We start from the raw sequence: 57671 nt of genomic DNA, 5'->3' as shown, positions 1-57671 counted from the left end.
CCAGTCTCCGGCCTGGCTGAACACCAGACGCGCCGGCTTTCAGAAACATGGAACCGCCGGGAGCGCCGCCGGCGCCTAGGCCGTCTTCGGGGTAATTTGTTGCAATGGTTACTTCAAATGTGATGTTATAAGTCTGGTTCGCATTAAAGCCGGTCAGTCTCTTTTTGAGATACATAAACATATCATCACTGCGATTTGACGCCTCAACGAAATAGGCGTATTTGCTCGTATCCAGGCCGGTTGGCAGCCGTGAGCGGACAGCTAACATGCGAAGTGTTGAAGAATCGGTGGTTGTGTCGTATTCAGCAAACTCAGCTGCCCAGCCATCCGTGCCGGTTTCAAAAGCGGAATCGGAGATAAATACGGCATTAAGCGAATCGTCGTCCTTGCACGATGACATGAAAGCAGCCAGCGGAAATACCAAAAACAGGATCCATTTTTTCATGGTGGAGTAAAGTTTGTAGTTGAGTTATTGACTTTAATTACCATTATGATCAGTTCCCGGCACAGATGGTTGGAAAGATTGTATAACATTTTAGCATTACCCAATCAGGAAAATCGTAGGTTTCTTGTGCAGATCGGGCTTGGCCGATTTCCAGTTTTTGACAGACATCGTCTTAATAAACTCATCCTCAGCCGTCACATTAGCAGCAATACAAAGCATGGTATCCGGTGCGCAGGATTCGAGGATCGCCTCTAAAAATGTGTTGTTACGAAATGGTGTTTCCATGAAAATCTGCGTCTGGCCGGTTTGTCTAGAGTCGCGTTCCAACTGCTGCAAAGCTTTTTTCCTTTCGGACTTATCAATAGGCAGATAGCCGTGAAACGCAAAAGACTGGCCGCTCAGCCCAGAAGCCATCAGCGCCAACAAAATGGAGGAAGGGCCAACCAATGGCACCACCTGAATGCCCAGTATATGAGCCAGGCCCACCGCCACGGCGCCGGGGTCAGCCACACCCGGGCAACCCGCTTCCGACAGCACGCCCGCATCCTGGGTAAGCGCCCGCAAATGCTCACGCGTAATGTGCTCAGGCGTGTCCTTATGCAGCTCGATAAATGTTAATTCGTCAATGACCTTACCTAACCGGAGGCCGCTGATAAAGCGCCTGGCCGTCCGAACATTCTCTACAAAAAATACATTCAGATTTTGGATCGTGCTAAGAATCTGAGGGCTTAGCACTTTCTGCTGTGTATCATCTGCAAGGATGGTCGGAATAAGATAAAGCTTGGTAGGGAGTTGATTCATAAGTTAATGTGAAATTTAAATTTTCTTCCAACCTTATTCACCTGATTTGTTTCATATGTGAAATAACAAAGTTAAAAGACAATGAAACAGTTACTATACATACCCTTCTGTATCGCCCTGTTGTTATCCTGTAAAAAAGACACAATGGAGGCAATGAACGCCCCGGAGCTTTTATCCGTTCAGGGCAAATGGTATCTCACCGCAGTTGAGAAAAACGCCATCGACGGCAGAAATAAGGTCTGGGAACCCATCGACCTCGCCAAAGCAGACACGCTGATCTTCCGTTCCGACGGTGTGATGCTGGACACGGACGGGAAACCGCGTTGCTGCGCCCCGGGAATGCTCATCATCAATGATCAGGTAATGCCTGTTAAGCCGCAGGTCGCGCTTCCGCCGAATCCATTATGCGTACTCGTCAATTGTGTTAATTGCCCCAGTTGGGAAATAGAGCTATCCGGTCCTGAAATGATCGTTACGCCGTGCAATAATCAGCGGCTTAAATATGTCAGGTAGTTTCTTCCAGAAATTTCAGCAGCGCGGCAACAAATGCTTTCGGTTGCTCCGCCTGCACCCAATGTCCCGCGTCAGCAATGCTTTCGAGCCGGGCATTCGGAAATATTTTTAGTATCCCTTCCCAGTCTTCATCAACAATGTATTTGGAGTTTTCACCCTTGATAAAAAGGGTGGGAGCTTCAATTTTTTGTTTAGAAACAATCTCTGATCCTACCTTGCTCATATCGGATGTGAGGATTGGCAAGTTAAACCGCCATCCGAAACCACCTTCGTCTTTCCTGTACAGATTTTTAAGCAAAAACTGACGCACCGCTAAAATCGGCTCGTATTCGCTTAATATCTCATCCGCCTGGTTCCGGCTTTCGATTTCGTCGATAGGAATTGCATTAAGTCCTTCCAATATTCTTTTATGATGGATAGGGTAGGCTTTTGGTCCTATGTCCACAATGACGAGCTGTGTAAGGGTTTCCGGGTAAGTCACAGCGTATTCCATAACGGTTTTGCCGCCCATGGAATGGCCGATCAGAACGGGATCAATGATTTGGTGCTCTTCCAGAAAACCCTTCAAATCTGCTGCCAAGGTCGAAAAATCCAGATGTCCCTCGTGCGGGGAACGTCCGTGGTTGCGCTGGTCGACGAGATATACCTGGAAGCCGTGTTCAGAAATGGTCTTGCCAATTGTAAGCCAGTTGTCGAGAAAACCGAAAACGCCGTGGAGAATAATCACAGCTCTTCCGCTTTCACCGATCTGTTTATAGTTGAGTTGCATTATGTATTGGAAATGGTTTAATAGTCGAAATGTAAAAGTCGGGCTATTTATAAGAAGGACAAAACCAGGCCTGTTTTAATTCAACATTGATTTTCCAGGATCTTTTTGCGGGTGTTCCAAAAAATTATTTTTCAACCGAAAAAACTGGTTAGCAGATCAATAATTGCTTTAAAAAGCAATGGGGCGGATCCGCTGGTTTGTTAACAATTTCTTAATCTTTGTAATATTGAATAATTGGTACAGAATTATGTATTATTTCAACAAATCAAGCAGTTACGCCGATTAGTATTGTATTTTAGTAGGATTTGCAATTTTGTTATTGAAATAAAAAAGAATTTATTTTACGGTAAATATTACTCATCGCCTTTGATGAAGCTACTAATATTAAAAACCAAATCAACTAATTTTATGAACGTGAAAAGTTTACTTTTCAGGGCAGCGAGCTTTGCGCTGGTTGTCTTCTTAATGTCCCTGCTGAGTCCCGAAGCCCGGGCGCAGGTTACTTCATCAGCAATTACAGGTCGTGTGGCAGACAGCAAGGGAGATGTGCTTCCGGGAGCGACTGTCGTAGCGATTCACGTTCCCTCAGGAAGTAAGTATGGTTCCGTGACCAACGAGCAGGGACTTTACACGATTCCGGCTGTTCGTGTCGGTGGCCCTTACACTGTAACGGTTTCATTTGTAGGGTTCAGCGACAAATCACAAGAAAACATTTTTGCCAACCTCGGAACAGCGGCTAATGTTAATTTCGATCTGCAAGACGGTTCTACTGAACTTAGTGAAGTGGTTGTGACCGGTGCCGGAAGCGATATTTTCAGCTCGGACCGCACGGGAGCAGCAACAACATTCAACAAGGGCTTGCTAACCAGCCTGCCCACATTGGGAAGAACGCTGAACGACATTACCAAATACAATGCATATGGGAATGGACGCTCATTTGGAGGCCAGGATAGCCGCTATAACAACTTTACCATCGACGGTTCTGTTTTCAACAACGGTTTCGGATTGGGTAGCGAGGCGGCAGCGGGTGGCCGGACAGGTTCTTCGGCAATATCGCTGGATGCGATCGAGGAGGTTCAGATCAACATTGCACCTTATGACATTCGTCAATCGGGTTTTGCAGGTGCGGGTATTAACGCGGTAACGCGCTCAGGAACAAATGAATTCTCAGGTTCGGTTTTTCATTTTTTCAAAAACAAAAACCTGGCGGGGGACAAAGCGGACGGAAACAAGATCAACGTTACGGAATTCAGTGAGAAAACAACCGGGTTCCGTTTGGGCGGGCCGATCATTAAAAACAAACTTTTCTTCTTCGTTAACGGTGAGTTTGTAAAACGTTCGAGCCCGGCATTGGATTTTGTGCTTAACCGCGGACAGTCAGGAGACAATGTTTCCCGCACAACTGCTGCTGATCTTGAAGATCTTGGCGCATTTATGAAGGATAAATTCAAGTATGATATCGGTGCTATCGATGGTTTCAACAATGAGAACAAGAGTAATAAATTTCTTGCGCGCATTGATTACAACATCAGCGACGCACATAAACTGACATTGCGTTACTCACACCACGATTCGGATTCGGACGTGTTGATCAGCCAGAGCAACAGCAGTAACACAGCAGGATTTGGTAACCGTACCAACTCATTGTCAGCAATTTCTCCTCAGAATACGGGCTACATTATCCAGGATAACACGCGCTCTTTCGTAGCGGAACTGAACTCCAATTTCGGAGGAAAATTTGCGAACAACCTGATCGGAACATTCAATAAGCAGATCGAAGACAGGAAATACAAAGCGCCGATTTTCCCAACCGTAGAAATCCAGAAAGACGGATCAACTTACACGACAATCGGTTCCGATCCTTTTACACCGAACAACCGTCTGGATTACTCCACATTGAACATTACGGATAACCTGACTTACTTTGCCGGAAAACACACATTAACAGCGGGTGCTTCTTTCGAATATTTCAAATCGAACAACTTGTTCTTCCCGACTTCGAACGGTGTTTACGTGTTCAAATCGATCCAGGATTTTAAAAATGCAGCCAATGCATATTTGGCTAATCCAAACCTGACAGTTGCTCCGGACACATTGGTTCGTTTCAATTATCGCTACTCATTGCTTCCGGACGGTTCTGCACCTTGGCAGGAATTCAAGACACAGACATTTAGTTTGTATGTTCAGGACGAATATCAGGTTGCGCCAAACTTCAAAGTTACAGCAGGTCTTCGCGGAGATTATATCACCATCCCGAACACTTCGAAACAATATTACAATGCAGATGTAGCCGCATTGACATTTAAAGACAATGAAGGTGCAGACTATAAGGTGAACACAGGTAATGTTCCGAAAGCGCGCATTTATCTTTCGCCTCGCCTTGGTTTCAACTGGGACGTAAAAGGAAACAGAATGACACAGGTACGTGGAGGAACAGGTTTATTCTTGTCAAGAATTCCTTACGTATTGATATCCAATCAGTTGGGTAACAATGGCGTGAACTCTGCAACAATCCAGGGAAGTAACACAGTGAACTTTCCATTTACGTTAGATCCTTCCAGATACAATCCGCAACAATCCCAGAAGTTGACTGGTTACCAGGTCAATGCTTCGGATGAAAATCTGAAATTCCCACAGGTTTGGAAAAGCAACATTGGTATTGATCAGCAGCTTGGCTGGGGCGTTATAGCAACTGTGGAAGGTATTTTCAACAAAAACTACAATGCACTCCGCTATATTGACGTGAACCTTAAACCGGCAACTGCTCAGTTTGCTGGCACAGACTCACGTGACCGTTTTCCTGCATCAGGACTGTCCGGACAAGCTGCGACTGCGGCGCGTCTTATCAACGGAGATGTTTCAAACGTTTACGTCCTGACAAACACAAACAAAGGTTACTCTTACTCGATCACAGGAAAACTGGAAAAAGCGGCAACCCGCGGCTTTGGTGGAATGGTGGGTTATACTTACGGACAGGCAAAAGACATCGCTTCTGTTTCCAGCACAGTGGAAGGCAACGTGCCGGGGATCAATGGTTTGAACAACCTGGATCTTGCGTGGTCTGGTAACGACCTGCGTCACCGTTTTGTAGGTTACGTATCTTACAGAAAAGAATATGGTGGCAAAATCGGCGGGGCAACGATGATCACATTAGGCGGCGTTTCCAACAGCGGAACGAAGCTTTCTTACATCAGCTCGACGGATATGAATGGTGATGGTCAGAACAATGACTTGCTATATGTGCCGAAAAGTGCTTCTGACGTGAATTTCGTGACTTCTACTACAACCGTAAATGGAAAGACCTACACATTCTCACCAGAACAGCAAAAAGAAGCTTTCCAGAACTATATCGACAGCCATCCTTATTTGTCAAAAAGAAAAGGACAATATACAGAACGTAACGGTGGTGCATATCCATGGTTAACCCGCTTCGACCTGACCGTTGAACAGGATTTCTATGTAAAAGTGGGTGCAAAAGATAAAAAGAACATTATCCGTTTGCGTGCCGACGTATTCAACATTGGAAACATGATCAACAACAAATGGGGCGTAGGCAACCAGGTTACGGTTTCTTCCAACTCAACACAGTCGACCCCGCTTAACTTCGCAAGTGTTTCTGCGGACGGCGTTCCTTCATACAGAATGGGGACACAAGTAATTGGTGGCGAGACAGTTTTGGTTCGTGATGCTTTCGTTAAAGGTCGCACGATCAATGACGTTTGGCAGGCACAAATCGGTATCCGTTATATTTTTAACTAGGGACCAGCCTAGACCATTATTATAAAGCAAAAAAGTCTGTTCCGATCCGGGACAGACTTTCTTGCTTTATAATGCTGGTTTTTTATTTCTGTACTTTTTCGGTTGCTGCAATAACGGCTTCAATCCCAGCCCGGTAACCTTCAACAATTAGTCGGGAAATGTCTTCGGAAGTGAAATGTTGTAAATCAAGAAAAAGCGGTGCGGCCGGACGGATCACCGTTAGTTTCATCGGCTTTCCGCGCAGATTGGAGCGGTCGACAAATGACTCGGCCCAGACAATGTTGCTGTTGACGATCTGATTGACGGTAATGTCCCTGACGCGCTCAATCAATGTGATCAGGTTGCGTGAGTTCATGTCTTCCGGCTGGTACAAAAGCGGCGAATGGCAGGCAATAAGCACTATTTCCGTAGCACCATCTTCAATCGCTTGCCGGATAGGGGCCACTTCCCGCAAACCGCCATCCAGGTAAAGCTGCTGCTCGATCTCGACTGCGGGCATCAGCATAGGAATGGATGAGCTTGCATATACATAGCTCATAAATTGCGGGTTATCGGGCGAAGCATACTTTATTTCTCCGCTGCCGATGTTCACGGCGCCTACTTTCAGCTTAACAGGGCTGTTATGAAGATATTGATCGTTCACATGCTTCCGGATCATGGAATGCAGGGGCATAGGATCCACGATCCCGTCGAAACGGCTCATAAGCGTTGCCATACCAAGCATTACCCGCGAGCGGAGCATTGAAATGTCCTGTGGCTGCGTAATGTTTTTGATCCAGAATTCAAGCAGTTTCCTGCTGACGACCGGCCATTGCACTGCATTCTTTTCGTGCATTTGCTTTCCCGCTTCATTGGCAAGAAATGTTGCATTCAGCGCGCCGACGGAAATGCCGTAAACCATTTCGGGCTCAAACCCATTTTCCAGCACAGCTTGTATAACGCCAACCTGAAAGGCGCCTTTCATTGATCCTCCTCCCAGCACTAATGCTTTCATGTAATGTTGTTTGAACCGGGGTGCCGGCGCAGTGATTGAATGGTAGAACGACGGATCGCAATCCTAATTTTTTCAATTCTAAACATTTTCATACTAAAATTGATATAAACAGAAGATTTTATTCCAAATTTGAAGATCAGAGTTCAGAAGCGGAAAAACGATGAAAACGAATTCCGGTTTTTCCGACGCCTTTTATATCAGGAGGGATTTTTGAAGCCCTCGTCCATAAATATGACCCTTTCAATAAAGGAAATCCAGGTCCCGGTTGCAGATGAAATGAAGGCTTTTGAGCACAAGTTTCGTCAGTTTATGAAAAGTGACGTAATGCTGCTGGACCAGATTATGAATTACATTGTCCGCCGCAAAGGCAAGCAGCTCCGGCCGATGTTTGTGTTTCTTTCTGCTGGTGTTTGCGGCCAGATAGCCGAGTCCACTTATCGGGGCGCCGCATTGATCGAATTGCTCCATACGGCTACGCTCGTGCACGACGATGTGGTGGATGACTCCAATTACCGTCGCGGTTTTTTCTCTGTTAATGCATTGTGGAAGAATAAGATAGCTGTCCTTGTGGGCGATTATTTGCTTTCACGCGGGCTGCTATTGTCCGTGGATCATGGGGAATTTGATATACTAAAAATCGTTTCTACTGCCGTTCGTGAGTTGAGTGAAGGGGAGTTGCTTCAAATTGAAAAAGCACGCAGGCTTGACATTAACGAAGAAGTTTATTATCAGATCATTAAGCAAAAAACAGCCTCTCTTATCGCGTCCTGCTGCGCAGTAGGAGCCAGCTCTGTGGGCGCTACGGCCGACATTGTGAAGCGTATGCATGCGTTCGGTGAGAAAGTAGGCATGGCATTCCAGATCAAAGACGATCTTTTCGATTACGGCGAAGATGAGATCGGCAAACCGCTTGGCATTGACATTAAGGAGAAAAAAATGACGCTGCCGCTCATTTACGCGCTCAATAAGGCTAGCTGGCTTGAAAAACGGAGGATCATCAATATCATCCGGAACGAAAGTCACAAACCTAAAAAAGTGAGCGAGGTGATTGCGTTCGTAAAAGACTCCGGTGGCCTGGGTTACGCACAGCAGGTCATGCAGCGTTACGTCGAGGAAGCAAGGGCACTTCTATACGAATTCGCTGAGTCACCACACCGGCATTCCCTCGAACAACTCGTTCAATACACCATAGAAAGAAGTAAGTAATTTGAATGAGTAAATTAATGAATGAGTGAATGAGTGAATGAGTGAATCATTGACAAAAAAATATTCAGTCATTCACTCATTCACTCATTCAAAATTCACTCAGTCACCCCTTCACTTCCGTTTCACGACAAATATGTAAGTTACTATAATAATATGACTAAACTTTTAGTTATGTTAGCACTTCCATAAAAACCTTTATGTCATGAAAGCTATATTCTCTGCATTAATCTGCTTGTGGGTGCAATGTGCGTGCGCACAAATGAAGGTGGTCTCTTCGAAAAATCTCGAAAAAGAGGGCATCGACCCTATTAAAATCGCTAATGAGTACGGAAGTGAAGAGCAGTCAATGATGACTGAGGTGATGAAGAAAACAAGTCTGATCATCGCGTCCGCATTTCCTGAGAATCCCAATCCGGGTATCACCGTATTCACGCAGATTTATGTCAATGAATCCGGAAGCCTGGACTATTTGATCTTCGACCTGCGGACCGGTGATGGATATGACAAAGACTCCCTCGATAAACACGCGAAATATGCTTTTCTGACTGGTTTTGATGGATGGAAAGTTTCGAAAACAGGGAAAAAGTTTTCGGTCGTATCGGTCCGAACGGTAGGGAAGCAGCCCGTAGTGCGCGAGGTTAGGCGTGGCGACAGCTCGGTCGTTGACCTGAAAACGGCGCTCGTTTTTCAGGATACATTAAAAACCAAGCGGCTTTATCTGAACCAGCTGGAATTGAAGACATTACCAGATGTCATTTACCGGTTTCCGAACCTCGAAGAGTTATATCTGGGCAACAACAAGTTGCAGGCGGTTCATATAGATATGGCGCGCCTGCCTAAGCTGGCTCAACTTCATTTACAGCAAAATAAGCTCACCGAAAAAAGCTTTCAGATCACTGGTAACAACACATTATATCTGCTGAATTTAAAAGAAAATAAATTTACCAACATTCCTATCGCCATTCGTAAATGCAAGAAATTAAGGACGCTATGGCTTGGTGGTAACCACATGTCGGCATTGTCCAACGGCAGTTTTCGAAAATTGAAAACGGTGCAAGACCTGAATTTTTACAAATCCGACATCGCCGTTTTACCCAAGGGGATTAAGAAAATGAAGAATCTGGAAGTCTTGGATCTGTATTATAACCAGCTGGAAATGCTGCCGAAAAGCATTACTAAGCTTAAAAACCTGACACATCTGGCCGTTTCCTATAACCAGATAAAAGCATTGCCCGAACGGATCGACAAACTGAGCCGCATTCATACATTATATGCGCACCATAATCGGCTTAGCAAACTCCCGGCAAGCATTACCAAAATGCAAAATCTGAAAATTCTGGATCTGGGTTTTAACTGGTTTACCAATTTTCCCCCGGAACTGACCGCTTTTGTAAAATTGCAGGAGCTGGATCTTTCTTCCAACAACTTCCCCGATTTCCCGGAGCAGCTGTTGGAAATAAAAAAACTTGAAAAACTTTACCTGCGCGGCAACCCATTTGTAAAAGACGATGCGGAGACCAAATACAGCAGGCAGCTCGGCCAGCTGAAAAGCAAGAACATTGAAGTATTTTATTGATTTACAAATTCCACCAATAGGTAAATTTCAACACGACTGCCCGGTTCTTGACCCGGAAGTTTTCGGGCAGATAGTTATCCGTATACACGATAAATAAATCGGACGCAGGCTTATAGCGCCATTGCAGACGCGCATTCAGGTTGATGTTATCTGCCTGATTGTTGTACTGCATGAATGTGGTGAAGAACAGGTTATTGGTAAATGTAAAGTCTACCCGCGGGCCTACGAGCCATAATTGCGTTCTTTTCCAAGGCTCAGGAAGGCGGATATCGTTATAGTTTCCAGCCATGGTGATCGCTACGTAAGGCTGCACACGATAGCCCAGCTCCGCCCGTAAATTGTTACGATGACCATTCTGATAATAACCGCCGAAAATCCCCGAAGCAGTGTAAGTAAGGCGATTCTGCGGGCCTGAAACAATGTCAAAACCGACGGCTTTCCAATTGTGCTCGCTGCCGGTTGCCAATGTTCCCACACCGAGGTTGGTAGGGTCAAATGGCCTTAACAACCTGACATAATTACTCGATCCCCAAACGGCAACTGTGGCGCGGTTGATGAAATTCAGGTTATAGGAAAGGATAAATTCACGATCGCTGAGGTCAAATTTTTTGTCCCAAAATACATTGCTGATCAGCTTGGGGCCGTGGCTGATGATCTTTGGATTTTTGACAAAAAACAGATAACCAATGTTCGGACTGATCTTGTAATAACCCATCCTGACGGCATTCGGCACATAACCTACTTCTGCATTGAAATTTTTACCCACATATTCGTGCTGCCACTGCCAGAAAAAATTGGCTTTGTTAAATTTCAAATCAGCAGCGTGCGTGAAATCGTCTGTGGACTTGCCAGGTGTGAATGATTTGAGCATCATAACTTTTCCTGTCCAGAGATTTTTAGCGCTTGCGAGGTTAAATTCTGCTCCTATATTGCGGTTATAGCGGTTTGTGGCCTGATGCTGCTCCGGCGAGTAATTCGTCGCATCTTTATTTACAAATATAAAACGGACATTGGACCGGGCTAATAATTGCCTTTGCAATGCAAAAACCGCGTAATTATTTCTGGGCGTCTGGCTATCGGAAGAACCCGTCTGCACGTCCAGCACACCGATGCGCCAGTTCTTGTTAATCTTCCCGCTCATACGCGCACCAAACTGAATCGGAACGCCTAATCCGATGCGGCGGGAGAAAAAAGGCCGAATGGTAGCGTACCCGAAATTGGCGAAAAGGTCAGCATTTTCAAGAAAGAACTGACGGCGCTCCGGAAAAAACAATTCAAAGCGGTCCAGATTGGTCTGCTGCACGTCCACGTCCACCTGAGAGAAGTCCGGATTGACGGTTAAGTCGAGGTTCAGAGATGGGGTAAGGCCGATTTTTACATCGCCTCCGATGGCCGGCTTATATTTATTGGGCGTGTCTTTTTGATAATCTTTTGTCAAACGCGTGGCTGCGTAGGGTATGATGGAAATGTTCGGGCCCGGATTGGGCGGGGGAACGTCCCATGCCAGCACGCCCGTATAAGCCAGTGAGGCCGAAGGAAACTGCCGCGGAACGGGCGCCCAGGCCGATTTTTCAGAAATAGTGAGATCCTGACGGCTGAAATTAATGCCCCATCTCGTTATTCCCGGCTTATACCGAATGCTTTTGAAAGGAATTGCGGCTTCCCAGACCCATTTGTCATCATCATTCTTTACCGCGCTCACCCATTTATTGTCCCAGCTCAGATCGACCGTTCCACCGTCTCCCTGCTGGCCATCCCACGGCGCGCCGGCCGCATTGGCACCGAAAGAAAAACCATTGGTCTTATCATCAAATGTGTCCATGAAAAGGAGAAAGTTGTCATTTTTCCCGAAAGAAAAATCCCTTTTCAATGATTCGACAATAATAGAGCCTTTTACGGGCTTATAATTAACCACCAGAATGTAGAGGTTGTCCTTATCATAGCACATTTTCACATCCGTAAGCGCCCTGGAAAAACTGGTATCCATAGGCGTGATCATGAAAAAGTTGTTGGCAACCTCAGCGGATTCCCATGCCGGGTCATCTGCGACACCATCAATGTTCAGCGAGGATGTCGCGGAATGAATATTGTATTGATATTTTTCATTGGGTTTCTGTGCAATGCTTTTTGAAATGATTAAACAGAAAAAAATAAGGTTTAGGATAGAAATTTTTTGCACTTGATCAGGGTGTAGGAATGGTTGAATAAAGGCTCAGGCGGTGTTCTCAGCTTCTGAACCACTTTGCATCCGCATAAAAAGTCCCAAAAGGAACGAGCGAAGAAATGAAAGCGAGAAGTGATTTCTTAAAAGACCAGCTTCTTTCCGTAGCAACCTGGATCAGCAAAACGACAAAAAGCACGAACAAAACGCCGTGCGCCATGCCAACAATGCGGACAGCCTGCGGAAGACCGGCAAGATATTTCAACGGCATAGCAATGCCGAGCAAAACGAGGTAAGAAATGCCTTCAAGAAAAGCAATGATGCGAAGACGGCCGAGGGCGGATTTAACAAGCGTGGAGATCATAAAAAAAGAACTGTAAGCGTAAGATTATTAAGTGTAAAGATACGCAATAGGAAGGTTTAGAAGGCAGGAATAACCAAAAATCAAACACCAACGTTCGTGAGAAAATCAATTTTTACATGTCTGCTTGCGCTTGCAGGATTTTATGCAACGGCGCAAAGCCTTAAAGTTTCGGGAAATGTACGCGATGAACGCGGAGAGCCGCTCGTTGGCGCTTCGGTGCTGGAAAAAGGAACCAATAATGGCACCATTACCGACGGGAGCGGCGCCTATATGCTGTCGGTAGGGAAGTCCAATGCTGTTCTCGTTGCGACATTTGTCGGTTACAATGTTGTTGAGCGCGCGGTTTCGGCCAATGCTAATCTGGACTTTACAATGACCGACGCGTCCATTCTTAATCAGGTAACCATTGTAGGTTCGAGAAATGGAAACCGGTCGTCCACCGACACGCCTTCGCCCGTGGATGTGATTGACATTCGTGAGATCACCACCAAACAAGGCCAGCTGGATGTAAACCAGCTTTTGCAATTCGCTGCGCCTTCTTTCAATTCCAACAGGCAAACGGGATCTGATGGCGCGGATCATGTGGATCCTGCATCCTTGCGGGGCCTTGGACCTGACCAGACATTGGTTTTGATCAATGGGAAACGGCGCCATCAGTCTGCATTGGTCAATCTTTTCGGAACAAGAGGCCGCGGGAATACGGGGACCGATTTAAATGCCATTCCGGCTGCGGCCATTGAGCGTATCGAGATTTTGAGGGACGGCGCAGCAGCGCAATATGGCTCTGATGCCATTGCGGGCGTGATCAACATTGTTTTAAAAGAGACAGTCAATCAGCTTTCCGCCAATGTGAACGCAGGAATTTATAAGGCAAAATATCGATTTGATAACAAGGATTTCGATGGGCTGAATTATAATGTTAACCTCAATTACGGCGTAAAAATTGCGCAAAAAGGTTTTGTGAATGTGACGGCCGACTATAATTTCCGGGACCATACCAACCGCGCAAACACAGTTTCCGATCCGGACGAACTTCAAAGGCGGCAGTATGGCGATCCCAGGATCAATAATGCTGCGCTTTATTACAACGCAAAAGTCCCGGTCGGTGAGAATATCCAGTTTTATAGTTTCGGGGGAATCAACAAGCGCAGAGGCGACGCTTATGCGTGGACACGTTTCGCCGATGATGACCGCAATGTGCCATCCATTTACCCTAACGGATTTGACCCCATCATTGCAAGCACGATCGATGACAGAGCTGTAACAGCGGGAGTTCGGGGCGTTTGGAAGTCATGGAACATTGATCTCAGCAATACTTACGGGTTTAATAAATTTCAGTTTGATGTGAAAAACACCATTAACACGTCATTAGGCGAGGGGTCACGGACGGAGTTTGATGCAGGCGGATTTCAGTTGGCACAAAACGTTGCAAACCTTAACATTACACGTCATTACAAAACCATTTTGCAAGGACTCAACGTTGCTTTTGGTGGTGAATTTCGGAATGAGCGCTATAAGATTTTCGCGGGCGAGCGCGGTTCGTACTACAATTACGATCCTTCCCTGGCAGGCGGATCGCAGGGCTTTCCGGGTTACAGTCCCTCGGATGTCACGGACAAAACCCGCTCCAATGCAGGTGCTTACCTGGACGTAGAAGCAGATCTGACTAAAAAATTGTTGATCGATGCAGCCGCCCGGTTTGAAAGTTACAGCGATTTTGGGACTACGTTGAATGGGAAAGTCGGATTGCGTTACAAGATCACCAACGCCATTGCGTTACGCGGATCGGTCAGCACAGGTTTCAGGGCGCCTTCACTGGCTCAGAAATATTTCAACTCGACATTCACCAATTTCGTCAATGGTGAAGCGGTGGATGTGCTGCTGGCGAATAATAACAGCGAGGTGACCAGGGCGCTGGGCATCCCAAAGTTAAAGCAGGAAACTTCCCAGAACGCCAGCATCGGACTTACGATGAACCCGGCTCCGGGGCTTTCCGTGACGATTGACGGTTACTATGTAAAAGTGAAGGATCGCGTGGTGCTTACCGGGCAGTTTAGCGATGAGGATGAGGATATCGGCGAGCTGCTGAAAGATCTGCGGGTTGGACAAGCCCAGTTTTTCACAAACGCGCTTTCTTACACCACCACAAAAGGCATTGACCTGATCATTGCGCATTCCACCCCGCTGGGCATCGGGCGGCTGAGCACAACTTTGGCGGCTAACTTTAACGATATGGATTTGGGGCCGGTTAATACAGTGCCAAGATTGCGAGGAAAAGAAGACACTTATTTTGATGAAAGGGAGCGACGTTTCGTGCTGGCTTCGGCGCCGCCGTCGAAAATCAACCTGACATTTGATTATGGCGTTGATAAATTCAGCCTTATGCTCCGTTTTATACGCTTTGGCGAGGTGAAGCTGGCCAATTGGGACTATGAATTGGATATCTACAAGGCGAAAGTCCAGACTGATCTAACTGCGAATTACAAGTTCAGCAAAAACATTTCGCTTTCGATCGGTGGCAGCAACATTCTGAATGTTTATCCAGATAAGTCCCTGCCAAGTCTGACAGAATCTGGTGGCGGCTGGGATCCCGTGCAAATGGGCACCAACGGAGCTTTCTTCTTTACCAGATTGGGTTTCAGGTTTTAAGATAGTGTTGGATCAAAACTTACATGCTCATTATTTAGCACGCTGCTTTTACGCGTGAAACTTTGAGTTATTACAAATAAAAAGGGTGCGTTCGCTTAGCAAACGCACCCTTTTAAATGATCCAGAATCGCTAGACAGCTTGCACCTTGATTTTAGGCTTCTTATCCGCAGACTGATTTTCCTTATCCCGCATTTTGATAAAGTCTTTGAAACGTCTGATCGTCGCCATAATAAAGCCGATCACCAACACAAATGTTCCCAGCCAAAGAATGTTAATCAACGGCTTTTCAATGGCTTTCATCACGATAAAGTCGCGCTGAGTGGTGTTAACAGCGAAGGAGAATTGTCCTGTTTGTGGATTGATCTCCTGGAACTGAATGCGCATGCCCAAATCGTTATTTACCTCAGGCTTGCGTGCCACCATGCGATCACGGATCACGAAGGAAGGTGTTACCACGTATTCTTTGTCTTTATCGAGCACGCGGATCACGGCTTTTACCGCAGCATCACCATCTCCGAGCTTAACGCCCTCAACCTGCTCCGTACGCACCACGTTATCCAGGATCGCGACGTAATCGTTCACAAAGAATGTGTCGCGCATGCTGATCGTAAAGTTCTCCGTCTGGCTCCAAACCGGCTCTGCAGTTGGATTGGTCACCATGTTTACGTGGGTATAAAGGTCTTTGTCAACCTTCCGCTGAATGTCGGGTGATGAAACAATTCCACCCATTCTCGGGTTGATCTGCACCCTTGGGAACAAGCTGAAAATACGTCCTGATGGCTCCCTGTATTCGATTTCGTAATAGAAATTTTCAGGAAAAAGCTCGATTGTATCGCCTTTGACATTATACTTTTTCCCGTCCACAACAATGTCTCTCAAAGCAACTGCATGGAAATCACCCTCGATGATATCGACCCAGCTCTTAGGAATATAACCAGGAATCTTACGTGGCTCAACGCGCACGTCGCGCCAGGTAAGCATATAGTCGCCCATTTTCTCGGGCTTATTAAGCCACAGGGTAATGTTCTCCTTATTTTCCTTATTGTCGTTATTCGTAAATTCTTCGCTCCGGGAAATCATCAAACCAGAGTTGTTGATCGAAACGACTTTGGTATAAGCCGAAGAAAACAGGATCCCGATCAGCATTAAGGCCACACCAATATGCGTGATCGCTCCGCCTGACAGATTGTAATTGCCACGGATAATGTTAATCAAAATCGTCCCGTTTGCAACGATCGCAAAGACTGCTGATGTCAGCAAAACAATGTATTGAATTTCCTTAACACCTTGAATCGTGATGATCGCAGCACTGATAATGAGTGAGATCAGCAACGGATTGTAAAGCGCTTGCAATTTGTCCTTACCCGTTCTTTTCCACCAGAAAAACTGTCCTACACCCGTGAGAATGACGATCAGTGAGAAGAACCAAAGCTGGAATTTGTTATAATGTCCGATCTGATCGGCAGGAAGCGCCATGTTTAAAACCGTTCCGAATGCTTCGGCGATTTTGTTATAAACTGGGATGGAGGTCGTTGCAAGGATTTGGAAACCGGACAAACAAAGCAATGTTGCACCAATAAAAATCCAGAATTCCTGAGAGTAGGTGGAAACTTCTTCTTCGTCACTTGGCAAGTCTTTCCAACGATAAATCAGCAAGCCGATTGCTACAATTGTGAATGTCAGCAAGTAAATCAGAAGCTGTCCGGAAAGACCCAAATCCGTAAATGAGTGAACCGAAGCATTTCCTAAAACCCCGCTTCTCGTCATGAAAGTCGAATAAAGGATCAGGATAAATGTGGCAATGGTAAGAATGAAGGACGTTTTAAGCGCTGTCGCATTCTTGCGTCCGATGATCATTGTATGCACCGCGGCCACCAGGATTAACCAGGGCACGATAGATGAATTTTCAACAGGATCCCAGTTCCAGTAACCGCCGAAGTTAAGCGTTTCGTAGGCCCAGTAAGCGCCCATAAGGATGCCTATGCAAAGGATCATGGCAGAAAACAATGCCCAGGGCAAAGCCGGACGGATCCATTCCTGGATCTTTTTGGTCCAAAGGCCTGCGATTGCGAACGAGAAAGGAATCAATGTTGTAGCAAAACCCAGGAACAGGGTAGGAGGGTGGATTACCATCCAATAGTTTTGCAAAAGCGGATTCAAACCGTTTCCGTCTTTTGGAATAAAATTCGCATCCATCTGGTAAACAGGCAGATCTGGCATTACTTCTTTCAATAACAGGAATGGTGTGGAACCGATTTTGAGATCCAAACCAGGAATGACAACGCCTAAAATCATGGAAGCCAAAAACGCCTGCACCAATGCAAAAACGGTCATTACCGGTGCTTCCCAGGAGCGGTTTGTGAAGATTAAAACACAACCCAAAACAACATTCCAGAAGATCCACAGCAAGAAACTTCCTTCCTGATCCTGCCAGAAACTGGAAATCGTATAACCTGTTGGCAGGGACAACGAGGAGTTTTTCCAAGCGTAATGATATTCAAAATAATGGTTTCCGATGATCCAGTAAAGGGAGAAAACCACGCCTATAACGGCAGCAACGTGCGCATAAAAAACGGCGCGTCCGAATTTTTTCCAGGTTTTGGCATCGTCAATGGTGATGCCAGCCGTGCTAGCCTTAAAATAGGCGAATGTGGCAACCAGGGCTGTTACAAATGCAATTATTACCAGCAGGTGACCTGCACTTCCGATTGTGCTGTGAATCATGATTGTTCTGCTGTATGTTCAGTCGTTTCCATTTTGCCGTTCTCGTATTTCGACGGGCACTTCATCAGGATTTTCTCCGCAGTGAAAGCGCCGTCTTTCATTTTACCTACCACCACAACCTGCTCCGATTTATCGAAATCCTGCGGTTTTGAGTTCTTGTAAACGACCCTTTGTTCCACCTGGTTGTTGTCGATCAATGTGAAGGCAAAATAGTTGGGATCAACCTGAGGCTGGTATTCCATGCCGATAATATGGCCTGATGCATCTTTTTTGAGTGTACCCACAACGTGAATGCTTTCTGCATCACCGTCCTGCGCCATCTCTTTGGCCTTTGTAAAATCGACATATGTGCTCGCATCACCGGCTGTTGAGACAATAATGCCAATAGCCACAGCAATGATGATCAAACCGAATATTTGTATCTTTTTCATGAAAGTTTACTTGATATTTAATTCTTTTTCGATTTTGCTTACTTTGGAATCTATCCGAAGCATATTGATCGCGATCCCTGCGAAAATCACAGCAATCACAGCTACAACAACCCAGATCTTACCGTCTTCCCGGAGTTTGTCGGCCATAGGCACGCCCTTATCAACAGCTTGTGCAAACAAGTTTCCTGAGATCAAAAATAAGGTGAGTAGTAAGAGGGAGACTTTTTTCATTATATGAGTAACGGTCTAAATTCTTAACGAAAATTTGATTTAAAATGTTTGTGATCGTTCAAACTTAGTGCGTGTTCAGGCTATTTTGTCAGAAGTTATTAATGCTTCGTCCCTGACGCGGTTGATCACTTTGATCCGGATCCGAAGTTCGGCCAGCCATAATCCCAGCAGAATGTAACCGATGATAGCAGGATAGAAAACTTTCCGGATGTCGCTGTTGAAATCATAGGAGCCGAATGTGCTGTTTCCGCCGCTGCCCGGATGCAAAGAATCTGTCAGCCGGGGCAGGATGTAAATGATTGGAATAAAAACAGCGAATGCAAAAATGTTGTAAACCGAAGAAATGCGCGCTTTTCGCTGCTCGTCTTCAAAAGAGCTTCTCAGCAGCAGATAAGCCAGATAGATCAGGATGCCAACTGCCGCACCATTCAGTTTCGGGTCATTCGGCCAGGGATCGCCCCAGGTGTAATTAGCCCAAACCGAGCCTGTCAGGCAGCCCAAAATTCCGAAGAATATGGCGGACTTGGCCAGCTCGCTTGCAATGTCGTCATCACCGATCCGTCCTTTGTTCAAATAACGGATTGAAAAAATCATGGACGCAAAAAGCAGCGTGGTCATGGCCAGCCAGAGCGCTACGTGGAAATAAGTGTTACGAATGCTCTCATTGATGATGGCAAGGCGCGGGACCGGGCCCATCAGACCCATAAAAATGACATAGAATATGATTACTATGCAGAGGATTTTCCACCAGGTCTTTCTCATTTTTACTCTTATACTTTAATGCTTACTCGCCAGTCAAAATCAACTTCTCCACAGATAAGGAAAAAGCAGGTAACTAAGCGTAATTACTATGAGATCAATTGATAACAGTGTGCTGATTTCGTCCGTGCTAACCGACCAGTCCAAGCCATCCATGGCATTCTTGGCCAGCTTGATCGTCATCAGGAGCATGGGTAATATGATCGGGAAGCTCAGAACAGCCATTAATGTTGCGCTGTTATCCGCTTTGGAGGCAATCCCTGCCACAAGGGTAAGCACGGATGCAAAACCGATGGCGGCCAAAAAAAGGCACAGGATAAAAAGCCCCATATCACCGATTGCATTGCCCATTACAAACGAATAAAATACAAACCCCATTCCTGATAACAATAACATTATCAGCGAATTGTAAATTATTTTTGATATAATGATCGCCTGCGGACTGCAAAGGCTGTAATAATAAAGCAACCGGCCATAGCGCTCCTGAGAGAAACTTTTGGCGATTGCATTTACCGCAGTGAACAGAATGATGATCCAGAATAGTGTGTTCCAGACAATAGGAGTGAGTTGATTTCTTCTGAGATTAAAGCTCAGATAGCAAACGAAAACGGTGCTGATCACGTAAAGTAACATGCCGCTCAGCGCATACTTTTGACGCCATTCGAGTGTAACTTCTTTCCAGATAAGGGTTTTAATCTCGTTCAAAATTCCGCTGCTCATTTACTCTTTGCGCTGCAAAAGTACTACATAAAGCCTGAGGGAAATAATAAAACGGTCATGATTTTCCATGATTTGTATGGGTGGGGGCACAATTGCAAAAGTTATGTTTGAATTACGGTGTGATAGTGCTTTATTTGCACTTTAAATAAAATGAATCTAAATAAGGAGTGTATGTCAGCTCGTACGGTCAGTCATCTTCGAAAGGGCGAAAAGGGGGTCATAAAATCTTTTACGGATCGGGCAATGTCGTTGAAATTACTGGAAATGGGCTGCCTGCCCGGGTGCGAAGTGCGTCTGGATGCAGTTGCGCCTTTTGGTGATCCGATCTGTATTAATGTTGGCGGTTCCTATTGCCTTTCGCTCAGGTTGAACGAGGCGGCCGTGATTGTGCTTGAATAAGCGATACGTTCCGATTATAAGCCTCTCCATTGAAACAAGGGAATATAAAAGTTGCGCTGGTTGGTAACCCCAATGCCGGCAAGTCTACATTATTTAATGCATTAACCGGTTTACGCCAAAAGACCGGGAATTTTCCGGGCGTTACCGTTGAAAAAAAATCCGGAACATTCAAGCTTCCCGGCCAGTCGGGCCAGCCCGATGCTGCTGCCATCGTCGTAGATCTTCCGGGCACATATAGTATTTATCCCAAATCAAGGGACGAGGTTGTCGTAATGGACATTCTCGCCAACCCTGCCCACCCTGACTTCCCGGATGTCGTTATCGTAGTTGTCGATGCGTCGAATCTTCAAAGGAATCTGCTCCTTTTTACTGAAATCAGCGATCTTGGCCTGCCGTGTGTCCTGGCACTGAATATGCTTGATGTGGCTACGAGTATGAACCTGACGGTTAATGCCGTGCAGCTTGCTATGAAACTGAATGTGCCGGTCGTGCGCATCAATGCGCGCACAGGTGAAGGTTTGAATGCCTTGAAAGATGCGGTGCGGCAAATGGCGGATCGGGTTGAAAAACCGGAACTTGCCTATTTCTATGAGCCCAAAGACAACGAGATCGATTTGATTGCCGATGTCAGGCGTATGTATGACCTTGATAATGATTACGTTGCGTTGCAATATGTTTGCCAGCATGATAATTTCTCATTTTTGGAAACGCCGGCAAGGGTTGCGCTGGATAAACTGATTGAAAAGCACGAGTTTGATGAAAACGGCTTTCTGGCAGCTGAAACCGTTGCGCGCTATGAGAAAATAAAGCCGATAATTTCTAAATCAGTTAAGTCAGCAGGTGTAACCGAGCAACCTTACTGGACGCGAAAGCTGGACAGCATTCTGATGCACCCGTTTTGGGGATATGTTACCTTCGCTGCCGTCCTGATCCTGGTTTTCCAGGCCATTTTTTCATGGGCAACTTATCCCAGCGATCTGTTGGATGCGGGGATTGCGGCCACTATTGAATGGACAAAAGCAGTTTTGCCCCAAGGATTTTTAAATGATCTCCTTACCGACGGCATCATGGCCGGACTGGGAGGAATTTTGGTTTTCATTCCGCCGATCGCTATTCTTTTTGCGCTCGTATCAATTCTTGAAGAGTCGGGTTATATGGCACGGGTGATGGTGATTATGGATAAACTCATGCGCAAATTCGGTCTGAATGGCCGGAGCGTAGTCCCTCTGATCTCAGGCGTGGCCTGCGCGGTGCCTGCGATCATGACAACCAGGAGCATTAGCAGCCGTTATGAACGTTTACTGACGATTTTGGTAACACCATTGATGAGCTGTTCGGCCCGTTTGCCCATTTACACCATTCTTATTGCCTTGGTTGTGCCGCCTACAAAAGTGCTTGGCTTCCTCAATATACAAGGCTTGGTTTTGTTCGGATTGTATTTCCTCGGTCTTGCAGGTGCGCTGGCGACTGCCTGGATTTTGTCATTGTTCATTCCCAGAAAAGAACCCGGCTATTTCATGCTCGAAATGCCTTCATACAAGCTGCCGCGCTGGGGACATGTGGCATTTACCATGTATGACAGCGTGAAATCATTTGTGCTGGAAGCAGGAAAAGTGATTATGGCTATTTCGATCATTCTCTGGGTATTATCCACATATGGCCCGGGTGATAAAATGGAGAGGGCGGAGGAAAAAGTTGTTGCCAGCATGCCGCAAGCTTCTGAGGAACAAATTAATGCGGCCATTTCGTCCGCACGCCTGGAAAATTCCTACGCCGGCCATTTCGGTCATTTCATTGAGCCGGCAATAAGGCCATTGGGTTATGACTGGAAAATTGGCATTGCGTTACTCGCCTCATTTGCTGCTAGGGAGGTTTTTGTGGGAACAATGGCAACCATTTACAGCATCAGCGGTGATTTTGAGGACGTCCCGACGGTTAAGGAAAGATTAATAAAGGAAAAGAACCCAGAAACCGGCGGAGCCATGTTCACGCCAGCCGTTTGTTATTCGCTCCTGATATTCTATGTTTTCGCCATGATGTGTATGAGCACCATCGCCGTAGTTCAACGCGAAACCCACGGCTGGAAATGGCCGTTGATCCAGCTAGCCTATTTAATGGTGCTGGCTTATGTATCGGCGTTTGTGGTTTATCAGGTTTTGAGCTGAAGGATGCATCGAAATGGTAAACTCAGCCTAACTTCCGATCTTGCTTTTTAATAGTCTGTCAACGTCCTGTTTGGTTACTTTGCCTTTTACGCCCGAAATTTCAACCAGCGCGTCAAAGTCATCAATCGACAACTTCGTATCGAAGTCGCGTAGCCGAACATGTTTTGGTATCGTTGGTACGTAAAAAATTTTGCTATTCTTTTTCATATCGCTTTCTTTCTGAAATCCTGGCGACCCTAGTTCCAATGATCCTAACTTTTCCATTTCTGATAGTGTAGTATGAAGTTAATATTTTATTTGAACAACTCTTGCCGGTGCAAAGAAAACGAATCTCATCCGACCTATTGCTTATCCTGTATTTCCGTTTTGGGTCCAGGAAAATGCTTTCTGCTTCTATATTTGTAATGAGATGCTTCTCTAAGGATTTCTTCTCATTTCCTTGATCCCAATCAAACTTTAACGGCGCCATCAATAAGTTAATTAATGTGAGATTGTCACATTGACCTATTAATATCGCCGCAACGCTCATTTAGACGTGGCTTTCTCAATTAAGTAACGAAAGATTTAAACAAAAACTTTTCACCAACCCAAATGCTCCACCAAATCCGAAGCGATCAGCGCGCTTTGTCCTCGTTGCTCGGCGGCGCGGTCACCTGCCAGGCCGTGTTGGTATACTGCCAGGATTGCCGCTGTCTCAGGTTCGTATTTTTGGGCTAAAAGACTGGTTACTATCCCTGTAAGCACGTCGCCGGTGCCGCCTGTGGCCATGCCGGGGTTGCCGGTGGAGTTGAAATGCACCTCGCCGTTTGGATGAATAACGGCTGTGTTGGCGCCTTTCAGACAGATAATTACTTTGTGTTTTTTGGCAAAATCAATGCCGATTTGTAAGCGTTCAAATTCGTCTTTGCTTTCTCCTGCCAGGCGCTGGAATTCTTTGGGATGTGGGGTTAGGACAGTGTTTTCGGGTAATTTATCCAGCAGGTGCCGGTTTTCTGACAAAATGTTCAAGGCATCCGCATCAATCATCAATCTGGCTTTTATATCATCCGCATTGATGCCATCCAACAGTTGTTCTACAACTTGAACAGTCGCAGCGTCTTTGCCAACGCCCGGGCCGATGCCGATGGCTGAGTAAGATGTGAGATCCGTTACTTCGCTTAAATGTTTGGCATTCTGATCCGTAATGGCCATTGCCTCGGGAATGGAAATCTGGATAATGTCATATCCGCAGGATGGAATGTGCATGGTCAGCAAACCGACGCCGGACCTGAGACAAGCCTTGCCCGAAAGGGCGGCAGCGCCCAATTTGCCGTAACTCCCTGCCATAAGCAATGCGTGCCCGAAAGTGCCTTTATGAGAAAACTTGTCCCTTAGCTTAATTAGTTTTTCTGCTGTGCGCTTGTCTGTATAATGGTAAGGCGTTTCTGCATTTTTAATAAATTCTTCATGCAAACCAATGTCCACCAAATGCCATGAACCCACAAATTTCGAGTTTTGAGGCATCATAAACGCAATCTTTGGCAGCTGAAATGAGACGGTGAAGTCAGGTTCTATTATCGGGTCATCCTTTTGATTGCTTTTATCAGCATACAACCCGCTTGCAATGTCGACGGAAACCAGCTTGTTGGGAAGTGCATTTAAAGAATCAATTACATGCGCCAACAGCCCTTCGGCGGGTCTTGATAAACCGGATCCTAATAAGGCATCAATGCAAATCACGTTGGGTGCCAATGTTGGGAATGAACCCTGGGCAGTGATAGTAACGGGTTGCAAATGATCCTTTAAACGGGCTAGGTTGCTCTGAAAATCCTGAGAAGCTTTGTCTGTGTATTCAACGATGTAAACTTGAACATCATAATTATTGGAGCTCAAAATCCGGGCAATCGCCAGTCCGTCCCCGCCATTATTTCCTTTGCCACAAAAAATAGCAACAGGGCGTGTATTTACAAATTGGTCGCAAAACCATCTCACGAATGCTTTTGAAGCCCGTTCCATTAAATCAAGCGACGAAACCGGCTCATTTTCAATAGTATAGGCATCCAGTGCGCGAATCTGTTCAACATTTAGGATTTTCATGTAAATGCTTTTACAAACAAAGAAAAAATATTAGCTTTGCACTCGTTTTCGCAAGAGCTGTTTTGAATGAAGGGGCGTCACCTCATCCGCTGGAAGCAAGCTATCATTTTAAATCCAAAAAAGCATTCGTCATGAGCGAACTTATTAAACTCGTAGAAGCTACGATTGAAAATCGTAAATCCGAGTATCCTGAATTTACTTCAGGCGACACGATCAACGTACACGTTAAGATCCGTGAAGGTAACAAAGAGCGTGTTCAGCAATTCCAGGGCACGGTTATGCAACGTCGTAACCTTAGCGGAAGCGGTGAAACTTTCACAGTACGTAAAATCTCAAACGGCATTGCCGTAGAACGTGTTTTCCCAATTCTTTCACCAAGTATCGCTAAAATCGAATTGATTCGTCGCGGTAAGGTGCGTCGTGCACGTCTGTTCTTCTTACGTGGCCGTCAGGGTAAAGCCGCTCGTATTAAAGAGCTTAAAGTATCGAAGTAATATAAATTTCCTTCGGACAAAAAAATTTAAACCCTGCAAGCGATCATTTCTTGCAGGGTTTTGTTTTTCCATTGTCCGCCGGTTTCAACCGGCGGCCATTGTTTTATTTGTCCGTCAATTTAAATGGACCCCATGCCCGTCGGTTTAAACCGACGGAAACATTAATAATATGAACATTGCTTTTTTTAAATATCAGGGAACGGGAAACGATTTTGTGATGATTGACGATCGAAGCAAAACATTTCCGGTTTCGAAAGAGTTGATCGCTTCTATCTGTCACCGCCGGTTCGGCATTGGTTCCGATGGGCTGATCCTGTTGCAGAATGAGCCGGGCTACGATTTCAGAATGGTGTACTTCAATGCGGATGGGGGCGAGGGCAGCATGTGCGGCAATGGCGGACGCTGTGTTGTGCGCTTCGCGCACGATTTAGGGCTTTTTACGGATGCAACGACATTTATAGCAGTTGATGGTTTGCATCAGGCCACGGTTACGGGTGATGTCATTAGCTTGAAAATGTCGCCGGTGAGCAATGTGGAGCGTTATGAAGAGTTTGATTTCATGAACACCGGCTCACCGCATTATGTCACTTATGTAGATAATGTGTCGGAAACGGATGTTGTGAATATCGGCAGTGAGATTCGCTATGGTTCGGTTTATGGGCCGAAAGGCGGAACGAATGTGAATTTTATTGAAGTGATCGAGGACAATCATTTAAGCGTCAGGACCTACGAACGGGGCGTTGAGGATGAAACTTACTCCTGCGGAACGGGTGTAACTGCATGTGCATTATCGGCGCATTTACGCAACGGCTTTGACGGGCCAATTACCATTGAAACAATTGGCGGCACATTGAAAGTTGATTTTGAAGAAACGCCGTCAGGATTTGACAACATTCATTTGATAGGGCCCGCGGTTAGGGTTTTTGAGGGTGTTTTGGACTTGCCAAGCCTGTAAGACTTAGCAAATTTCAGCTTCGGACATCTATTCCGACTCAATAATCCCACCGTGGACATGGAAAATCTGCTTATCGAGCCACTCCGGCACGCGGCAGTAGTCCATGGCAGCCACTTTGCTTCTTACACCATTTGTACAAATTACGATAATGCGCCTATATGGAACGAGATCCGCTCTTCTTTCGCGGATCTCGGCCAAAGGAATATTAACTCCGCCTTCATTAAATTCTTCAAATTCCCAGGTTTCCCTTACATCAACTAATACAGCATCAGGTTGTTTTCCTAATTGCCTGGCCTCATGGAGGTTAATGTCGGTGTAAGTATTCCTTGTCATTGTTACCGGCCCGTTGCGTACGGATGGTCGTTTACAACCGGGATATTTTTGGCAATCAGTTTGTGAATGTCTTTCAGATAGACTTTTTCATCCAGATCACAGAATGAAAATGCAATTCCCTTGGCGCCAGCACGACCGGTTCTACCGATTCTATGCACGTAAGTTTCAGGAATGTTAGGGATCTCGTAGTTGATAACGTGTGTCAAGTCATCCACGTCAATTCCCCTTGCAGCAATGTCTGTTGCTACTAAAACCCTGGTGGTCTGGCTTTTAAAGTTTTTCAAAGCGTTCTGACGGGCATTCTGGGATTTGTTTCCATGGATTGCCTCAGAGCTCACGCCTGCTTTTCTCAAAACCTTCACAACTTTATCTGCTCCATGCTTTGTCCGGGTGAAAACCAATGCAGTTGCAATGGATTCGTCCCTCAAAATGTGTAGTAAAAGCGAATTTTTATCAGATTTATCTACAAAAAAAACAGACTGACGAATGGTGTCCGCAGTGGAGGAAACCGGAGTTACTTCTACTTTCAGCGGATTTCTTAAAATCGTATTAGCTAATGTTACAATGGCTGGTGGCATTGTAGCTGAGAAAAACAGCGATTGCCTTTTAGCGGGAAGCAGCTTGATCACTTTTTTAACATCATGCACAAAACCCATGTCCAGCATCCTGTCAGCCTCATCCAGAACAAAGAATTCGAGCTGGTTCAGCTTGATAAAGCCTTGATTAATAAGGTCTAATAAACGTCCTGGTGTTGCGATAAGCACGTCTACGCCCCTTTGAAGCGCATCCGTTTGTGGTTTTTGACCAACTCCACCAAAGATCACTGTATGCTTAACACCCGTATGCCGACCATAAGCAGCGAAACTTTCACCGATCTGGATCGCAAGTTCACGTGTTGGCGTTAAAATTAATGCGCGGATTCTGCTTTTCTCGAATTTTCCAACTGGATTATTATGAAGCAATTGAAGCATTGGAATAGCAAATGCTGCTGTTTTTCCTGTGCCTGTCTGCGCGCAGCCTAGTAAATCTTTCTGATCCAGGATAATGGGGATCGCTTTCGCTTGGATGGGGGTGGGAGTGGTGTATCCTTCTTCTTGAAGAGCCTTAGCAATAGGCTCAATGAGCTTTAAATCTTGAAATGTCATTTGATTTTTTTAAATGGCTGTCCTTTATATTAATATAAAAACAGCCTGAATAATATAAAGGCCCTTGTAAGCCAAGGGTATAACAGTAGTATATTTTTAAACGTTCAGTCCATATACTCCGCAAAAGTATCCAGGATTGTTTAAATTTGATTGACATTCATCAACTCATTTGTTTTATGATCAGATCCTTCGCGCTAACTGTATTATTATCAGCGATATTCGTAGTTACAAACGGCCAGGATGTTCTCGTTAAGAAAAACGGCTCGACCATTGAGGGGAAGGTTACAGAAGTTGGGATCGACCGCGTTTCTTACAAAATCAGCTCGGAAGACGGAAGTGCCAGTTTCGTGATTAAAAAAAATGAGCTGAACCGCATTGAGTTTGGAAACGGACAAACTGTTTTCATCGACGAAAGAAATCTGCCGGGCAAGCGGCGCGCACAACCGGCGAGCAACTCGTATCTTTTTGGAAGGCATCTGATCAACTTTTCGCCGTTCAAAGCATTGGATAGCGGACCAGGATTGGGGCTGAGCTATGAAATCCTGGCAGATGAAAAAGGTTATTTTGGCGTCATACTGCCTATTTCCATCATTTTTCCGGACCGTTTTAACTATACGTTTGATGGCAATGGCGATCAGACAGAGTCCTTCTACTTTTCTCCTGGCTTGAAAATATATCCCTTCGGACAAAGAAAAGTTACCTATGCCGTTGGACCGAGCGTTTTTACCGGCTTTGGAAAACAGTCCCGCAATAACGGTTATTACGATCCGAACACAGGAACCTATACGGGCAACAATACCGAAACAAAAATTTTTCGCTTTGGCATTATCGTCAACAACTATGTGAATTTCCAAATCACAGAACGCTTCCAGATTGGCTTGAACGCAGGGTTAGGGTCGCGGTATATCGACCGGGAGACTTATAATGACAACCGGCAGATAAGCAATGGCGGCATTAATATCACCGGCGAATTCAATTTCAATCTGGGGCTGCGTTTCTAAAAAGCATCATTTCATCACCCTGAATACCGGATAGCGCATATATTCCTTTTCGCGGTATGGCGAATTGTCGTAAATAAAGTCCAGCTGCGCCGCGGCACTTTTTGCAAACTCAGGATCATTTTTACGCCTATCTGCCAGCTTGATCCTCAGGCTGACGTCCTTGGCGAGCAGCTCGGCGGCAAGATCTTCAAACACATAGGCGGAATAATGTTCCTTGGATTGCAAGATCGTGTCAAAGAAATTCCACTTGAAAAAAGAATCTACACCTTTCGGTTCCAGCGTTTCTACAATGTAACGGTTAGTCCATTGGTTTACAGGAATATACCAATCGCCTTTCTTGAATTTGACCTGCTGCTTAACAGTCTTCGTAGTCACGCTCGTATGCCAGTAGTGGCCCTCAAATGGCTGCTTGGGCGTTTCCAGTTCTTGGATATAGTAAGTTTCCACTTCCATTTCACCGTCATTCTCTAACTGCTTGACTTCTACACCATTCAGCTTCATGAGGTCGATAATGTTGTGCCATCCTTGCGGAATAATGTATGCAACGGGCTTGGTCACCTCGTCTAATGGCGAGTAAGTGTCGTAAAAAGGGATTTTTTTGGTAAATGGCTTGGAGCGGTTGTATGATAACCTTTGCGTTCCGCTCACCTTGCTGGTAACGTATTCAGGTTCAAAACCCTTAAAGTCAATTTGCGTGTTTTTGACTTTATTGACTTCCCACGAAACAGCAAATTTCTCCTGCGTTTTTACAGCCTCTTTGGTGTCTTTCCGAAGTTTCAGAAGCTCCCTGCGGTTTCTTGCCAGGAACTTAATGTTGCCCAACAAATAAGCGTAAGTTGCGGCAACGCGCTTGTCATAAGGCTTCAACATATGCGTTTCTGTCATCACGCCGATCGTGTGAAATAATGCAGCATAACCTGTTGAATAGCGCGGCCAGTCGGGGAACTGCACAAAACCCTTGTCCGGCGTCTGGCCCCAGGAATTGACATAAGGCGTTGCCTCAAATCCCGATTCTTTTAAATGCTTGTACATATAAGGCAGGAAAACCTTATCATTGAAATAGCCCAATTTGCCTCCCAGCTTATCTTTTTGTGCATAATCCAATGTCATTACATACTGATAATCAGCGCCATTGCTCACGTGTGTATCTGCAAAAAGATCGGGGTCCAATTCATGGAAAATAGCCGCAAAGCTTCGTGCATTTCTGGTGTCATTCTTGATAAAATCCCTGTTCAGGTCGTAATTCCGGGCATTGCCGCGAAAACCATATTCTTTCGGCCCCGCCTGGTTAGTGCGCGTTGTGCTGTTCCTGTTTAATGCACCGCCAATGTTGTAAAATGGAATTACGGCTATGATCACATTGTCCAGCTCAGGGAATTTTCCCGGATTAACGGCTATGTCGCGCAGCAGCATCATGGACGCATCCACACCATCCGACTCGCCCGGGTGAATGGCGTTATTAATCAGCAGAATGGCTTTTTGCTGCGATTTTAGTTTTTTAATGTCGAATGTTTTGCTTTTTGAATATAACACCAGGTGAAGCGGATACCCGCTGTCGGTGAGTCCTTTTTCAGTGATCTGAATCTGCGGAAAGTCCTTGGCCAGAAGTTTGTAAAAAGCAATCCCTTCTTCATAAGTTGGCGTTTGTTTGCCGCCGCTGCTTTCAAATCGGGTTGTGTACTGGGCCTGTGCTGATAATGTAAAGGAGAAGAGGATTGAGTAAAAAAATAAACGCATATTCGAATTGAAACTTGTTGAGATTAATGTTTGTATTTCTGCATTAAATACAAATACGGGTCTGGCAAATGATGCACAAACACCTGCGTATCTGAATCTGGGAATAGCTTGTAATATGCTGCATCCGGGATTAATGCAATTGTAGGCCCTATGCGGACGTAATTGGCACTTTTGAAATAAACCGGCGGCTGAAACTCCGGCAATGCCTTTTTAATGGACTTCGACGCATAATTTCCCAGGTATTTCTGATAGTTTTTCTGCGCCTTAACACTCGGGTTTTTCATCTGCTTGTAAGCGTGCTTCAGGGCAAACCGGGTTAGCAGTTTTTGTTTCTTAATAACCGGGTCAATGTTTTTAAAAGGATTGGTTTCATTAAAGTCATCCAGGGTCTGCACGGAAAAGGGCAGCTCAGGCACCCAATCTGCTGCATTTACCACATTATAACCCCAGCCACCGTCAATCAGGCTCTCGTATTCGTAGGCATAATAAGTGTTTCCGACTTTCGGGCTTGCGCTTGCATAACTCTTGAAACGGATATCGGCAGGCAGCTTTTTGTCTTTTTGTAATTGATAAAGATGAGAAGTAAGCAGAAAAGTGATGGCGCCTCCCTGGCTGTGGCCCATAATCAGAAATTCTTTAATGCCTGATTTGTAGCAGGAATCGATTTTTGGAACAATATCTCTCGCTAAAAAAGCCATCCCGACAAGCCAGCCGATATGAACGGCCGCGTCCGGATTATCGGCCAAATGATATTGAAATGTGTAGTCATTCGCCAGCTTAACCTCACCTTTTGCCGGCACCATGGCCGCATAAAAGTTTTCTAACCAACCGACGGGATTCACCGTCGTCCCGCGGACATTCAGCACTGCGATAGGGTGCTTTTTGCTGATCCACAATCCCCATTTGTTGTCCAGGCCCACCACGGAAGAGTTGTATACATTCGTAAAATGGGTCGGTTTTGTGATTGCAGATTTTGGTTTTGTAGGGTCAACCTTTGTGGAGTCATATAACAGAACGTGCATCCTGAGCAATTCCAAATATTCCTCTTTATCAAAGCCCGGTTTGAGCTGGTTATTCTGCGCTTTTACGGAAACTGAACCGAGCAGAATCAGAATGGCAAGAAAGCAGCAATAGTGTCTTTCAATTTTGCAACGTGAGCTGCGCGGGAGATTCTCTGACATACGATCCAATCTTTAAAAGCGTGAACGTAACATTTGTTCACTTAAATGTAGAAAATCCCGGCAGATAAGCAGTCAGGCATTTAAATATTTTCCTGATCAACGAGTGTGTTAATCAATGCATTGGCTTTGTTGAGCCACAAATTCTGTGCTTCACAAGTCCAGTGGGAATCCCCTTTCAGGTAAGAAGCAGCTCCCATTTTGCGGAAATCGGTAAGCACGTCAATGTAGGGAACCGGCAGCTTTGGATGGGTGTAAACCCGCTCAATCAGTTGATTATAAACGCCGTAGTCAGGCTGTAAAACAGAAACTTTGTTGGGAATGATAGCTAGCGCAACGAAGTCAAAACCCATTGTTAGCGCAGCATTTTTTGTCAATTCAAGATTCATCACCAGCGAATCCAGTTCCGAATTCCGGACTTCGGTGAACGAAGAAGTAACGTTGGGCGTGTCTGTGTCCATGTGTGAAACCACGGCACGGTCATTGTCGACCAGGGTAACATTGGTGTTGACACGATGAAAAAGATGATAGGTAAAATCGGCTTTCCATTCCTTAACCTTCAAAAAAGCTTCATTTTGGAACAAAAGAGCCTCAAAGCGGTCCTGCGCTTGTTTCCCGTTGAATGCTGCATCCAGTTTGTGCATAAATTTGGATGACGAGATCTGTTGCGTGAATGAGGCTGAATCTGGCACAACGGAGGTTACGGGTGTTGCCAGATGCTGTCTGAAATGGCGTTCTACGGATTCAAGCAAAAGAATGTTGGTTGCCGACGTGTCGAGTTTCACATGCAGCACATCGGCCCACTTAACATATGCATATTGATCCACCGCGAAATCACTTTTTCCTACGCGCTGCGCTTCCGTAAAACTATCGCCTACGATATACAAATGCACTTTTTTTGCAGTGCTTTTCCTCGCGGGAGGCGTGTATGGCGGGCATTCTTGTCGCGGATCTTTGAATGCGGACAGGTTGGCCATGCGGTAAAGGTCACCGTACTGATAACCGTCGGTGATCAATCTGTATTTTCCAACCAATGCTAACAGGGTAGGGTTAAGCCCGGTGGCCCAGACAATGCATCCCAAAAATAAAACCGCGTATTTTAAAAACTTCATAACTGCTAACGAAGCTTAATAGACCAAACCTGTATTTTTTTCTCCGAACGGCTGAATATAAGCAATTTGTAATATCCGGGCTGATAAGTGAGCTGCACAGGCATTTCGGACGGGATAGCCTTGTCGCCCAGCCGCTTGCCGGTCATGTCGAAAACCGTTGTGTAACTTCCTGACTTAATGATAATAAAGCGATTGTCAACGCCAAAAAAGTGATATTGAATGATCGAATTCGGAAGAATGTCCTTTATTTCAAAAAGATCGTTTCCATCCTTTGTGATGATCGCCGTTTTAGAATTCAATGATCGGATCAGGATCCAATCCAGCGAATTCCGGTCAAATAATGTCTTGAATTTCGAGCCGGGTTCAGGTCTTAGCAATTGCTTACGGGAAGTAATTTTGCCATCCAGACTAATGCGTATCAACTCGCCGGAAACACTCACCCCTACAAGCTCAGGCTGGCCGGTTGCGGGATTCTGCGTCCACGTAAATGCACTTTCCGTCCGCGTCAGGATGTCCACCGGGAAACCTTGCTTGACCGTGCCGTTTTCCTTTAAGAGGAAAATCTTACCGTTTTTCTGTGTTACAATAAACCCCCGATTCCCGATCTGGTTCAATGCAACAACGGGACTTTGAATGTTCTCAAACTGAACCGAATGGTTCAGTCGCCTGATCGGCTTTGTGACGCTTTCCCAAAGGAAAAGCTCTTCCGCCGTATTTTTTATAATAAACCGGTTACTGCCGTCATCACCACCGTCAATCGCGTACAATGCAGCAATATCCTGGCCGGATGGCAGCGAGCCAGTAAATGTTGTGACGGTGGTAGAATCATCTTCGTCCAATGCGTAAACCGTGCTCTTAGTCGCAAAAATACGCTGTTGCCGTCCAATGTTAAGAAAATCGACCTTATAGGCAGATGTAATGATCGGCCCGTTTAGCTTGGCAATGGTTTCGGTTTTTCCTTCTCGTAAATTATTGGTCCTTAGCAAGTTATTTTGCTTGTCGGTCAGCAATATTTCCGAACTTCCATCGATCGGGTTCTGCAAAGCCGCCAACTGGGAATCGAAAATTTCCGGCCATTCAATGTCAATGTTCAGGAAAGTGCGGTTCAGGACTTTATTGGCGGTCTGGCGTTTTTTGGGAATAAGTGTGATTTCCGGAAATGCATCGCCGTCCTCATATTTGCATTGAAATACGAGTGATTCCATCTTAGTAATCAAATCATTATATTTCTTAATCCCGCCATTGCCTGCACGCGTCTGCGCCTTACGCAAATTGACGATCAAGGAAAGCTGGGCTTCTGATTTCGCAGAAGTAAGGATGCTGTCATATTCAGGGGATTGTTTCCAGGTAATCTGATTTTCGTAGTCGACAATGTAATTCTGCAAAACCTGGGAGTTGTTACTGATCACCAGATAAGGCGCAATGTAAGTAATATAACTGCGCGGGAAACCGGTAAACATCGGGCCGTAGAGGCCAGACGGCAGCTCTGGAATGGGCACAGAGTAAATGTCGTAACCCTGATATTGGTCAATGGAAACATTGGTTTCTTCATTTGCCAGGCGCGCCAGCTTTTGCAGCACAGGCCGCAATTTTTCATAATTCGAAAACTCAGCCAACAAGATCTTGCCGTCACTAATGCTGTTATTTTCTTCCAATTGACATAAAATCAACTCGGCACCCAGGTTATCGATGAGCTGATTGCTTTCCTTTCCAATGTAGTAAGCAAGCTTATTCCACGATTCTGACTTGTATTTTTTATGCCATTTTTTAAACTCCTTCTGAAATGCAGCCCGGTCTACAACTCCCGATCTGTAAAGAAATGACGTTTGTTGAGATATGTGCTTGTGACCGCTGAACGGGGCACCGGGAATGTCCTTGATAATGTTGGTAAGGTAATAATCCGGTGCATCAGTTCCGGTCGACTTCAATGAAAGACCGCCTTTTGACTTCGCTTCTTCAATGTGAAAATCTTGGAATGTTGGAAAATTCCGGCCGAACTCGTAAAAGTTGCTATTGATATTATCACCGGCGATAACGGATTTCCAGGCATCATTTCGCAGATAAATGCTTGTTCCATAGTCCGAATCGTTCAGATCGGAGAAGCGTGATTTCAGCCTGAATGATTCAATGTTGATAGAAGAAGCCCGGACTGCATCCTCAATCAGATCGCCGTAATAGCTTACAATTAAATAATGATCTTCAATAAGATACGAAAAAAGCGGGCGTGAATTGGCATCGATAATGTCCGTAATGCGATGATCCTGAAAGTTATGGTGCAGCGCGCGGATATTGGGATTCTGCGGCGTGCTCAGCCATTTCGATTCTTCCTCATTAGCAATGGGAATGTACATGATCACACCCCATTCTGTGCTTGTGCGCGGATGGTAGGAGTAGGATACGGCTTTGTTTTTGAGGAAGTTACTTAACTTTTTCTGGTCTTTTGTGAAAAGGTTAAGGAGCGATAAGTTGTCGCTTGCAACATCCAGCAGAGGAAGCCGCTTCACATCCAGATTGGCGTCCGTAGCGACGTAAAGAGAGTCCTGAAGATGTTCGCTGGTAATGACCACGAGCGCGCTGGACGGGATGAATTTCCACGCAGCAGCCGAGCCTCTCGAATATTTGAACAGAAAATATCCTGCTGCTGCAATGACAGCAGCGAGCAGGATAGCTAAAATGTATTTTTTCGACACAAGCCTAATGGTTAAGCACGGATCGCTCTCACTTTATCATTGAGTTCCAGGCGAAACCGCAACAGTTCTTTAAAGCTGCGTATACAAACCTTCCACAGGTTCCATTTGACGATCGAAACCGTTCCGGTTTCGCGGTCTTTATGTGTAATGGGGATATCGAACAATTCCTGACCCGATTTTTTGGCCATCACAGACAAGAAAATGTTAGGTGCGAAAGGCTCAGGATCAGGCAATTGGTTCATCAGTTTTTGCAGGAACGTTCCTTTGATTAAACGGAAAGGAATGTTACTGTCCATAATGAATGTGCCATAAACCGTCGAGATCGTTCCGCGAAGGAATTTTGTGATGAACAAACGGACGCCGGCATCGTGCCTTACTTGTCTGTAACCTAGTATAAACTGTGATTGGCTGCGCTTGTTCCAAAGTTTATCGAAATCATCGGAAACAAACTGATCATCGCTGTCTGTCTGGAAAACATATTCCGAATTCAGTTCAAGCGCTTTGCGATAGCCATTTACGACTGCATTGCCATGACCACCGTTTTTCTGATTGATAACTGTCAGATTGGTAACCTCCTGTTGTAATTTGTCCAAAAGCACTTTCGTATTGTCTTTCGAACCATCATTGATTACAATCAGTGTTGTATTGTCGTTGGGAAATTTATTTTTTAAGAAATTAGTCCAATTATATACTACCTTTTCGATACAATCCTGTTCATTGTATGCGGGCATTACTATACTAAGAAGGTACGACATGCAGAAACTTATTTGGTATGGTTGCGCGAAATTAATAAATAAAGCCTGTAACCGGGCTATGGGTAATGATAAATTACTAAGCGTACCTGTCTTTCAAGGCATTAATGGGCTTCTCAAAAAAGTGCCAGGAGACAGCAGCGACAGCAATCGTTAAGAGGATCACGACCAGCGCTTCAAAGGCAACCGAGCCTTTCAGTTCCGGAGCATATTGATAGATTTTCCGGAAAATGCGAACAGTAGGATGCATAGGGCCACTATGGAAGTGGTTATAGACGAAATTGTGATAGAGATACAAGCCGTAACTGATTTTTCCCAAGTAAATGCTCACTGGATTTTCCAGAAATGCGGCCATGATTCCCGTGTAACCCATAACGCCCCGCCCAATCAGGAAAAAGCCAAAGATAGACGACACCGTTCTGTCCAGGACTACAAATGATACATTGAAACGGTTATCAAATGTTTTAGACCAGAATTGAAGCAGGACCCATATAGCGAATGCAAGCACAACAGGCCATGATTTACTGAAAAGCTTCTCAAAAAAATCGTTCCTGTAAAGCTGCAACCACGCAAGTAAGCCACCCAACGCAAATGAGTCCAGACATGCTGGCGTACTTACATACGTAACAATCCAGTCGTCCAGGGCAAAATTCGGATGTGTGTAGAAATAGTAAAAACGAAATGCAAGGCTTAGCAAGCCCATAATGCCCAAAACCGGAACCAGCTTGCCTTTTGGAATAAAAAATATAAGGAAAGGAAAGAATAAATAAACCTGCTCTTCAACGGCCAGTGACCACAAATGATCCATAGAACCCATCCAGGTTTTATTCCAGGCCATATAAATATTTGTCCCGTACAATGCCAGCCAGCCCAGTTTTTCTCTTACAGGAGGCACATTGAAGATATAGAGCAGGAAAATGGTCAGATAATAGACCGGAAAGATCCTTATTGTTCTGCGGATCAGGAATTTGCTAAGGTATTTTTTGAACCCGCCTTCCAGTTCATAGTTTTTCTCTTTGCTTTTCAGGAGAATCCGGGAAATCAAAAAGCCGCTTAGTACAAAGAAGATTGTCACTCCTGTAGCGCCGACGGGCACCGTATTGATTTCTACAAAAAGATGTTCGATCAGCACCAGCGCGATGGCAATGAAGCGGATTCCATCAAGTTGAATAATGTGTCCCTGTGATGTGCTGCGCATAATTACCAGTTTACCTTCACTGTCTTTTTCTTAGTTTCCTTTACCCGCACTTTCTGGTTTTGAAACAGAATGCCCGTTTGATCTCCCTGCTGCCTGATTAATGCAACATCATAAAGCCCTTTGTCCATTTCGGAAAAAGGAATGTTCGCCCTGAATCCCGGTGCAAAGTAATATTGTTTCAAAAAAAGCTCTTTCCGGCTTGTGTTACGCGTTCTCAATGCTGGAAACAGGTAATATCGCTCTTTGGAACTGAGCAAAATGTAAATGCCGCTATCCTGCAATCTCTGGCTGGTAAAAGTATTATTTTCAATGGTTAGATTTTCTTCACCAGCTTTGAAAGTAGTGCGATCGTATAATTCGGTCAGGCCGCGTGAATTTCCGGCATAAGTCTGACGGTCGGCCACGGAAATGAGCGGGAGAAGCTTATTATAGAAAACGGGAGTTTTCTCGACTATATTGGCCGCGAACGAAGTGTCAGCAGGGGATTTCAATTCTTTGTCTGTAAAAGTCCAGTTAAACTGCGAAGTTGTTAATTCCTTGCGCAAGTTATAAGCGTCAACCAAATGATAATGGTAGCTGAAAATGTTGAATATCACGCCCAGGAAAACAATTGATGTGACATAGGGTGAAAGAAAGCTTCCGCGAATCGGAATAACCACATACAAATACGCAACAATCAGCAAGAGCACCGAGTAAATCTTATAACGGCTGGTTACCAGTGTGTCAAAACCGAATCCGGCACGGCTGTAAACCACAATTAATGCAGTGGCCAGAATGAAAAGGATAGTTCCGAGACAGAAAAGATCGGTTATGCGCTCAAATTTCTGGCTGTATTTATTCCGCACGATTCGGAACAGCGTGGTCGAAACAATAGAAATAGCAACGAGGAACAAGACGATCCCCATAAAAAAGCAAACCTTAATGTGGTCGGCAACTGGAAAAGATTCCGCAAATGATCCCAGAAATGCCATGTAGCCCTTAATGAACTGGAAAATGGTCGCTTTGGACTCAGGATTGGATTCCGGTTTGGTATACCAATTGAAATAGCAGAAGATCTCAACGGCACTGACAACAAGCCACAATGCGAAGCGCTTTCTATTGCCCGTCAGGAATAATAGCAGTGCGCCCAGCGGAAGAACCAGCAAACCGTTCCCGCTCGTCAGGATGGTGACGCCAGCAAGAATAAGGGAAATTACGAAGGGTAGTGTTTTAAAATTGATACACAAATACAACGTCCAGACTGCCAGAGTAACGACACCAAAATTCTGGATCGCAGCCATTCCCCAATACATATTTTCCCAAAATGCAAGTGTAAGCCAGAGAAAAGGAACGGGTAATAGGGCAGATAAAGGCTTTTTGTTCTTTTTTAGCAGTTCGTACCAAAGCGGGATAACAGCCAAAAGCAACAGATTCCCGGCTGTCATCAGATGCCGGTAATTCAATGATCCAAATAACGAATAGTCCCACCAGGAAATGAGCCTTGTTAAGGAAATCCGGTGCTCATTATGTTGTTTAAAAAGCAGCCAGATCTTCTCTTTCCAGGACGACGCCTGGGAATAATACAGGATAAATTCTTTTAAAGCGTGGTCGTCGAATTTTGGAATATTAATAGCATAATAATTCCAGACCATAAAATAAATCAGGACCGGTAGCAGCAGGATCAGGCTCAGAAAGATAGTTAAAGCCTTTTTCGTCATGCCGGAATCATTAACTGACCAATATGGGAAACGATGGAATCAGGATCGAGGCCGGATAATTTCTGGTGATATGTCTGACTTCCGTAACGGGCGTTCGGATAACCTTCTGCTCTGAGGCTTTTGAAAGCGCGTGGGAAAATGCCTTTCTCCAAAAGCTGGACAGAAAGCTGTTGCGCCAATCCGCCAATGCTGATGTGTTCTTCCGCCACAAGAATTGCAGGCGCTTTCCGAATGAGCGTTTCCACTTCGTCGGTAATTTGCAAAGGGAAATGCATTGCCGTAATCACATTCACCTTCGCTGTAAGATCTTCCGAAAGCGAAAGGGCGGTCATGACATTATTAGCAATTGGTCCTAATGCAAAAACCGTAATTTCGGCCGTTTCCGGCGCATGGATTACTTTGAACGAGCCTGAAATGTAACTGTTGTCGGGAGTTGTTTTTCCAGCGCCCAAACGCAGGTAAGCGGGGCGCGCGTCAGTGACAATCTGTTGGATCATAGGTTCCACTTCATCAGCAAAAGCCGGAACCCACACATTTGCGTTCTGCTGGCCGCTCAGGCAAGCCAGATCTTCAATTGTATGATGGCTGCTTCCCATGATTCCGTATCCATAACCACCGCCGTTCCCAACCAGAAATACGGGTAAGTTATTGAAACACACATCGTTACGGAACTGCTCTAAGCAACGGTAAACAATAAAAGGGGCAATGCTGTAACAGAAAACTTTATAGCCTTTATGTGCAAATCCTGCTGCCACGCCGACCATATTCTGCTCAGCAACACCAGCATTTATAAATCTTTTACCCATTTTGGCCTGCAAATTTTCCAATGCATTATAGCCAAGATCGCCAGTAATGAAGACAACGGAGTCATCCTCCACTGCCAACTGCTCCATAGCGTTTGAAAATTCTTTTCTCATTCGGTTTGTATGATGATGCTTTGACTATTGCAATTACTTCCTCAATTGCTTCACTAACGTCCGGATCTCGTCTGCGGTTTTGTATGATTTTGAGCCGCGGCGGATTCTGGTACGGATGTATTTTGGTCGCTTTTTGGTTTCTTCAAAGATCTTGGCAATGTATTCTCCCAAGAATGAGATGCCCAGAATCGTTAACCCTCCAAAGAAAACAACCAATACAATAACGGTGCTGATGCCTTGCGGTGTGTCCCTGAAAAACACGAATTTCGCTAAGATTTGCCAGATAATCCCTAAAATCGAAAATCCGGTTAGTGCAAAACCTGCGTAACTCATCAATTCCAACGGAGCAAAGCTGAACGAGAAAATCGCTTTTTTCGCCCACCAGATGTTTTTTGTCCAGTTGTTGGTTGATACGCCAAACATTCTCTCCGGCCTTACATAAGGAACGCCCGTTTGCTTGAAACCAACCCAAGCACGCAATCCACGCAGAAACTGCTCTGTTTCAGGCAGATCTACCAACTCCTTAACAACCTTGCGATCAATCATAGAAAAATCGCCGGCATCGCGGGGAATCGAAATATAGCTGAGACCCTGAAATACTTTATAAAACGATTTATAGAAAAAGTGAATGTGCGGTTTCATTTCCCTCTGAACCCTAACGCCATAAACGACATCGAATCCTTCCATCCATTTCTCGTAAAAAGCAGGGATAATTTCCGGCGGATCCTGTAAATCACCATCCATTAAAACCACGCAATCGCCCGTTGCAATCTCCATTCCACTCAAAAATGCAGATTGAGATCCGAAATTACGCGAGTGACTGATTCCAACAACATTAGGATCTTTATCACAAATCTGGCTAATCACTTCTTCCTGATTATCAGGCGAGTTATCATTGACAAATATGATTTCATAGCGCACTTTCAGATCATTGAAAGTCTTCACAAGCCGCTCGTACATGAACGGGATAGCCTGCGCATCCTTATAACAAGCGATGATCGCGGTAATGATCGGATTCAGTTTCGGGTTTTCGAAAGCAGGAATGACACGGTCTTCGTATTTTATCTGCGCCTGCCAGTCACTGTATTTTGAAAGGCCGGTTTCCAGCGAAGTCCGGGCTTTCCAGCCAAAGTCCGTTTCAAATGCGCTCGGATCGCCGAACCATTCAGCAAGGTCCCATTTTCTGTTGGACATGCTGCCCCACTGCGGCTCCTGCGTAATGTTGAATGTTCGTCTGGATGTATCAACGAGGTCGCCCATGGTAGTTTTACGACCCGTTGCAATGTTGTAGGACTTCCCGGAAGTTTCCTTGTTAATCTTTAATGCCGCGTCCAGAAACGCTTCCACGCAGTCTTCTATGAAAACAAAATCACGGCTTATATCCGGAGATACGAGCGAAGGAAGTTGCTTTTTCCGGGCGTTTTCGATTAGTTTCGGGATTAGCCGGTCCGGCTCTTCCCAATATCCGTAAATGGAATAAAGTCTGAGATTAAGCGTTTTCAGGTTGAAAACTTTGGCATAATATTCTAATAAATACGCCGCTGAAACCTTGGAAACCGCATAATGACTGTTTGGCTCGACGCGATCAGTCTCTTTTGGAGAAGTGCAGTTGAACCCATATTCCGAACTGCTTCCCGCATGGATATAAACCATTTCGGTAGTACAGTTTTGCAGAATGTTTACGGTTCCTATGACATTGGTTTCATAGGTCAGATTAACATTATTTTGCTTGCTGTAAGCGCCGTAGGCCGCCAGATTAAAAATCGTTTGCGGTTTATATTTTTCAAAAACCTCTTGAACAGAGTTATTAGAAAGGATATCGCAATGGACAATGTTTTCAAAAGGAACATTCAGCAATTTCAGCCTCCATGCTTTTGTTGCGTCGTGTGTGAGCGCATAACAGTCCTTTCGGATCTTAAAAATTTCGTTGAAAAGATTGGCTCCGATGAAGCCGCTTGCACCAAAAACAAAAACTGGCCCTTTTAAACTTTCTATTTTATCGCGGAAAACCGGCAATTGGTCAAGCATTCGTCAATTCATTAAAGTAGCGTTCCTTTACTTCCAGCGTGGCTTGCTCGTATTGGTCTTTGTTCATTGGTAAATAATGCCACTCTAATTTATTCTCCATGTAGGACACTCCCTTACCCTTCACAGTGTTTGCGATAATCGCCTTTGGCAGCCCGTTCTTGTGCGTTTTAAGTTCGTCAATAGCCAGACTTAGCGCAATAATGTCGTGACCGTCAACCTCTATCGTTTCAAAACCGATTGCATTCCATTTCTCAACGGAGGCTGTTTCTCCCAACACTTTATCCGTTGGACCAAAACCCTGCAAACCGTTTTTATCAACAATCATAAACAGATTATCCAGCTGATTCTGGATCGCATAATGTGCTGCTTCCCAGGTGGTTCCTTCATTTGTCTCTCCATCTGAAAGCAACGCGAATGAATAAGTTTCTTCTCCACCGACTTTTGCTGCGTGGGCGATTCCAGTTGCAATGGGGAGGCCGTGACCTAGCGAGCCGGTCGCAAAAGGAATTCCTTTGTATTGCCTTGGGGCCGGATGGGCTGGGAGTGAGGTGCCGTCCAGGTAAAAAGTGTCCAGTTCTTCGTCTGTAATTTCGCCCGTAACATTCAGGCAGGCGTATAATGCGGCGGCGGCGTGTCCTTTGGATAAAATAAAGGTGTCTTCCTCCGATTTTTGCAGAAAAAGAACAGCGATCATCAGATCAATGCAGCTTAATGAGCAGCCGATATGACCGGCATTTGCTTTGTGGTAGAGACCCAGAATTTTAAGCCGAAGTTCTCCGCTTATTTGTCTTGGGTCATTCAATATCTCTTCTGCGGTCATGCCTGTGTATATGTCGATATTAAGAAAATCTCACTAAATAAAGGTCAAATCTTCGATTTTGAGAGTGCAATATACAAAATCTTATTTGTCGGCTTTTGATATCAGCCTACATTGCCTACTCCAATCCGTAACGCAGCCCTTTCAATTTCTTGATCACAACCGGTTCAGGATTTCCTGCTTTTTTAAGTAAAATATGTGTAGTCTGTGTCGTGTCCATCACCTGCACATATTGGGCGTCTTTGGGCAGATACAAATTCGTCACCTGCGCGTCCTGAACCGAATAGGAGAGGAATGTCCTGTCCATTTCTGATAAAATCGGATAGCGGGAAGCGGGATACAGGATCGTGTCGCCTTCCTGATACAATTCCTTAATTTTTTGCGCCGCCTCATAGTAAGGGTTAGGAGCCCGCGGTGTCGAAAAATAGCCGTATTTCACCGACCGGTCTGCATAGAATTCTCCAAGCCGTAACGAAACAAAATACAACTGACAAGCTAAGCCAACAAAGATCAATGCCCTGAATTCCAGCTTAATGGTGTTGTAATATTGCAGCAAAAGACTCAGCAATATGATCGCATAGGGAAACGAAAAACCCGAATATCGTTGCATCAATCCATATGTATGGCCGTTTTTGAACGACATAATAATCAAAAAGATCGTTGGAAACAGCGCCATAATATAGACGATCCAAAGCCGTCTCCTATGCTGCTTATCAGCCTGCATATGCACATCGGGAATAAAGGAGAGTGCAAAAATACTGACCGAAAGAATGATGAATTGCAGCTTATGATTTGAGTAAAATACAGCACCGGAAATGGCCAGAACGAAAGGAATAGCCGCTTTCACTCCGTCATTCATTTTAATGTGGTTTCTGAACCGATACCAAATGATCAGCAGCACGCCAATTGATATAGAAACAATTACATTCTTTCTGCCGGCAAGGGCATCCGTCAGTCCGTTGGTAAAAATAATTAGGTCTGAAAAAAGTGGCAGCGCTTTGGTGAACACATTACCAATTGTGGCAGGTAAAATAATGCCGAAAGGATTGTCCATAGGCCGTGTTTCGGCCATTCTTTTGTAGAGCGCTGCCTGATAATTAAGCGTATGCAGCGTATACGTCCCGCCGCCATAAATCATCCACCAGGCCACACCAGACAAAGCCGCTACGGCCGAAACCGCCATTCTTATCCAACCTTTGACATTCCTTAGAAAAAGTAAAGCATATAAGGCGTGCCCCAAAAGGACCGCAATAGAAAGAAAATGGGATAGGATGCTTAATCCTGCAGTTATAATGTAGCCTATGTAAAGCCGGGTTGTTTTCCGCTTTGCAGCCTCTCTTTCAATGATTTGTAAAAAGAAATAGGTAGCAAGCAGGGTAAGGAAGAACATTAAGGAGTAACTGCGCGCTTGCTGGCTGTAACCGATAAAAAACGGCTCGATAGCCACGATCGCAGCGGCAATCAGTCCTGTATTAACCCCAAAAAAACGCCTTCCGAACAAGTATACCACACCAATGATGAGCACGCTGAAAAGCACAGAAAGGGATCGCGCGGAGAAGTCCGAAAGACCGAAAACCTCCATCCAATAATGCAGCAGCAGATAATAGAAAGGGCTGTTTCCAATATCACTCCGGTTATTGGCTTCGTAATAATCTTCTATTGTTTTGGGTGCCCAAAACTCGGCGGGTGTAAATGCACGCGGGGCATAATTTTCGTTGTAAGTAAATGAGCGTAAGACTCTTGGCGGCCTGAGGCTGAATTCAGGTGTTTTCCAGAACTGCGAATCCGATAATGTCAGCTTAGAAAAAACTTCCTTTTGGTTGGCACCTTCCAACACAACACCCTGGCTGATCACCATTGTGCTTCTCTCATCGAAGAAAATACTGTAACGATCCAGATTGTGAAGCCTGAGCGCAGTTCCCGCAATTAAAATGACAGCGAAAATGAGCCAGGTTTTCAGAGTTTCGTTCGTACGGTTTGAAGACATTTAAGAAAGTTGATGTGCGCTAAAATTTCTGTATCGTTCTATTTTGCCCAAAAATTGGGAAACAGACCGAGTTGCCGCGAAATTAAGCAAAATTCCCTTTATAGGATATTTTTTAGATTTTAAGAATTGTAAACTCCACGCGCCGGTTCTTCTGGCGGGTCTGTTCAGTGAGGTTGCTGGCAATGGGTTTGGCTGGTCCCCAGGCCTTTGTCTGGATCCTTTTGCCGTCTACTCCTTTTGATAAAAGATATTTTTTGACCTGTTGCACACGGTCTTCCGCCAGCTTCACATTTTTTTGGACTTCGCCCTGATTGTCTGTATGTCCTTCCAGCAAAATTTCCATTGCCGGATAACTTGTCATAGCCGAAACAATCCTGTCCAGCTCCGGGTAAGACGACCGGATCACTTCGGCGCTGCTCTGCGCAAACATGGTGCTGCTAAGCCTGATCCGCTGCCCCGCTTTGATCGGTTGCAGATAAAGGTCTTTCCGGATGTTACGTAATGTGGTGTCTTTGGATAAATCAATTTCCTCAGTAAAAGGGAAATAGCCGTTTTCAGAGGCCGTAATGCGGTAAATTTCTTTCAGCGGCAAAATAAGCCGGTACTCGCCGGTTTCCGGGTCAAATGTTGCTTTTGTGAAAACATCATTGTTTTTCTTGATCTGTGCGATGAGGTCGGAACGCACAGCCTTGTTTGTTTCTGCTTCCAGGATGGTCCCGGAAATGATGGCCACCGGATCCGGGCGTGTCTCGGGAGTAAGCCTTACACGAAAAATATCTTCCTGCCCCGAAACCTTTTCGCTGGCACTGAAATAGGCATAATCACCCGTTGCAGGAACATTAAAATAAGCATCCCAAAGCGAAGTATTAATCACCGGGCCAAGGTTTTCAGGTTTCGACCAATTGACCCAGGTGTCGTCCAGCCGGCGGGTGAGGAACAAATCACCGGCTCCGTAGCCGCTGTGTCCGTGTGAGGAAAAATATAATGTTTTGTTGTCCAATGCCAAAAACGGAGTTCCTTCATAATCGGCCGTATTGATCACATTTCCAAGATGCAGCGGCTCCGACCAGCTGTCGCTCGATTGCAGAAAGGAAACATACAAGTCCTTTTTTCCTTCCGTATCGCTGCGCTCAACCGAGATGATCATCACATTACCATACGGCGAAACCGTGGTTTCCATGCTTTCGACCTGTTTGATCTTATTATTGCCCGTAATGCTTTCCCTGAGGTTGTTGATTTTGTATTCTTTGGGAAAAGTCCAGCCCGTCTTCGTCTGAAAACAGCGCGACAATCCTAACTCCATGGAGCCGTCCGGCCGGTAAACATTGATAACATAAATGGTTTTGCCGTCTGCCGAAATGCTTGTTATAGCATTATCAGCAGCATTATTGATCGGCGGGCCCATATTCACCGCTGCGCCCCAGACATTTTTTTCATTTAGTTTGGAATACCAGATATCCTGTGTTTCTGACGTGCCTACATTGCCCAGAAAATTGCCTCTCGTGAAATAAAGCGTTTTGCCATCGGGGGCAATAATAGGCGCAACTTCCTGGCCCTGACTGTTGATCGCCGCTCCCATGTTTTCACGTTTGGTTTTCAAAAGCGGCCCTTTTGCAATGTTAATGACAGCTTCAATGGGCGTCGTGTCGTCGGAAATGCCTATTGCATCGATTTGATTCGCTCCCGAAACTTTCGAAGGTTGCATCACAATCTTGATCGCATTGGCCAGGATATTCTGTTGTTTTGGAAAGATCCTGAACATTCTGCCTTTGACATTGAGCTGTGCTGCGGGTGTGTCGGAAATAAGAAATTCCTTCCCAGACTCATCATAGGCATACACCCGGGCAATGGCGCCCGGATTGAAATTTTCTGCGATAGCAACCTGTTTCAGGGAAATTGTTTTTTCAAAACCGACCTTAATCCACTCTTCATTCCGGCCATCCGGATCGGCGGGCATCCAGGCGCACGGACTATTCCCGAAATCAGGAAGCTTGTTAGGAATGCCGAGAATTTGTTTTGCGCGGAAGGCGTGCCCGTACTGCGCGGGCCGGTTTTCGGAAGAATAGCCCAGCACTTTATTAGCCCACAAAATCTGCTGACCGTATCCTTTATTTATAACAACTGCCGAAAGCAGCAGAAAAACGTTGAAGAGTAAGGTTTTATTCATTTTTTTGCTCCTATTAAGAGAATCCAATCCCAGCCCGGCTGTGAATCGGGTGGCTGAACAACCGCTTCCGGCGCAGCCCTAAACTCACCTCCTGACCATCTTTTTCCCGTGCGCGGACTATACCAGACGGCTCCAAAGTCCGTCCCGTTGAGATAATTGAGGTTAAGCCGCACCGGACGCGATTCGGGCAAGTATAACATGGACATTTTCTTATTGGATAAAGAAACTATGCCTATGTCAGCCTTATCGGTTGAATCGGGAAGCAGTTCTGAGATGTTTTCGGGTTGCATATATTCCCAGGGAATGCCTTTCAGGATTTTGACGAGTTCATGAATGTATTCCGCGCCGTCTTTATCGATGTTAACTTTCCATGTCGGGTTGAAATTTTTGATCGTGCTCATATGGCAAAAGCCCGCAGCAGCACTCATGATGGACTGGTAAGCCTGATTTCTGATCAAGACAGACTGATCCGTTATTTCTTTGGGGAACTCCGAATTGGCGATTAAAAATGGCCTTAATGCAACTTCGGCTGAGTTTTTTTGCCAGTTGGCCAGCGCCGCATACTCAGCGGGCGTCACCGTAGAATCCGGAATAATGAATTTTAGGTCTGATCTGACTTTTGAGCTGTCGTTCACACTCGAAGGCGAGCAAGTGCTCAGCGACGCTAGGATCTGACCTTCGGAAACGGAACGGATTCCGTCCGCAATAGCCTCAAACTGAGCGGCTGTCTGATATTCTTCCTCACTCACAATCCAGATCACATTGCTGTACTTGGCAAAATGCTTACCGACATAGGCACCGTAATATTTCCAAACCGTTGGATTTTGCGCATCGAAAATCGCATTCCAGCTTTTGCGGGAAACCACAATGCCCACGACAAGGTTACGCTCTTTTGCTGCGGCAATAATCTTGTCAAAATAGTCGAAATAGGGCTTATTGGGTTTTGAAATATCGTTATCCTGAAATGGAAGGGTCTTATTAAAATTCCGCTGATTGGGAAGTGCGGGCAAAAGCTGAACCAGGAATGTATTGAATGACTGAGACTTGCGCGCATCCATATAATGAATCGCATCGGTATAGCTCAGCTTACGCAGCATTTGCCAGGCCACATCGGCCACCATCAGGAACGGAACGCCATTATTATCGGTGATGTGGCGGCCATTCGGGCTGATTTTCAAAGGAAATTTAGCGACAGCCAGCTCCGGCCTTTGGGAGACATTAATAGCTGCCAGGCCGGACGCCGCGAAAATGCTGAAAATGAAGTATCTGAGCCACTTCATAGTCCTGGTCGGGAAAAATCTTTTAACATATCGGGGTGTTTCGGAACCTTGAAAATCAGCTGGTTTTCAGGTCGGTAATGGTTTTCAGCGGATCGTCCGAACTGAAAACAAAGCTTCCTGCAACCAGAATGTTCACGCCTTCTTTTACAAGCAAAGGCGCATTGTCAAGATTAACGCCGCCATCCACCTCAATCTTGAATGTGTAGCCAAATTTTTCTTTCAAAGCCTGTAATCTGGCAATTTTCTGATACGTGTTTTGTATAAATTTCTGCCCGCCGAAACCTGGATTTACGGACATAATTAGCACCAGCGAAACATCCCCCAGGATCTCCGAAAGCACTTCCACCGGCGTATGCGGGTTCAATGCAACGCCGGGCAACGCACCCACTTCCTTAATGTGCTGGATAGTCCGGTGCAAATGCGGACAGGCTTCGTAATGTACGGTCAGTATAGATGCGCCTGCTTTTGCAAATGCTTCCAGATAACGATCCGGCTGCTCGATCATTAAATGCACGTCCAATGGCTTTGTGGCATGCTTGTGAACGGCTTCACAAACGGGCATTCCAAAAGAAATATTCGGCACAAACATGCCGTCCATAATATCAACGTGTATATAATCTGCCTGGCTCACGTTCAGCATTTCTACGTCCCGTTGTAAATTCGCAAAGTCAGCAGCAAGTATCGAAGGAGCAATTTCCGCCATGAATTTTAAATCTTAGTTCAGGCCGAAATTAGAATATAATGTTCAACTTGAACGCCAAATCGCAAAATAATGGTGAGCTAACCACATCATTTTCGCCAAACGAAGCGTACATTTCATATCGGCCATTATTTAACACATAAATTTCCAAAACCCGCTTCTCCGGTTTCAAAAGCCAATATTCCTGCACGCCATAGCGCTCATAAATTTCTTTCTTAACAACCGTATCCATTTTAATGGTGCTTTTTGATACGATTTCGACTACCATATCCGGCACACCACGGATCCAGTCCTGGACAATGTCTTCTTTTTCTTTTGAAACAAAAATAAGATCCGGTTGCAGGCGATTGTAATCTTCTTCAAAAATAACATCGAACGGAGCATTCCAGATAGCACCCAAATCCCACTCTCTGACATAATTTTCAAGAGTCCATTGCAAATTCCGGGACGCATTCTGATGAGGCTTTTGTGGGCTAGGAGACATGATTTCCTCCCCGTTTATGATCTGTGAGAGATCCCAGTCCTGCCAGATGATTGTTTCTGTGCTTTTCATGTGCATAGCGAGTTTTTAGGAAAATTAATGAATTTTTGAAATGATTCATACGAGTTTGTGTATCAAAGAAAGACAAGTGTTTGATTTGTTTTTCCATTGATACGCGGTTTTCAAAAAAAGTAACGAAGGGCTGCACTATTTGAAATCGGCGCGAACGCTTCTTAAATTTGAGCACTATCTGTTTTAGCCGCCTTACCATGAACCCAGCACAACAAATCCAGGAGCTTGTAGACCAATTGCAGCATTTGAATTACCGTTATTACCAGGACAATGTTTCTGAGGTTTCGGATTTTGAATTCGATCAGTTGCTGAAACAGTTAAAGGCGCTTGAAGATCAATACCCTGAACTGCGGCAGGAAGATTCTCCAACGCTGCGGGTCGGTGGGACGATTACCAAGAATTTCAACACAGTTTACCATCGTTATCCGATGCTTTCGCTGGATAACACCTATAACGAGCAGGAACTAAGGAATTTCGATGACCGCGTGCGCCGAGGATTGGATGGGGAGCCGTATGAATACATTTGTGAGCTCAAATTTGACGGGATTTCACTGAGTTTTACTTACGAAAATGGCGTGCTCGTGCGTGGGGTGACGCGCGGCGACGGCACGCGCGGGGATGAGATCACCAATAATGTAAAGACCATCCGTTCGCTGCCATTAAGGGTAAAAGCTGAGAATGTTCCGCCTGTTTTTGAAATTCGCGGCGAAGGTTTTATGCCCATTACGTCCTTCCAAAAGCTGAATGAGGAAATGGACACATTGGGTGAAAATCAATATGCCAACCCCCGGAATGCGGCGTCGGGATCATTCAAGTTACAGGATTCTGCGGAAACGGCACGGCGCGGACTGGATTGCTATCTCTATTCTTTTCTTACTGACACAGAATTTTTCAAAAGCCACGAAGAAAGCTTGCTGGGGCTTAAATCCTGGGGTTTTAATGTTTCGCCGGGCTGGAGAAAAGTGCAGACCATTGATGAGGTTTTAGAATTTATTCATGAATGGGAGGAAAAACGACTGACTCTTCCGCTCGCAACGGACGGAATTGTAGTCAAAATCAACTCTTTTGAACAGCAGCGCGAACTCGGTTTTACGGCTAAAAGCCCACGCTGGGCCATTTCATTTAAATACAAAGCTGAAAATAAACCCGCCGTCCTGCGCATCGTGACTTATCAGGTCGGGCGGACGGGAGCCGTGACGCCGGTGGCGAACCTGTGCGACATTACCGAACGCGCATTGCCTTACAGCAAAGTGAAAGGCGTTCATCTTTCAGGGACGCGCGTGAAGCGGGCTACATTGCACAATGCCAATGAAGTGCTGCGGCTGGGACTGGAAATCGGGGACACAGTTTTTGTCGAAAAAAGTGGTGAGATCATTCCGAAAATAACAGGCGTAGATATTTCACAACGCGAAAAATTCCCAACTGAACCTTTAATTTTTCCCACACATTGCCCCGAATGCGGCTCCGAATTACAGCGCAATGAAGGTGAAGTCGCCTTTTTCTGTCCCAATGACAGCCATTGCCCACCGCAACTGAAGGGCCGGATCGAGCATTTTATTCACCGGAAAGCAATGAACATTGAAAGTCTGGGCGAAGGGAAAATAGAACTGCTCTTCGATCTCGGCCTTGTGCGGACACCTGCTGATCTTTACGACCTGACTAATGAAACGCTTCTCGGCCTCGAAAAGAACATTCTTAATGAAGAAACGGGCAAGGTGAAGAAGATCAGCTTCCGCGAAAAAACGGTTGAGAACATTCTGAATGGTATAAATCTATCCAAAACGGTTCCTTTTAAAAATGTGCTTTTTGCATTGGGAATCAGGTTTGTGGGGGCGACGGTGGCTGAGAAACTGGCCGCTTATTTCAAATCCATGAATGCGTTGCGATTGGCCACTTACGACCAGCTCATTGCCGTCCCGGAAATTGGCGGAAGGATCGCGGAGAGCATTGCTTCCTATTTCAGCGTGCCCGAAAACCAGCAATTGGTGGCACGCTTGCAGGCTGCGGGCATCCAGATGGAAAGTGACGAAAAGCCTGTTGAACTCGAAAGCGACATGCTGGAAGGCAAAACCTTTGTGATATCCGGCGTTTTCGAGAATTTTGAAAGGGACGATCTCAAATTGAAAATCGAGGTCAATGGCGGCCGGGTCCTAAGCGGCGTTTCGGGTAAGCTCAATTACTTGCTTGCAGGCGATAATATGGGGCCTGCCAAGCTCGAAAAGGCGCGCAAATTGGGCGTTACCATTCTCAGCGAGGAAGAATTTTTAGCGATGATCGAGAATAAGTGATGAAAAATGGCTCAGAAAGCTAACTTTGTGTTTTAAATTTCAACCAATTATATAAGTAAATAATGCCATTGGACCAACGTTTCAAAGGGGTAGGAGCGGCGCTGATTACACCTTTTGATGAGCAGAATGCAATTGATTACCCGGGTTTGAAAAGACTGATCGACCTGGTAACAGAAGGCGGATCGGATTACCTTGTGGTGCAGGGGACAACCGGCGAATCGCCTACGGTAAATTCCCGCGAAAAGCGTGAGATCCTGGCATTTACAATTAAAAATAACTCCAAATCGCTTCCTATTGTCTACGGATTGGGCGGCAACGATACGCAATCCGTGCTGGATTGCATTAAGGAAACGGATTTTACAGGCGTGGACGCCATTCTTTCGGTTTGTCCCTATTATAATAAACCCACGCAGGAAGGCATAATCGCCCATTTTACGGCCATAGCAGACGCCTCTCCTGTTCCTGTTCTGCTCTATAATGTTCCCGGTCGCACGGTGATCAATATGAAGCCGGATACGATCGTTGCGCTGGCTGCGCATGCCAACATTATCGGCATTAAAGACGCCGGTGGTTCGATCGAGCAAAGTATGGAACTCGCTTCCCGCGTGCCGGATGATTTCCTGTTGCTTTCAGGCGACGATAACCTTGTAACGACCATGGTAAGCGTGGGCTGGCATGGTGTCATCTCGGTGATTGCCAACGCATTCCCGAAAGAATTTGGCGAACTGACCTGGCATGCATTGGAAGGCCGTTTCAAAGAAGCCTCCAAGTTGCAGCTTGCTTTCCTTGAATTCGACACCCTACTATACGTTGAATCCAATCCGGTGGGTATTAAAAAATGTCTGGAAATCAAAGGGATATGCAGCTCTGCGGTGCGTTTGCCGTTGCTGAAAGCTTCCCAGGCATTGGGTGAAAAGCTGGAAAAAGCAATGGTGCGCGAAGGCTTTATCTGATCTTAAAATGATAACCTTTTATCCGGGCCCTTCCAAAGTTTACGACGAGGTTGGCCGCTATTTGCAAGAAGCATTCGAGAGTGGCGTCATCAGTGCCAATCACAGAAGCACGGCTTTCATGCAAATGCTGGAAGACGCGATCCGTAACCTGAAAACCAAGCTGAATGTGCCTGATGATTACGAGGTTTATTTCGTTTCATCGGCAACAGAGTGCTGGGAAATCATCGCCGAAAATCTCATTTCGGATGCCAGTCTGCACATTTACAATGGTGCGTTCGGTGAAAAATGGATGGAATACACCCAAAAGCTGACGGGTTCTGCACGATCTTATTTTTTCGAAACCAACGAAGAGCCGGATCTAAATACGGTAACAAAGCCTGCTGCGAATGAAATCATTTGTCTGACACACAACGAAACTTCCAACGGGACTGCGCTAACTTCTGAGTTCCTGAACACATTACGTGCTCAATGTGAAAACATGATCGCCGTTGATGCCACTTCGTCGATGGCTGGCGTCGTGCTTCCCTGGGACAGTGCGGATGTTTGGTATGGGTCGGTTCAAAAGTGTTTTGGCCTGCCTGCTGGCATGGGCGTGATGATCGTCTCGCCGAAAGCCGTGGAACGTGCCATTGCCGTTGGCAACCGGTCGCATTACAACAGCCTGCTTTTTATCCGTGATAATTTCCTGAAATTTCAGACACCTTACACGCCGAATACATTGGGTATATACCTGATGGGTAGGGTTATGAAGCAGGTTCTGCCTATTGAAACCGTCGCGGAGCAGACGCACAAACGCGCGCAGGATTGGTGTAAATTCTTGCCTGAAAACGGTTACCGTCTTTTAGTGGAAAACGAGGCTGTCCGTTCAGAAACGGTGGTTGCGGTTAAGGATTCGAAAGAACGCATTGTGGCGATTAAAAAGGCGGCTTTGCAAGTCGGAATTGTGCTTGGGAATGGTTACGGGAAGGATAAGGAGGTCAGTTTTCGGATCGCCAATTTTCCGGCGATCACCGATAGCGAGATCCGGACATTAAAGGATTTTCTGGTTTCCTTCTCTTCAAAATAGCGAATGAGTAGTAATAGGGGCGATTTGCTTTATTAACTAAATATTAATTACTCACCCCCGCAGTATCAAGTTGTGCGATTAGATATATTAAAACAATATCAGGCCCAAACCAAGTGTCTGGTCGCTCTGGACTCCATTATTTTCGGTTTTGACGGCGAAGAATTAAAATTGTTATTGGTCAAAAGAGGCATCGAGGACGAGCATCACACGTGGTCCTTAATGGGCGGCTGGGTGCAGCCCGACGAAAGCCTTGAAGGTGCATCAACCCGCATTCTTTTTGAGCTTACCAACCTCACAGATATTTACTTAGAACAGCTCCATACATTCGGAAGCCCGCAGCGCGACCCGGTCGAAAGGACCGTTTCGGTGGCTTATTTCGCCTTGATCAATGTAGAGGATTACGATCATAAGCTTTCTAAAAACTTCGAAGCACAATGGTTCCCGATCCAGGAACTGCCCAAATTGCTTTTTGACCACGGTTCCATGGTTGAAATGGCCATTCAGCATTTGCGTTACAAGGCTTCCCAGCATCCGATCGGTTTTGAGCTGCTTCCTGAAAAATTCACCATTCCACAATTGCAGAAACTCTATGAAGCAATTTTTGGAACAGAATTGGATAAGCGAAACTTCTCGCGCAAGCTGCTTTCTACCAATTTGTTAGTCAAGCTGGACGAGAAACAAAAGGGCTTTTCTAAAAAGGGTGCTTTCTTCTATAAAATTGACGAGGAAAAGTATAAAAAGCAGTTCAACACATTCCTCAATTTTCTTCCCGGAAGCGCTTCCTAGGGCCTAAATTTTGGTTCGAATAGCATTAAGGGTTGTGTAAGCAGTGGGTTTTAAGCAACTTTGCGGACATATCACCTGGCATAGCCCCATGTTTAATTTCAAGGAAATCGTTTCCGTAACACTCATCCTTTTCTCGGTCATCGATATCCTGGGTTCGTTGCCCGTGATCGTGGATTTCCGCCGGAAGCTGGGCAAGATTGAATCTGAAAAAGCCACATTGGCAGCAGGGTTTATCATGGTTCTTTTCCTGTTTTTGGGAGAGCGTTTGCTGAGTTTGTTTGGAGTGGATGTGGCCTCATTTGCCATTGCGGGCGCTATTATCCTGTTTTTGCTTGGTATGGAAATGATTTTAGGCAGAAATATTTTCAAGCACGATAATCTAGATGTAGGCGTCGCTTCCATTGTGCCCATTGCCTTTCCGCTCATTGCCGGCGCCGCCACCATGACCACATTGCTTTCCTTGCGTTCGGCTTACCAAACGGAGAACATTCTGGTCGGCATTATGCTCAATCTTTTCTTTGTTTATCTGGTTTTGAAATCTTCTAACTGGCTTGAAAAAAAACTCGGACAAGGTGGGACAGACATTCTCAGGAAAGTTTTCGGGATCATCCTGCTGGCGATCGCGATCAAGCTTTTTAAGACCAATCTGGTGATTTAGAGCACATTTATATTTGAAATTTTTAATTAATACAAAAAGACATGCAACAATTGGACAGCCTTAACCAGGTCGCTGAATTTCATAAAACATTTAAACATCCCATTCTCGAAACGCCAACCATTCCGTCCGAAGAGCGGAGCCGGTTGCGTGTGGCGTTGCTGGCGGAAGAATTGAAAGAGCTGGAAGTGGCCATTCTGGAAAAGGACATTGTGGAAATCGCGGATGCGCTTTGTGACCTGCAATATGTATTGTCGGGGGCAGTTCTGGAATTTGGTTTAGGGGAAAAGTTCAGGGCTTTGTTTGATGAAGTCCAGCGTTCGAATATGTCGAAAGCATGCCTTAACATTGAAGAGGCCGAGGCGACTGTGGCGCATTATGAAGCCAAGGGCACGGATTGCTATTACAAAGAAGACAATGGCAAATATCTGGTTTACAGAAAAGCAGATGACAAAACATTGAAAAATATCAATTATTCGCCCGCCGATCTGACTTCCATCCTGAACTGATCGCGCAGGGATTCCTAAATATTAAATGCTGCTTTTATGACATCTGTGCTGGAACGTTTTCTTCGGTATGTGCAAATAGACACGCAGTCGGACCCGAATTCCGAGAGTTTTCCGAGCACTGCCAAACAACGCGATCTGAGCAATCAGCTTGTCGTTGAATTACAGGAACTTGGAATTGAAGATGCGCACCTGGACGAGCATGGTTACGTCTACGCGACCATTCCTTCCAATTCCGAGAAAACGGACATTCCGGTCATTTGTTTTTGCTCGCACGTGGACACGTCCCCGGACGTGTCAGGCGCGCATGTAAAGCCTATCGTGCATCACAACTGGAACGGCGCTGACATTGTTTTGCCGGACGATCCATCGCAGATTTTAAGAATGAGTGAACTGCATGATCTGGATCAACAGATTGGTAATGATATCGTTACAGCCAGCGGAACCACGCTTCTTGGCGCGGATAACAAAGCAGGCGTTGCTGAAATTATGGCTGCGGCAGAATATTTGGTCACACATCCTGAGATCAAGCACGGTAACATTCGCATTTTGTTCACGCCGGATGAAGAAGTTGGTCGCGGAACGGAGCATGTGAACATTGCGAAACTAGGCGCGGACTTCGGCTACACCGTTGACGGCGAGGCAGTAGGCACATTGGAAGACGAAACATTCTCGGCAGACGGCGTCAAAATCACGATTCACGGCGTGAGCACGCACCCGGGATACGCATTAGGCAAGCTCGAAAACGCATTGAAAATTGCCGGAGAAATTCTCGCTGCTTTGCCCAAAGATACATTATCCCCAGAAACCACCGAAGGAAAAGAAGGCTTTATCCATCCGACCCAAATCGAAGGAATCCAGGAACAAGTAACATTAGGCTTTATCATCCGTGATTTCACAGTTGAAGGATTGCTTGAAAAAGAAGCGAAATTGAAGGAGATTGCTGACAATGTGCTGGCCGGTTACCCGCATTCCAGCATGGAATTCAAAGTAACCGAGCAATATCGGAATATGAAGGAAATCCTGGACCAGCATCCGGAAGTTTTAGAAAATGCATTGATAGCGATGCAAAAAGCCGGTTTAGATCCAATCCAGCGCAGTATTCGGGGAGGCACTGACGGTTCAAGATTATCATTCATGGGTTTGCCTTGCCCTAATATATTTGCAGGAGAACACGCTTTTCATTCAAAACTCGAATGGGTGTCGGTTCAGGACATGGAAAAAGCAGTAGAAGTGATCGTAAACATTGCCCAGATCTGGGAAGAAAAAGCTTAATGGCGAAGAAAACAAAATACTACGTCGTCTGGCAGGGCAGGAAAACGGGCGTTTTTACGGATTGGAAAGAGTGTGAGGCACAGATTAAGGGTTTTGAAGACGCGCGTTACAAGTCCTTTGAATCCATACAAGAGGCGGAAGCGGCCATTCAGCGGAATTATTGGGAATTTGTAGCTAAAAAGGAAAACAAACCCGCGATCACCAAAGAAGCGCCCGCGAGCATTGGAAAACCTATAAAAAACAGCATTACCGTGGATGCGGCCTGGAATACGGCTTCGGGCGACATGGAATATCAGGGCATTTATTACCAGACCGGCGAACGGATTTTCTTGCAGGGGCCATTCAAAGACGCGACGAATAACATTGGGGAGTTTCTGGCGATCGTGCACGCATTGGCTTATTTGCAGAAAAAGGAAAGCGATCTGCCCATTTACAGCGATTCCAGAACGGCCATTGCCTGGGTTAAAAAGAAGCATGCGAACACTAAACTGGCGCTAACGCCGAGGAATAAACCTGTTTTTGAAATGCTGCAACGCGCCGAAAGATGGCTTGCGGCCAACAAATTTTCAAACAAGATCCTGAAATGGGAAACCGAATACTGGGGCGAAAACCCGGCTGACTTTGGTAGAAAATAGAACGGTTATGGCACGAAATTCCT

General features: G+C 45.5%; 50 protein-coding genes (2 of these 50 cut by a window edge). 19 read left to right on the top strand and 31 right to left on the bottom strand.

Annotated elements, in window-relative coordinates; genetic code table 11:
• Both NFI80_RS11935 and NFI80_RS11930 read right to left on the bottom strand, forming a co-directional pair.
• A protein-coding gene (locus tag NFI80_RS11935; RefSeq protein WP_235158344.1) for a hypothetical protein crosses the window boundary here: on the bottom strand, positions 1-445 show its 5' portion. 257 nt of this gene lie to the left of the window's left edge; only the first 445 of its 702 coding nucleotides appear in the window; the start codon lies at positions 443-445; its stop codon lies off the left edge, out of view.
• A gap of 96 nt (positions 446-541) precedes the next feature.
• Positions 542-1246 (bottom strand): SAM-dependent methyltransferase, encoded by a 705-nt coding sequence (locus tag NFI80_RS11930; protein WP_235162933.1) that lies wholly within the window; start codon positions 1244-1246, stop codon positions 542-544.
• An 81-nt stretch (positions 1247-1327) separates the two neighbouring features.
• On the opposite strand from NFI80_RS11930, the gene NFI80_RS11925 reads away from it, so the two are divergent.
• Positions 1328-1759 (top strand): hypothetical protein, encoded by a 432-nt coding sequence (locus NFI80_RS11925; protein WP_233795764.1) that lies wholly within the window; start codon positions 1328-1330, stop codon positions 1757-1759.
• Here the strand turns inward: NFI80_RS11925 and NFI80_RS11920 are convergent.
• Complete coding sequence (locus tag NFI80_RS11920; RefSeq protein ID WP_235162934.1) at positions 1752-2528, bottom strand: alpha/beta fold hydrolase; 777 nt, start codon at positions 2526-2528, stop codon at positions 1752-1754. The genes NFI80_RS11925 and NFI80_RS11920 overlap by 8 nt on opposite strands.
• Before the next feature lie 408 nt (positions 2529-2936).
• Here NFI80_RS11920 and NFI80_RS11915 point away from each other — a divergent pair, with 408 nt between their 5' ends.
• A complete protein-coding gene (locus NFI80_RS11915; protein WP_235162935.1) occupies positions 2937-6287 on the top strand; it encodes a TonB-dependent receptor in 3351 nt (1116 codons plus the stop codon).
• Between the two features lie 82 nt (positions 6288-6369).
• On the opposite strand, the gene NFI80_RS11910 is transcribed toward NFI80_RS11915, so the two are convergent.
• Positions 6370-7281 carry a patatin-like phospholipase family protein gene (locus NFI80_RS11910; protein ID WP_235162936.1) on the bottom strand — a complete coding sequence of 304 codons (912 nt, stop codon included), beginning with the start codon at positions 7279-7281 and terminating at the stop codon, positions 6370-6372.
• Between the two features lie 231 nt (positions 7282-7512).
• On the opposite strand from NFI80_RS11910, the gene NFI80_RS11905 reads away from it, so the two are divergent.
• Together NFI80_RS11905 and NFI80_RS11900 are read left to right on the top strand one after the other, a co-directional pair.
• Entirely contained in the window at positions 7513-8487 is a 975-nt protein-coding gene (locus NFI80_RS11905) for a polyprenyl synthetase family protein (protein ID WP_026630920.1), read from the top strand.
• A gap of 202 nt (positions 8488-8689) precedes the next feature.
• The gene (locus tag NFI80_RS11900; RefSeq protein WP_235162937.1) at positions 8690-10063 is read left to right on the top strand and encodes a leucine-rich repeat domain-containing protein; all 1374 of its coding nucleotides are present in this window, start codon (positions 8690-8692) and stop codon (positions 10061-10063) included.
• A 1-nt stretch (position 10064) separates the two neighbouring features.
• Here the strand turns inward: NFI80_RS11900 and NFI80_RS11895 are convergent, their stop codons facing one another.
• Both NFI80_RS11895 and NFI80_RS11890 read right to left on the bottom strand, forming a co-directional pair.
• The gene (locus tag NFI80_RS11895; protein WP_235162938.1) at positions 10065-12242 is read right to left on the bottom strand and encodes a DUF5916 domain-containing protein; all 2178 of its coding nucleotides are present in this window, start codon (positions 12240-12242) and stop codon (positions 10065-10067) included.
• A 46-nt stretch (positions 12243-12288) separates the two neighbouring features.
• Positions 12289-12588: a DUF3817 domain-containing protein gene (locus tag NFI80_RS11890; RefSeq protein ID WP_026630923.1), complete on the bottom strand. Its 300-nt coding sequence runs from the start codon at positions 12586-12588 to the stop codon at positions 12289-12291.
• A 96-nt stretch (positions 12589-12684) separates the two neighbouring features.
• Between NFI80_RS11890 and NFI80_RS11885 the strand changes: the two genes are divergently transcribed.
• The gene (locus NFI80_RS11885) at positions 12685-15237 is read left to right on the top strand and encodes a TonB-dependent receptor (protein WP_235162939.1); all 2553 of its coding nucleotides are present in this window, start codon (positions 12685-12687) and stop codon (positions 15235-15237) included.
• Positions 15238-15367: 130 nt separating this feature from the next.
• On the opposite strand, the gene ccsA (NFI80_RS11880) is transcribed toward NFI80_RS11885, so the two are convergent.
• The 5 genes from ccsA (NFI80_RS11880) to NFI80_RS11860 form a co-directional block, all read right to left on the bottom strand.
• Positions 15368-17962 (bottom strand): cytochrome c biogenesis protein CcsA, encoded by a 2595-nt coding sequence (gene ccsA, locus NFI80_RS11880; RefSeq protein WP_235162940.1) that lies wholly within the window; start codon positions 17960-17962, stop codon positions 15368-15370.
• Positions 17959-18393 (bottom strand): cytochrome c maturation protein CcmE domain-containing protein, encoded by a 435-nt coding sequence (locus NFI80_RS11875; RefSeq protein ID WP_233795772.1) that lies wholly within the window; start codon positions 18391-18393, stop codon positions 17959-17961. Before NFI80_RS11875 ends, ccsA (NFI80_RS11880) begins: the two co-directional genes overlap by 4 nt.
• Positions 18394-18399: 6 nt before the next feature.
• Positions 18400-18624, bottom strand: a complete 225-nt coding sequence (locus NFI80_RS11870; protein WP_235162941.1) for a CcmD family protein — start codon at positions 18622-18624, stop codon at positions 18400-18402.
• A 75-nt stretch (positions 18625-18699) separates the two neighbouring features.
• Complete coding sequence (ccsA, locus tag NFI80_RS11865; RefSeq protein WP_235162942.1) at positions 18700-19386, bottom strand: cytochrome c biogenesis protein CcsA; 687 nt, start codon at positions 19384-19386, stop codon at positions 18700-18702.
• A 39-nt stretch (positions 19387-19425) separates the two neighbouring features.
• Positions 19426-20103 carry a heme exporter protein CcmB gene (locus tag NFI80_RS11860; protein ID WP_233795774.1) on the bottom strand — a complete coding sequence of 226 codons (678 nt, stop codon included), beginning with the start codon at positions 20101-20103 and terminating at the stop codon, positions 19426-19428.
• Positions 20104-20274: 171 nt separating this feature from the next.
• Between NFI80_RS11860 and NFI80_RS11855 the strand changes: the two genes are divergently transcribed.
• Both NFI80_RS11855 and feoB read left to right on the top strand, forming a co-directional pair.
• Positions 20275-20502, top strand: a complete 228-nt coding sequence (locus tag NFI80_RS11855; RefSeq protein WP_026630930.1) for a FeoA family protein — start codon at positions 20275-20277, stop codon at positions 20500-20502.
• Between the two features lie 29 nt (positions 20503-20531).
• A complete protein-coding gene (gene feoB, locus NFI80_RS11850; protein WP_235162943.1) occupies positions 20532-22667 on the top strand; it encodes a ferrous iron transport protein B in 2136 nt (711 codons plus the stop codon).
• A gap of 27 nt (positions 22668-22694) precedes the next feature.
• Here the strand turns inward: feoB and NFI80_RS11845 are convergent, their stop codons facing one another.
• The 3 genes from NFI80_RS11845 to NFI80_RS11840 form a co-directional block, all read right to left on the bottom strand.
• Entirely contained in the window at positions 22695-22931 is a 237-nt protein-coding gene (locus tag NFI80_RS11845; protein WP_235162944.1) for a hypothetical protein, read from the bottom strand.
• Positions 22861-23136, bottom strand: a complete 276-nt coding sequence (locus tag NFI80_RS25715) for a BrnT family toxin (RefSeq protein WP_374760346.1) — start codon at positions 23134-23136, stop codon at positions 22861-22863. The genes NFI80_RS11845 and NFI80_RS25715 overlap by 71 nt, the downstream gene beginning before the upstream one ends.
• Before the next feature lie 110 nt (positions 23137-23246).
• Positions 23247-24743: an NAD(P)H-hydrate dehydratase gene (locus NFI80_RS11840; RefSeq protein WP_235162945.1), complete on the bottom strand. Its 1497-nt coding sequence runs from the start codon at positions 24741-24743 to the stop codon at positions 23247-23249.
• Positions 24744-24874: 131 nt separating this feature from the next.
• On the opposite strand from NFI80_RS11840, the gene rplS reads away from it, so the two are divergent.
• Together rplS and dapF are read left to right on the top strand one after the other, a co-directional pair.
• Complete coding sequence (rplS, locus tag NFI80_RS11835) at positions 24875-25237, top strand: 50S ribosomal protein L19 (protein WP_233796335.1); 363 nt, start codon at positions 24875-24877, stop codon at positions 25235-25237.
• Between the two features lie 169 nt (positions 25238-25406).
• Positions 25407-26192 (top strand): diaminopimelate epimerase, encoded by a 786-nt coding sequence (gene dapF / locus NFI80_RS11830; protein WP_235162946.1) that lies wholly within the window; start codon positions 25407-25409, stop codon positions 26190-26192.
• Between the two features lie 27 nt (positions 26193-26219).
• On the opposite strand, the gene NFI80_RS11825 is transcribed toward dapF, so the two are convergent.
• Both NFI80_RS11825 and NFI80_RS11820 read right to left on the bottom strand, forming a co-directional pair.
• The gene (locus NFI80_RS11825) at positions 26220-26525 is read right to left on the bottom strand and encodes a rhodanese-like domain-containing protein (protein ID WP_233795778.1); all 306 of its coding nucleotides are present in this window, start codon (positions 26523-26525) and stop codon (positions 26220-26222) included.
• Between the two features lie 2 nt (positions 26526-26527).
• Entirely contained in the window at positions 26528-27670 is a 1143-nt protein-coding gene (locus NFI80_RS11820) for a DEAD/DEAH box helicase (protein ID WP_026630936.1), read from the bottom strand.
• Between the two features lie 176 nt (positions 27671-27846).
• On the opposite strand from NFI80_RS11820, the gene NFI80_RS11815 reads away from it, so the two are divergent.
• Positions 27847-28671, top strand: a complete 825-nt coding sequence (locus NFI80_RS11815; RefSeq protein WP_235162947.1) for a hypothetical protein — start codon at positions 27847-27849, stop codon at positions 28669-28671.
• A gap of 6 nt (positions 28672-28677) precedes the next feature.
• On the opposite strand, the gene NFI80_RS11810 is transcribed toward NFI80_RS11815, so the two are convergent.
• From NFI80_RS11810 to NFI80_RS11740, 15 genes are all read right to left on the bottom strand, one after another.
• The gene (locus NFI80_RS11810; RefSeq protein ID WP_235162948.1) at positions 28678-30408 is read right to left on the bottom strand and encodes a M14 family metallopeptidase; all 1731 of its coding nucleotides are present in this window, start codon (positions 30406-30408) and stop codon (positions 28678-28680) included.
• Between the two features lie 23 nt (positions 30409-30431).
• The gene (locus tag NFI80_RS11805) at positions 30432-31589 is read right to left on the bottom strand and encodes a lipase family protein (protein ID WP_235162949.1); all 1158 of its coding nucleotides are present in this window, start codon (positions 31587-31589) and stop codon (positions 30432-30434) included.
• Between the two features lie 80 nt (positions 31590-31669).
• Positions 31670-32698 carry a hypothetical protein gene (locus tag NFI80_RS11800; RefSeq protein WP_235162950.1) on the bottom strand — a complete coding sequence of 343 codons (1029 nt, stop codon included), beginning with the start codon at positions 32696-32698 and terminating at the stop codon, positions 31670-31672.
• Positions 32699-32703: 5 nt separating this feature from the next.
• Positions 32704-35388 carry a DUF3352 domain-containing protein gene (locus NFI80_RS11795; RefSeq protein WP_235162951.1) on the bottom strand — a complete coding sequence of 895 codons (2685 nt, stop codon included), beginning with the start codon at positions 35386-35388 and terminating at the stop codon, positions 32704-32706.
• Positions 35389-35399: 11 nt separating this feature from the next.
• The gene (locus NFI80_RS11790; RefSeq protein ID WP_026630941.1) at positions 35400-36143 is read right to left on the bottom strand and encodes a glycosyltransferase family 2 protein; all 744 of its coding nucleotides are present in this window, start codon (positions 36141-36143) and stop codon (positions 35400-35402) included.
• Between the two features lie 76 nt (positions 36144-36219).
• The gene (locus NFI80_RS11785) at positions 36220-37338 is read right to left on the bottom strand and encodes an acyltransferase family protein (protein WP_235158366.1); all 1119 of its coding nucleotides are present in this window, start codon (positions 37336-37338) and stop codon (positions 36220-36222) included.
• Between the two features lie 2 nt (positions 37339-37340).
• Entirely contained in the window at positions 37341-39035 is a 1695-nt protein-coding gene (locus NFI80_RS11780) for a hypothetical protein (RefSeq protein WP_235162952.1), read from the bottom strand.
• Positions 39032-39952: a transketolase family protein gene (locus NFI80_RS11775; protein ID WP_233795786.1), complete on the bottom strand. Its 921-nt coding sequence runs from the start codon at positions 39950-39952 to the stop codon at positions 39032-39034. The genes NFI80_RS11780 and NFI80_RS11775 overlap by 4 nt, the downstream gene beginning before the upstream one ends.
• A gap of 33 nt (positions 39953-39985) precedes the next feature.
• Positions 39986-41980: an NAD-dependent epimerase/dehydratase family protein gene (locus NFI80_RS11770; protein ID WP_233795789.1), complete on the bottom strand. Its 1995-nt coding sequence runs from the start codon at positions 41978-41980 to the stop codon at positions 39986-39988.
• On the bottom strand, positions 41973-42800 hold the full coding sequence (locus NFI80_RS11765) for a transketolase (protein WP_235162953.1): 828 nt from the start codon (positions 42798-42800) through the stop codon (positions 41973-41975). Before NFI80_RS11765 ends, NFI80_RS11770 begins: the two co-directional genes overlap by 8 nt.
• 115 nt (positions 42801-42915) lie before the next feature.
• The gene (locus NFI80_RS11760) at positions 42916-44784 is read right to left on the bottom strand and encodes a glycosyltransferase family 39 protein (protein WP_235158369.1); all 1869 of its coding nucleotides are present in this window, start codon (positions 44782-44784) and stop codon (positions 42916-42918) included.
• 112 nt (positions 44785-44896) lie between these two features.
• Positions 44897-46951 (bottom strand): OmpA family protein, encoded by a 2055-nt coding sequence (locus tag NFI80_RS11755; protein ID WP_235158370.1) that lies wholly within the window; start codon positions 46949-46951, stop codon positions 44897-44899.
• On the bottom strand, positions 46948-48231 hold the full coding sequence (locus NFI80_RS11750; RefSeq protein WP_235158371.1) for an apiosidase-like domain-containing protein: 1284 nt from the start codon (positions 48229-48231) through the stop codon (positions 46948-46950). The genes NFI80_RS11755 and NFI80_RS11750 overlap by 4 nt, the downstream gene beginning before the upstream one ends.
• 55 nt (positions 48232-48286) lie before the next feature.
• On the bottom strand, positions 48287-48934 hold the full coding sequence (rpe, locus tag NFI80_RS11745; RefSeq protein ID WP_235158372.1) for a ribulose-phosphate 3-epimerase: 648 nt from the start codon (positions 48932-48934) through the stop codon (positions 48287-48289).
• A gap of 28 nt (positions 48935-48962) precedes the next feature.
• Complete coding sequence (locus NFI80_RS11740) at positions 48963-49484, bottom strand: Uma2 family endonuclease (protein ID WP_235158373.1); 522 nt, start codon at positions 49482-49484, stop codon at positions 48963-48965.
• A gap of 197 nt (positions 49485-49681) precedes the next feature.
• Between NFI80_RS11740 and ligA the strand changes: the two genes are divergently transcribed.
• The 9 genes from ligA to NFI80_RS11695 all read left to right on the top strand — a co-directional run.
• Positions 49682-51772, top strand: a complete 2091-nt coding sequence (ligA, locus tag NFI80_RS11735; protein ID WP_235162954.1) for an NAD-dependent DNA ligase LigA — start codon at positions 49682-49684, stop codon at positions 51770-51772.
• A 62-nt stretch (positions 51773-51834) separates the two neighbouring features.
• Entirely contained in the window at positions 51835-52725 is an 891-nt protein-coding gene (dapA, locus tag NFI80_RS11730; protein WP_235158375.1) for a 4-hydroxy-tetrahydrodipicolinate synthase, read from the top strand.
• A gap of 7 nt (positions 52726-52732) precedes the next feature.
• Positions 52733-53791, top strand: a complete 1059-nt coding sequence (locus NFI80_RS11725; RefSeq protein ID WP_235158376.1) for an aminotransferase class V-fold PLP-dependent enzyme — start codon at positions 52733-52735, stop codon at positions 53789-53791.
• Positions 53792-53863: 72 nt separating this feature from the next.
• The gene (locus NFI80_RS11720) at positions 53864-54577 is read left to right on the top strand and encodes an NUDIX hydrolase (RefSeq protein ID WP_235158377.1); all 714 of its coding nucleotides are present in this window, start codon (positions 53864-53866) and stop codon (positions 54575-54577) included.
• 88 nt (positions 54578-54665) lie between these two features.
• Positions 54666-55235: a MarC family protein gene (locus tag NFI80_RS11715; protein ID WP_233795800.1), complete on the top strand. Its 570-nt coding sequence runs from the start codon at positions 54666-54668 to the stop codon at positions 55233-55235.
• A gap of 41 nt (positions 55236-55276) precedes the next feature.
• Positions 55277-55741 carry a pyrophosphohydrolase domain-containing protein gene (locus tag NFI80_RS11710; RefSeq protein ID WP_235158378.1) on the top strand — a complete coding sequence of 155 codons (465 nt, stop codon included), beginning with the start codon at positions 55277-55279 and terminating at the stop codon, positions 55739-55741.
• A 36-nt stretch (positions 55742-55777) separates the two neighbouring features.
• Positions 55778-57013, top strand: coding sequence for a peptidase T (gene pepT / locus NFI80_RS11705; RefSeq protein ID WP_235158379.1), 1236 nt, complete (start codon positions 55778-55780; stop codon positions 57011-57013).
• Entirely contained in the window at positions 57013-57648 is a 636-nt protein-coding gene (locus tag NFI80_RS11700) for a ribonuclease H1 domain-containing protein (protein ID WP_235158380.1), read from the top strand. The genes pepT and NFI80_RS11700 overlap by 1 nt, the downstream gene beginning before the upstream one ends.
• 7 nt (positions 57649-57655) lie before the next feature.
• Positions 57656-57671 carry the 5' end (the start) of a tRNA1(Val) (adenine(37)-N6)-methyltransferase gene (locus tag NFI80_RS11695; RefSeq protein ID WP_235162955.1) on the top strand. The gene runs 707 nt beyond the window's last position, so 16 of the gene's 723 nt are visible here — the first part of the coding sequence; it begins with the start codon at positions 57656-57658; its stop codon lies beyond the right edge, outside the window.

The organism is Dyadobacter chenhuakuii (assembly GCF_023821985.2).
Classification (GTDB): domain Bacteria; phylum Bacteroidota; class Bacteroidia; order Cytophagales; family Spirosomataceae; genus Dyadobacter; species Dyadobacter chenhuakuii.
This window is presented reverse-complemented; position numbering and strand designations above follow the sequence as displayed.

What these genes read in the sequence shown, in the direction of transcription:
- NFI80_RS11930 (WP_235162933.1), bottom strand. Translation starts at nt 1,246, where the DNA reads ATGAATCAACTCCCTACCAAGCTTTATCTTATTCCGACCATCCTTGCA.
- NFI80_RS11925 (WP_233795764.1), top strand. Translation starts at nt 1,328, where the DNA reads ATGAAACAGTTACTATACATACCCTTCTGTATCGCCCTGTTGTTATCC.
- NFI80_RS11920 (WP_235162934.1), bottom strand. Translation starts at nt 2,528, where the DNA reads ATGCAACTCAACTATAAACAGATCGGTGAAAGCGGAAGAGCTGTGATT.
- NFI80_RS11915 (WP_235162935.1), top strand. Translation starts at nt 2,937, where the DNA reads ATGAACGTGAAAAGTTTACTTTTCAGGGCAGCGAGCTTTGCGCTGGTT.
- NFI80_RS11910 (WP_235162936.1), bottom strand. Translation starts at nt 7,281, where the DNA reads ATGAAAGCATTAGTGCTGGGAGGAGGATCAATGAAAGGCGCCTTTCAG.
- NFI80_RS11905 (WP_026630920.1), top strand. Translation starts at nt 7,513, where the DNA reads ATGACCCTTTCAATAAAGGAAATCCAGGTCCCGGTTGCAGATGAAATG.
- NFI80_RS11900 (WP_235162937.1), top strand. Translation starts at nt 8,690, where the DNA reads ATGAAAGCTATATTCTCTGCATTAATCTGCTTGTGGGTGCAATGTGCG.
- NFI80_RS11890 (WP_026630923.1), bottom strand. Translation starts at nt 12,588, where the DNA reads ATGATCTCCACGCTTGTTAAATCCGCCCTCGGCCGTCTTCGCATCATT.
- ccsA (WP_235162940.1), bottom strand. Translation starts at nt 17,962, where the DNA reads ATGATTCACAGCACAATCGGAAGTGCAGGTCACCTGCTGGTAATAATT.
- NFI80_RS11875 (WP_233795772.1), bottom strand. Translation starts at nt 18,393, where the DNA reads ATGAAAAAGATACAAATATTCGGTTTGATCATCATTGCTGTGGCTATT.
- NFI80_RS11870 (WP_235162941.1), bottom strand. Translation starts at nt 18,624, where the DNA reads ATGAAAAAAGTCTCCCTCTTACTACTCACCTTATTTTTGATCTCAGGA.
- ccsA (WP_235162942.1), bottom strand. Translation starts at nt 19,386, where the DNA reads ATGAGAAAGACCTGGTGGAAAATCCTCTGCATAGTAATCATATTCTAT.
- NFI80_RS11860 (WP_233795774.1), bottom strand. Translation starts at nt 20,103, where the DNA reads ATGAGCAGCGGAATTTTGAACGAGATTAAAACCCTTATCTGGAAAGAA.
- NFI80_RS11855 (WP_026630930.1), top strand. Translation starts at nt 20,275, where the DNA reads ATGTCAGCTCGTACGGTCAGTCATCTTCGAAAGGGCGAAAAGGGGGTC.
- NFI80_RS11845 (WP_235162944.1), bottom strand. Translation starts at nt 22,931, where the DNA reads ATGGAAAAGTTAGGATCATTGGAACTAGGGTCGCCAGGATTTCAGAAA.
- NFI80_RS25715 (WP_374760346.1), bottom strand. Translation starts at nt 23,136, where the DNA reads ATGGCGCCGTTAAAGTTTGATTGGGATCAAGGAAATGAGAAGAAATCC.
- NFI80_RS11840 (WP_235162945.1), bottom strand. Translation starts at nt 24,743, where the DNA reads ATGAAAATCCTAAATGTTGAACAGATTCGCGCACTGGATGCCTATACT.
- rplS (WP_233796335.1), top strand. Translation starts at nt 24,875, where the DNA reads ATGAGCGAACTTATTAAACTCGTAGAAGCTACGATTGAAAATCGTAAA.
- dapF (WP_235162946.1), top strand. Translation starts at nt 25,407, where the DNA reads ATGAACATTGCTTTTTTTAAATATCAGGGAACGGGAAACGATTTTGTG.
- NFI80_RS11825 (WP_233795778.1), bottom strand. Translation starts at nt 26,525, where the DNA reads ATGACAAGGAATACTTACACCGACATTAACCTCCATGAGGCCAGGCAA.
- NFI80_RS11820 (WP_026630936.1), bottom strand. Translation starts at nt 27,670, where the DNA reads ATGACATTTCAAGATTTAAAGCTCATTGAGCCTATTGCTAAGGCTCTT.
- NFI80_RS11815 (WP_235162947.1), top strand. Translation starts at nt 27,847, where the DNA reads ATGATCAGATCCTTCGCGCTAACTGTATTATTATCAGCGATATTCGTA.
- NFI80_RS11810 (WP_235162948.1), bottom strand. Translation starts at nt 30,408, where the DNA reads ATGCGTTTATTTTTTTACTCAATCCTCTTCTCCTTTACATTATCAGCA.
- NFI80_RS11805 (WP_235162949.1), bottom strand. Translation starts at nt 31,589, where the DNA reads ATGTCAGAGAATCTCCCGCGCAGCTCACGTTGCAAAATTGAAAGACAC.
- NFI80_RS11800 (WP_235162950.1), bottom strand. Translation starts at nt 32,698, where the DNA reads ATGAAGTTTTTAAAATACGCGGTTTTATTTTTGGGATGCATTGTCTGG.
- NFI80_RS11790 (WP_026630941.1), bottom strand. Translation starts at nt 36,143, where the DNA reads ATGTCGTACCTTCTTAGTATAGTAATGCCCGCATACAATGAACAGGAT.
- NFI80_RS11785 (WP_235158366.1), bottom strand. Translation starts at nt 37,338, where the DNA reads ATGCGCAGCACATCACAGGGACACATTATTCAACTTGATGGAATCCGC.
- NFI80_RS11780 (WP_235162952.1), bottom strand. Translation starts at nt 39,035, where the DNA reads ATGACGAAAAAGGCTTTAACTATCTTTCTGAGCCTGATCCTGCTGCTA.
- NFI80_RS11775 (WP_233795786.1), bottom strand. Translation starts at nt 39,952, where the DNA reads ATGAGAAAAGAATTTTCAAACGCTATGGAGCAGTTGGCAGTGGAGGAT.
- NFI80_RS11770 (WP_233795789.1), bottom strand. Translation starts at nt 41,980, where the DNA reads ATGCTTGACCAATTGCCGGTTTTCCGCGATAAAATAGAAAGTTTAAAA.
- NFI80_RS11765 (WP_235162953.1), bottom strand. Translation starts at nt 42,800, where the DNA reads ATGACCGCAGAAGAGATATTGAATGACCCAAGACAAATAAGCGGAGAA.
- NFI80_RS11760 (WP_235158369.1), bottom strand. Translation starts at nt 44,784, where the DNA reads ATGTCTTCAAACCGTACGAACGAAACTCTGAAAACCTGGCTCATTTTC.
- NFI80_RS11755 (WP_235158370.1), bottom strand. Translation starts at nt 46,951, where the DNA reads ATGAATAAAACCTTACTCTTCAACGTTTTTCTGCTGCTTTCGGCAGTT.
- NFI80_RS11750 (WP_235158371.1), bottom strand. Translation starts at nt 48,231, where the DNA reads ATGAAGTGGCTCAGATACTTCATTTTCAGCATTTTCGCGGCGTCCGGC.
- rpe (WP_235158372.1), bottom strand. Translation starts at nt 48,934, where the DNA reads ATGGCGGAAATTGCTCCTTCGATACTTGCTGCTGACTTTGCGAATTTA.
- NFI80_RS11740 (WP_235158373.1), bottom strand. Translation starts at nt 49,484, where the DNA reads ATGAAAAGCACAGAAACAATCATCTGGCAGGACTGGGATCTCTCACAG.
- ligA (WP_235162954.1), top strand. Translation starts at nt 49,682, where the DNA reads ATGAACCCAGCACAACAAATCCAGGAGCTTGTAGACCAATTGCAGCAT.
- dapA (WP_235158375.1), top strand. Translation starts at nt 51,835, where the DNA reads ATGCCATTGGACCAACGTTTCAAAGGGGTAGGAGCGGCGCTGATTACA.
- NFI80_RS11725 (WP_235158376.1), top strand. Translation starts at nt 52,733, where the DNA reads ATGATAACCTTTTATCCGGGCCCTTCCAAAGTTTACGACGAGGTTGGC.
- NFI80_RS11715 (WP_233795800.1), top strand. Translation starts at nt 54,666, where the DNA reads ATGTTTAATTTCAAGGAAATCGTTTCCGTAACACTCATCCTTTTCTCG.
- NFI80_RS11710 (WP_235158378.1), top strand. Translation starts at nt 55,277, where the DNA reads ATGCAACAATTGGACAGCCTTAACCAGGTCGCTGAATTTCATAAAACA.
- pepT (WP_235158379.1), top strand. Translation starts at nt 55,778, where the DNA reads ATGACATCTGTGCTGGAACGTTTTCTTCGGTATGTGCAAATAGACACG.
- NFI80_RS11700 (WP_235158380.1), top strand. Translation starts at nt 57,013, where the DNA reads ATGGCGAAGAAAACAAAATACTACGTCGTCTGGCAGGGCAGGAAAACG.